Origin of the sequence: Thalassotalea marina (assembly GCF_014656435.1) — a bacterium.
GTDB classification, from domain to species: domain Bacteria; phylum Pseudomonadota; class Gammaproteobacteria; order Enterobacterales; family Alteromonadaceae; genus Thalassotalea_C; species Thalassotalea_C marina.
On the sequence record NZ_BNCK01000009.1, the window covers coordinates 115,344 to 173,014 of the forward strand.

The following is a 57,671-nucleotide window of genomic DNA, read 5'->3' on the forward strand; positions in this document are numbered from 1 at the left end:
GCCTTCATCCCTGTACCGTTTCAAATGGTTTTAGCAGCGGGCGTAGCAATTATAGTACATTCAAATCTCCCTCTCTCCATTGCCCTTGTTTGGATCACAAACCCACTGACCATGCCGGCAATATTTTATTTTTGTTATATCGTGGGAACTTGGATATTAGGTGTGCAGGAGAAAAAATTTGCTTTTGAAGCCAGTTGGGAATGGGTGGTGAATAGCCTCTCCACTATTGGTCCTGCGTTTTTGGTCGGCTGTGGGGTATTGGCAGTTACGTTTTCTATTATTGGTTATTTTGGTATTCACTGGTTGTGGCGCTATTCTGTCGGCAAAGAATGGAAAAAACGCAGTAACCGATAAATTAGCGGCTATTTTCAAATATAAAAAGGCTGACATTAATTAATGTCAGCCTTTTTATTTTGTAATGGTGAAGATAAACCTATTGTTTTCTTGCCACTAAATGTACTGTGCTTGTGGCTCTTTCTAAAAATCCACCTTCGCAATAACCTAAATAAAATAACCACAAACGTTTAAACTGTTCGTCGTAGCCAAGCTCTGTTAGTTCTGGCCAAGATTTATTAAAGGCATCGCGCCAATCCGCCAATGTTTTAGCATAATGCAAACCAATGTCGTGAAGCTCTTCCACCACTAACGAGGTGTGCTCCTTGATATGTTTTGAAAGCTCAAATACTGAAGGTAAAAAGCCACCGGGAAAAATATAACGCTGGATAAAGTCCACGTTATTTTTGTAATACTCAAAACGTTGATCTGCGATGGTGATAGATTGGATCAGTAATTTTCCGCCCTCTTTTAATCGACTATGGCATTGTTTGAAGAAGCTTGGCAGGTATTCATAGCCCACCGCTTCGATCATTTCGATAGAGACTACTTTATCGTATTGCCCCTGAAGCTCACGATAATCTTTTTTAAGCAGTGTTACTTGCTGCTCTAAGCCAAGTTCTTTAACGCGTTGTTCAGCATATTGAAACTGGGCATCTGAAATCGTTGTGGTAGTGACATGACAGCCATAATTTTTTGCCATATGGATCGCTAAACCGCCCCAACCAGTACCAATTTCTAAGACGGTATCTCCTGGTTGTAGTTCAAGTCGTTGACAAATGGTATCAAGCTTATGAATTTGCGCTTGAGCTAAGCTCGCTTGCTCGTTTGGATAAATGGCTGCCGAATACATCATTTCAGGATCTAGAAAACGGGTGTACAACTCATTTCCTAAATCGTAATGGGCTAATATATTGCGCTTAGAGCCTTGTTGACTGTTTCTATTTTGCCAATGGATCAATTTGTTTTTTAGCGCTGCAAACCAAGACTTTTTACTTTCTAATCTGTCAGTTTGCTGTTGGGCTTTGGCAAATATTCTTATGACAGCAGTTAGATCTGGAGATGACCACTTGCCATCAATAAACGCCTCTGCCGCTCCGATACTGCCGCCTTTAACAAAATCTCGATACAAACTTTGGTCATGAACAACAATTTTGCCTTGAACTGGAGTACTGTTATCAATCGCCTTTGGAAAGTAGTGATGTTTGCCACCTTCTACTATTTCCAATTGGCCGTAGGTTAACTTTTCAAAAACCGAAAAAACGATATCTCGACAGCGTCTATCAAACCAGTTATTAGCTTGTTTTGTATTTATGTTGGCCACTTGTTCCACAACTTGCTCCTAAATTTCATTTTTTGGCTGCTGATAGCTGACAAAAGGTATTCGTTTAATAAATAGCTTTAATGCTTGCCAGTATATTGCCGATACAATTTTTAATGTCATCACTGGCAAAGAAAACACCACGTTATTCATTTCTTTAGCAGTGAAATCACGTTTTTCCATATTCATGGAAGCGTCAAAAAGCTTTTGGTTTGTTTCGTCAATTGCTCGATTTTCGATATGAACAAACAACTTCTTTTTGTCTACACTAGGTGCTTTCACCACCCAGTGATACGCCATATTCAAGTCCATGAATGGTGAGACATGAAAACACTTTTCAGTTGCTTGAAGTGACAACATATCAACTAAATAATAATGTCTTTGATTCCAAGGAGTATTGCTAACTTCAACCAACATTTGCTGACATTGCCCATGTGTGTCATAGCAAAAATAAAAATTAGCAGGGCTAAAATACAAACCAAAACACCTTGCTTGAACCAACATGGTAATGCGCCCTATTTCGGGATCACCACCAAGCGCTTGCAACTTATTGACAATACGTTGGCGCAAACTCCCTGGTTCACCTTTAATGTAATCTTGTTCAACAAATCTAACAGGTCGCCACCAGTTGCGGCCAAACACGCCACATGACTTATGGGTTTGGCTTATTTCATCAACATCAAGTGCTAACATGTATAGCTGATAAACAAAAGCATGCTTTTTAGGAGAAAAGCGCCGATGTGACACTTGCCCAACATAAATGGCACTTAAAGCTGATGTGCTTGTCATATCTCACCTAATTTACAATCAAAACGGCTTGCAACATCAACAGCACTGCGTACACCATCTTCATGAAAACCGTTGTACCAATATGCGCCTGCAAAATGTGTTCTGTTTTGGCCACAAATGGTATTGCGCTGCTGTTGAGCGGCAAGCGATTCCACTGAAAAAATCGGGTGGGTATAGGTAAATTCTCGCAATATTTTGCTAGGTTCAATCGCTTCTTTTTGGTTAAGCGTGACACAAAATGTTGGCTTGCAGTTTAGCCCCTGCAAAATATTCATATTGTAAGTTACGCTAGCAGGCTTACTTCGATTAGCACTTAACTGATAATTCCAACTTGCCCAGGCTTTTTCACGTTTAGGCAATAACTGTGTGTCTGTGTGCAATACCACAGAGTTTTCGCTGTACGGCATAGCGGATAAAATGCGAGTTTCGTCAGCGCTAGCATCAGTGAGTAAAGATAACGCTTGATCAGAGTGACATGCTAACACCACATCGTCAAAAGTCTTAACTTCTGCATTGCCAAAGGTTAACGACACACTGTCTTGGTCTCGAGTAATCGAGCGAATATCACTATTGACATGAATGTTGTCAGCAAAACGTTTAGTTAGTGGCGTTAAATAGTTTCTTGAACCACCAGGAATAACATACCACTGAGGTCGGTCTGCAATATTTAGTAATCCATGGTTAAAGAAAAACTGCACAAAGAACTTAAATTGAAATCCTTCCATTTGTTCAAGTGAACTCGACCAAATCGCAGCGCCCATCGGTAATATATAATGTTCGGCAAAAAAGCGACTAAATGCCTGCTCATATAAAAATTGCCCTAACGTATATTCCACCTCGTATGTGGCGTTTTCATAGGCATGTTTACACAACTTATTAAAACGCAGTATTTCTTTGATCAAGCCCCAAAAACGTGGGCGAAAAAGGTTACGTCGCTGAGCAAACAAAGTATCTAAATTATGACCATTGTACTCTAGCCCTGTTTGGCTATTGTGCACTGAAAAACTCATCTCTGTTTCTTGCTTGCCAACGCCAATTTCATCGAGCAAGGTGAGAAACTTAGGATAGGTTTTATCATTAAAAACGATAAAACCGGTATCAATAGCATAATGTTCGCCATCAACTTCCACATCAACGGTTGCTGTATGACCACCAATTTTTTCCGCTTTTTCAAATACAGTAACGTTATGTTTTTGAGACAACAAATAAGCCGCTGTTAAACCTGAAATGCCTGAACCGATAACGGCAATATTTCTCATTATTGCATGCTCCTTAAAGCAATAGAGCGCCATATAAAATTAGGTAAAATGGCGAAGGTTTTGAGTAGCATAGTCAGTCGCTTAGGAAAATGAATGTAGTCCTTTTCTGCTGCTATACCTTTATAAATACGTTTAGCTGCCTCTTCAGCTGATAATAAAAATGGCATATCAAAATCATTTTTATCGGTCAGTGGCGTTTTGATAAATCCGGGATGAATAAGTGAAACGTTGATTTGTTGTTTTACTAAATCTAAACGTAAGCTATTTGCTAAATAATCAACACCCGCTTTTGATGCGCCATAAGCTTCTGAACGAGTAAAAGGTAAGATAGACGCTGACGAGCTAACAAAAGCAATTCGCCCTCCTTTAGGGATTTTTGATAGAAAATGCTCAAGCATTATTCCCATTGATATTAAGTTGGTGTTGATGACTTGTGCAAAACGGTCACTATCAAACTTCATTACATCATCAATGTACTGACAGTCTCCCGCATTGAGAATAAGTAAGTCAATTTTGCTGATTTGTGCAGCAGCTTGTTTAACTTGTTCACCTTTCGTGATATCAAAGGCTAAGCAGCGAGCATTTTTTTTAAATGACGCAAGTTTGTCGAGCTTTTCTCGATTTCTGCCACACGCGATAACCTGATAACCTAAGCCAGCATAATGGTAGAAAAGCGCTTCACCTATGCCTGAAGTCGCTCCAGTAATTAGCACCGTTTTATCTTTCATTAGTTAGCCGCTCTTTGTTTTATCCAGTGAATAAAGCGACCAAGAACTGGTACATGTTCATACAACATAGCACCAAGATCAATGTAGTCTCGGTGATAAGAAACTTTGTCATCGCTACCTTTAATATGAGAATGACCTTCAACAATAACTGGCTTACCACCATTTAATTTAGGGTGTTGATAAGTCATTTGCCAATAAATAGCGGCTTGCTCACCTTGTAATAAAACATTGGTGATGTTGAAGCAACAGGATTCAAGGTTGGTATAAAGCTGCTGGAAATACTGATGTAGCTGGGTTAGCCCGTTAATACAATGCATAGGGTCTTCAAAGTGTATGTCTTGGTGATAAATGTCATCAAGTAAATGTAAATTGTCAGTAGACAACAGATGATAGTTATTGATAAAAGCTTTGAGCCATAGCGGTTCATTACCCTTATTAACTGCTAATTCTGCTGTAATTTTTTGACCAACACTGTTCATTACTTTTCCTAAACAAACACTTTAATACAATAGGTTGACGCTATATTTCGCAGTGCAAACCTTTGTCCATTACACTTTGTAAAAGGCTAATGCATTTTCTCGTGCAGCCTTATGGTCTACTAATGCTGGCCAGTACACGCTACTGTTAATTTCCTTTAAATACTTATGTGGAAAATGTATGTGTTTATCAGGCACATTAGCCAACTCTGGTAAATATTTACGAATGAAATCCCCTGATGGATCAAAACGTTCACTTTGTCTTATCGGGTTAAACACACGAAAATAGGGTTGAGCATCACAACCAGTACTTGCTGCCCATTGCCAACCGCCATTGTTAGCCGCTAAGTCGCCATCAATCAGTTGCTTCATAAAATACTGCTCGCCCCAGCGCCAATCGATTAGCAGGTGCTTTGTTAAAAAGCTAGCAACCACCATTCGCAAACGGTTATGCATCCACCCCGTTTGATTTAACTGGCGCATGGCCGCATCGACAAATGGATAGCCAGTTTTCCCCTGACACCAAGCATCAAACCACACCTGCTTGTTTGGCCAATCCATTTGCTGGTATTTGTCGTTGTAACTCTTATGCGTGCAAAGATCTTGTCTGAAATGCATTAAGTGGCGATAAAAGTCACGCCATATCAGCTCATTCAACCAAGAAAACTCAGCACTATCAGTTGCAGTCAGTAAATCAGGACAACGCTGTAACAGTTGTCTCAAAACATACCGTGAGCTAAGTGCGCCAATGGCTAAATAAGGCGATAAACCCGAAGTACCTTTGATCGCTGGGAAGTCTCGTTGTTCATGATAATCTTCAAGCTTGTCACGTAAAAATGTTGGAATAACCGATTGTTCAACATCTGTGACCAGTGGCCATTTGACAGAACTTTCATCGCCTGTCAACAAAGCAATATCATTTACCTTTGTTTGTTCAACTTGATTAAAAGCATTGTCTGCTAGCGTCAGGCCATGCATTCGCATGTAGCTTAACCACGCCTTTTTAAACGCGGTGAACACTTTATACATGTCGCCAGACTGCGTTAATACTGCACCTTTAGGTACTATCACGTCAGACTCAAATAAATGGAGTTTAATGCCGGCGTCCATGATTTTTTGATCACGTTGACGCTCGTTAATCTCAAGCTCACTACTAGCAACTACTTCATGGCCCTGCTGCTGGCAGCGCTTTATCAAATAACTTGTTTGTTCTTTAATATCAGCAACTTCTACTACTTCTAAATTAATGCCTAAAGTCGTTAACTGTGATTTAAGTAGGCGAATATGCCGTTTGATAAAGTCTATTTTTATTGCTGACCAATGATAATTTTTCCATTGCTCAGGCATAAGAAACACAATGGCTTTGTCGTCGGCGTGTTTATGTTGGATAAAATAAGAAAGTGCGGGATTATCACGAACTCGTAAATCCCCTCTAAACCATAATAACAATGTGATTCCTTATATCTTGCGATATTTTGTTTAGCCCACCCAAAGCGTGGGCTTAGCAATTCCTGTTAATGAAGTGTAGTAGCGCTAAGTTAATAACCATAGCGCAATCTTAACTCATCTGGATAGGGATTAAGATAAAACTGTTCTGCTAGATACTCTTTGGGATGAACCATTAAATAATGTCTGATCAGTGTCAAAGGTACCATTAATGGCACTAGACCTTTTCGATATGATTCAATTTGCTCACATAGCTCAGATCTTTCCAGCTTAGAAAGGTGTTTAGAAAAGTAACCTTGAATATGTGACAGTGTATTTGCGTGTTTTTTGCGAGTTGCTTTAATGGTTAACGCTGACATTAATCCCGAAATATACTGCTCAGCCATATCATTCAAAGTTAGATCGGCTCTGGCTAATAATCTTCCCAGATCTTTATAGGCGATCAAGTCATGACTCATCACAGTATATTTGTAACGACTGTGAAAGGTCATCAGTTTATGTTTGGTCAAACCACTGTCCACCAAGGCTTGCCACTGACGATACGCATAAACTCGTGCGACAAAATTTTCTCGAATAATAGGGTCGTTTAACCGGCCATTTTCTTCACATGGAAGTAAAGGATTTGCTTTCATGATTTCTTTGGCAAAAGCGCCAACACCATCAGACTTTAAACTGTTACCTTCTTCAGAATACACTTTAACGCGTTCCATGCCACAACTAGGGCTTTTAGCACAAAAAATGTAACCACTAAATGACTGAGCCACCTTGGCCACTTTTTTACCATATTCAGCTAGTGCGTCAGTCACGTCACCTGAGCCATCAGGGCGAGCTACACGTATGACGTCTTCCTTTTTAATTAAACGAATAGTTGGCCTTGGAATAGGTAAACCGATAGCAACTTCAGGGCAAAATGCTTTAAAAGTAACATGTTGCCCTAACTCATTCATACAAAAGTTAGACGGTTTATTACTGGCGTCAAATCTTACTTTTTCACCAACTAAACAGGCACTTATGCCAATGACTACATCTGATTTGTCGAACTGCTGCATTATCGACTCCTAATAAATTAACGAACCAAACGGATTTAATAACTTATTGAAACCTTTCGTAAAGTGTAGTGCATCATTAGCGACAGTAAAGCATAAACAACCGTTTTCTGACACTGGTGAATGGTCATGGTTTTGGTCAAGCAAAATGAAGTCACCTACATGATATTCGCCCATGTCATCACTGAAACTACCTTCTAATAGCAAGGTGAGTTCGTACCCATGATGTGTATGTTGAGGTACAGACCCCCCCGGATCAATATGCAATAAACTTGAGTGAATTTCACCTTCACCTAAATTGATACGTGAGCGAGCTAATTTACCCAAATTCATAGGGCTTGCAAACTCCATATGTTGCAATTGCTTAGGCAATTTATATTCTTTGCCCTTTAAGGTAACAAACTTAGCCTGGCTTGGTGTAACACTAGCAAGGTCATCGGTCTGAGTGATTTCTTCAAACATGCGATCGAAGTCGATATCACTGATATCGTCACTTTCATCTACAACAAATTGATGCAGAAACGCTTGCTCAAAACTGTTTTCCGCTGCTTGCTCTGTTAAATTAGCAATGTTTGCCTGACACGCTGGGCACATATCGGCATGAATCGCGACACCAGCCGACAACGACGCAGGAAGTTCGCCATTGACGAATGCTTGTAAAAGTTCTTGTGAAGGATGATGTTTAATCATGTTTGCCTCCTAACTGCGCTCTTAGTTTTGCTAAGGCTAGGCGTAATCTAGATTTTATGGTGCCTAAGGGTAGGTTTAAATGCTTCGCCAATTGTTCTTGCGACATTTCCATAAAATAAAACCCTTTCACCACTTGCTGTTGGTTTTCCGGTAATTCGTCAATGCAAGATAAAATCTTGTCCTTTTCTAAGTGATCAGAAAAGGTATCTTCTTCTGCAACAACACTTTCAGCTATTGGCCAAAAATCGTCACTTAACGTATCTTCTCTGTTAGATTGCACTTTACGTAACATATCAAAGGTTACGTTTCTCATTACCGTGTAAACCCAAGTTGTAGCTGCACCTTTGGCGTTATCAAACAAATGCGCTTTTCGCCAAACATTCGACATGGTTTCTTGAACCACTTCACTTGCCTGTGCTTCTTGATTAAATTTGCTTTGCGCAATCCGCAAAATTTTGGGTGCAAAAAACTTGAACAAACAAGCAAATGCTTGTCTATCTCTCTGTTCAGCTACTGCAATTAACCATTGACTTAGCTGGCGATGATCTACTTGCTCCTTCATACCCTTAGATGTTACACCAGAGGGTTTGGTTGGCAAGTTCATTTGCGCTTGTACCATTTACGTCTTCCATACCGGGTCTATGTAGATTTTTACGTATCAATAAATAGTCTGGATCAATCTTTAATAAAAAATTTTAGCTTTTAACTTTTAATTGCTCATTTAATACAATCGATTCGACAAATTGTTTAGCCTGCTCATAGCTTTTGGCATCGGCAAATACTGACTTGGCAGCTAACTTAACTGGCAATAATTCAAGCCAACGGGATACTACCCAATTTGCTTTATCTTCAAACTTAGCTTGATACATTGCATTTAAAGGCTCGTTCTGTTCAAACACTTCAAGCAAAGAAGATGCTAGCTTTTCTGTAGTATCATCATGTTCATTTATCGGCCAATGGTTAATTGTGCTCACGTCGGCGTGACGCAGCTTGTCTTCATCTACCGTGATATTTGCAAGTTTTACAAGTGCCTTACACTTTACATCAATCAGCAATAAGCCGTCTTGGTCTTGATCAAAGTTGATAATTTCAACCCAACTTGCCCAGTTTTTTTCAAATAACTTATTTTTTTGATCATTAAGTAACACCACAAAACCTTGATTTTGGGTGGCCATACGCACCATTTTTAAGTACCTAGGCTCGAAAATTCTCAACCGAGTAACACCGTCAGGCAGTAAAAATATTGGCAATGGAAATACGGGTAAATTCATAAAAACTCATCGTAACTAACTTACCACTAGATACGATACGTTAAGAAAAATTGATCACAAAAAAAGGCTCCTTTTTAGGGGAGCCCAAAGTGAGTTTAGTTGATACTAAATTCGTTAGTTTTCTTCGTTTGCCTTATTTGAATAGTTTGACTAGTTCGCTGATGTCGTAACAACAGTATCAATCACATGAATTACGCCGTTCGTTGTGTGGATATCAGTAGAGGTAACGTTGGCTCCCTGAATCTGTAGGCTAACTTGTGGTAATTTTACTTTCCACCACATGTCGTTAAAGCCATCTCCTTTCATTTCGCCAGCGGCATTATCATTGATATAGAAATACAGAGGTCGTCCGTTATAGGCAGCTTGCATGGAATTATCGTCTCTGGTGATTAGGCTTAGTCCAGGTATATTTTCCACTGCATTGTCAGTCACTAATACAGGTGGCCAGTTAGTTGTACAAGCATCATTACAAGTACTGCCCTCTGCGCCCAAATCACCGTCATACACATACAAGGTATAGCCAGCATTAGCACTATTCATGCCGCCAACTAACATACCATTTTGTGAATCATAGGCCACTTCGTCGTCTGCGCTGTTAGTGGTTTGACTAAAGTTAATCAAATTTACATTAAGCTTATCACCTCCGACAGTATCAACCATCTTACCATTTGCTGCATATGCACCAACAGAGTTAACTTGAACAGACAACACATGTTTCAGAAGTACGCTGGTCAGCGCTTCGTTGTCAGCCAATAAGGCGTTTAAGGTATCCGTTGGAATTTTATTAAAGGCAGCATTGGTTGGAGCAAAAACGGTAAAATTAGCATTTTCATCTGACAAAGTATCAACTAAATCGGCTGCTTCTAATGCGCTAACTAACGTTGAAAACTCGGGTAAGGATGAAGCGAGCTCAGCAATATTCATCGTTGCACCTGTATTAACGGCAGGAGGTAAAATCACCTGATCTACCACATGGATAACTCCATTGTCTGCCATCACATCAGTAGCGGAAATTACAGACGCATTTGCGTATAAAGTCCCGCTGGTGACTGAAAGTGCTAGCTCAGAACCATTTGCCGTAGTCACCGTATTTTGTTCAGAATTAGCCACTGCAATTGCAGCATCTGACAACACTTTAGCGTCAGCAATAACATGATAGCTGAGCACACTGGCTAGTTGCTCTGGGTTTGCCAGTAAACCAGAAAGTAAATCTGCGTCTAATTGGGCAAAAGCCGCATCGGTAGGTGCAAATACCGTAAATGATTTAGAAGTATCGGCAAGTAAGGAATCTAATCCCGCCACCTGAAGTGCACTAACCAAGGTATTGAAGCTGCCATTGTTAGACGCGACATCAACAATCGAATTTGCAGGCGTTGGTATCTCGACATCGCCAATAATCACCGCATCAATTACATGAATAATACCATTGGTGGTGTATATGTCTTTAATGATGATGTTAGCACCACCAAACATTAACATGTCTGTTTCACTGTTAATTGCAACAGCAAGTTTTGCATCCGACAAGGTCGTTGCTTCAGCTCCGTTTAATGTATACGCAGTCACTGAATTCACTTCACCAGCGACAACATGCTGCAATAATATTTGCGTTAAAATGTTTGGGTTTTCTATAAGTAGATTTAATGTTGCTTCATCGATAAGTGAAAAGGCGTCGTCAGTTGGTGCAAAAACAGTGAAGGTCTCAGCTTCATTGGCTAATGCAGCATCTAGACCGGTTGCTGTTAGTGCTGAAACTAAGGTAGTAAAACGACCATCTTCAATTGCAGTTTCTACAATATTTTTTGTTGCTTGCCCTTTATCTGCAGGAGGCATTAACACCGCATCAATTACATGAATAATGCCATTATCTGTTTTAATGTCAGTTGCTGTCACTGTAACTGTATTGACCAATAATTTATCACCATCTAATGATAAACCCACAAGATCACCATTGACCATTTCAACCGTCTGGCCAGCAGATGCAACAGCGGCACTAGCGTTTATTTCCGCGCCTATGACATGGTAAGTTAAAATATCACTTAAGGTGTCTGTATCTTGTAAAAGAGCATCTATTGTCGACTGGCCAAGTAGCGCAAAAGCGTCATCTGTTGGCGCAAAAACGGTAAATTTAGTACTGGTATCGGACAAGGTTTGATCCAACCCCGTTGCTTCAAGCGCAGCAACTAGCGTAGTGAAATTACCGTTTGCTACGGCAACATCAACAATCGTTGTTGGCTGTTCCATAGGCATTTCATGAGACTTTTTGTTGTCGTCATCGTCACACGCTTGCAGTAAAAACAAGCTAGCTACCGTTATTAAAAGTGTTTTAAACGTCTTCACTGTTTTTCCCTCTAGATTGGTTGACTTTTGTTCATACAGCACCGCCATGAGAATGGATCATGTTTTTTGACATTTATTTAATTTATTTTTCAGGGGTGATCTACACTTAAAATTGAGACGTAGAAATATGGTTGTTCTTAAAAAATAAGGAATTTTTATGCAGATACTTATCACAGGAGCTACAGGACTGATTGGTAAAGCATTAGTTCATTTATTATTAACAGATCAAAATGTTGAGATAACAGTTTTAACACGCTCCCCTGAAAAAGCAGTAAGAGTTCTTGGCCCCAACGTTACGCTTGTTACTCGCTTGCACCAGCAGTTAATTGATCAACAACATGTCGTGATAAATTTGGCCGGCGAGCCAATAGCTGATAAACGCTGGACCGACGGACAAAAAGAAAAAATATGCCAAAGTCGCTGGCATTTGACCGAAAAACTCGTGGAGTTAATCAATGAAAGTCCAACCCCGCCACAAACATTTATATCTGGCAGTGCAATTGGTATCTACGGCAGGCAACAACAATTAAATATCGATGAAGGATTCACAGCATTTCATCAAGAGTTTTCTCATCATGTTTGTCAACGATGGGAGAAAATAGCACTAGGCGCAAAATCCAATGCCACGCGAGTCGTTTTACTTAGAACGGGTATCGTGTTGTCAAAAGACGGCGGCGCTTTGGCAAAAATGATGTTGCCTTTTAAACTCGGCCTTGGCGGAAAAATAGCATCTGGCTATCAATACATGAGTTGGATACACATCGACGACATGATTAACGCGATAAATTTCCTAATACAGGATGACACCATTGAAGGCCCAGTCAATATGACAGCGCCCTCACCTGTGACTAACAAGTTTTTCAGTGAAACTTTTGCCGCTGTGTTATCTCGCCCATGTTTATTTACCACACCTGCATTTGTACTCAAAATAGCACTTGGCGAGCTATCAGAACTGCTCCTTTATGGTCAACATGTCATGCCTAAAGTCTTGCAGTCAAATGGTTATACTTTTAAATATCCAGATCTGAAGTTAGCCTTAATTAACTTGCTACACGATTAGAACATTGCTTAACATTTTTATCAAAAAACAGGGTGATATCAGCCACGGTAATACCCAACTTTTGCATTTGTGTTTTGTTTAACACTCGGTCTTGGTCAAGTTGGTACATCCAATCATCCAGCCATAAATGATAAGTTTCACCATCAACAGGCACCTTCAATTGGTAACGCCAATAAAACGCAAACCCCACTTCTCTGCCTTGTGCCATTCCTATCACGTCTCCGGCAGTTCCTTGATATCTGCCATCGGTTAATTTTTCAAGTTGCCAAACTCGAGTTGTGATTTCGCCATCATCAAAATAAAACACTTCATCGAGTACGCCCTTATTGTCATCCCAAGTACCTTCAATTTCTACGCAAAACCGACGGGTTATTTGCCCTTGGTAATCTTGCACAACACCCCATGCCGTTAGCTGATCAGAGAAATACTGCTTAATATCAAACTTGGGATTAGTGCCTTGGTAATCATTAATATCTGTACTGCAACTAGACAACATGAGTACGAGACATACGATATAAATAATGCGCATTAACTTGCTTCTCCTATCAGCTGTTTTCTAAGTTTAGGCTGGCTGGTTTTACTCGACAGCCAAATATCAAGAAACATTGGACCAAAGTTTTCGTCATTGATCTGTCCAATCGGTTTTTCATTGCAGTAGAAATAACTAACACCGTCTTTGACATATAAACTTAATGAATCACCTTGATTGATGTTTGGCCAAATCGCTTTAAGCTGCGGGATAAATGGCGAAAATTTATTTTCTAAAACGCCTATGTGACGCCATTGCTCTGCAGTTTTTTCGATAAGATCATCTGCTTTAATATCTCTTAAGTATTTGATATTAAATAGTATTGGCTGATTGATAATGCCTTGTTCATAACGACCTGTTGCGGTGTACAAGGTGCTTTGATATATATCCCAAAAAAGCATTGAAAACTTGGCACTGCCAACACTTTTCACTTGTGAAATGATCTCGTTATATTGGTAATGCAATGACTTACTGTGTGCAGGTGTTACGCTTATTACACAGATCAAAACCAAGTGTTTAATAAACTGTAACATTAGCGTTATCCCCCGAACTTATTTTGGCATTAAGATTAAAAAACAGCACCATTAATAGTGCCCAAATTGCAGATAACAAAACAAAGGTTGTGATATAGGGTAAAGAAAAAGCCACCGCGCCAAGGCGCTCTCCAGCAAAGTAGCTTAAAGGAGCAAAACAAGCACCAACCATGGCTTGCCAATACCAAGAAACACTAGCTAGAAAGGATAAACTGTGTCTTATTGTCGCAGCAAAACAAAGCCATAAAGCAACCAACCAAAGAGGTATTAAAGCGTGAGGAAAAATGAAAACATTAAAATAGGTTAAAAGACTATCAACCGTACATCCAATAACGGCGACTGCCAGAATGACTTTTGCTTCGTCTTGGCGATTTTGACAAAAATTAAAGTGTGCAATTAACGCTAAAACCGCGACAACGATAAAGACGTCGCCCAGAAGAACTAACCCTGCCCACAGTAAATTAAACCCGATCAGATTAACCCACATAACCTTTAACACGTACTCTGTTGTATCAACAATAAATAATAGTACGTATTACCGAGTTGTTTGGATTTCAAGACAATGAAATTAAGCCCATCTGTGATTGTTAGCCAATGCTAAAGAGGCATTGCTTTTTAAGAGCCAGCCTTCGCTTGTTAAATGTTTTACATCTGGCCAAGAACGTGTGCAGGATCGATTTTAGTGGCCTTCCATGCTGGGTATAAAGTGGCAATAACCGACAATAACAAAGCGATACATGCTGTGGCAGCAATATCGGAAACGGCTACATTGGTGGGAATAAAATCAACAAAGTAAATATCACCCGACAAAAATTTACGCCCCAATAAAACTTCAATGAATTCGAATATTTCTGTGAGGTTAATCGCGATAACCGACCCAAGAAGTGTGCCCCAAACAGTGCCAATGACACCGTTCCTAAAACCTTGCAACATAAACACACCCATAATAGTCGCATCTTTAGCGCCCATGGTTTTTAAAATAGCAATGTCGCCTTGTTTTTCTCTAACCGCCATAATCAAGGTAGAAACAATATTAAAACTTGCTACTGCAATCACCAGCACCAACACGATAAACATCACCATACGGACTAATTGGATATCTTTGTATAGATGACCCTGAGTGATAGTCCAATGGTAAATATACACATAGTTTCTAAGAGAATAAGCAGCTTCTTTGGCCACTTCAGGTGCCGCAAATACATCGCTAACGGCTAAACGTAAACCATGTGTTTTGTTACTTTGATAATCCAACGCTTGTTGGGCACTTTCAAGTGAGATAAACGCTTGTTGATTATCAATTTCGCCTCCAAACTTAAAAGTACCAGCCACGACAAAATTTCGTTTCCCCATGGCATTAAACCGGCTGTGAACCTGATTATTTTGTTTCATTGGCGGCATTAATAATTGCACTTTATCACCAATACTGACGCCAATTTTATCGGCAATACCTTGCCCTAAAATAATACTATTAGGCTCTGTTAACGCTTGCCATGAACCAGTTTTTATATGCAGTGGAATTGCAGAAACATTAGATTCTAAATTGACGTCGACACCTCTAATTTCAACACCTTTTAATTTGTCTTTATGCTGCATCATGCCCTGCATTTTAATAACAGGAGCGGCTGCAATAACTTGAGGGTGACGCATAACACGCTGACTTTCTTGTTGCCAGTCTTCAAACGGTTGGTTTAAGGCAATAAGCTCACTGTGTGGAACAACAGATAATAAGTGCTGTGACAACGCACGTTCAAAGCCGTTCATTGCACTCAAGACCACAATAAGGACCATTACACCAATAGCTATGCCGATGGTCGAAGAAGCAGAAATAAACGAAGTAAACCCTTTAAGCTGCTTTTGACTTATGTAGCGACGAGCAATAAAAAGACTGAGTGATTTAACCATGTGTTACATCCGTCAATGGCTTTAACACCCCATGATCTAATTTCACTTGGCGGTGCATTTTGTTGGCAAGCGCTAGATCGTGAGTCACAATAATAAAACTGGTTTTAAGCGATTGATTTAACGACTGAATTAACTGGTAAATTTGTTCACCTGTATCAAAATCAAGATTACCCGTTGGCTCATCCGCTAACACCAACGAAGGCTCGGTGACTAGTGCTCTGGCAATCGCCACACGTTGCCTTTCACCGCCGGAAAGCTCCGCTGGTCTGTGTTCTTTGCGATGAGACAAGCCCACTTTTTCAAGAAGTTCAGTTGCTGCTTGTGTCGCTTTTTTAGGAGAGTCACCTCTAATTAATAGTGGCATTGCAACATTTTCTAATGCTGTAAACTCCATCATCAAATGGTGAAATTGATAAATAAAGCCAATATGTTGATTGCGAAACTTAGCCTTTTCTTTTGCTGACAATTGATGAATATTCGTGCCATTGATAATAACTTCGCCAGTACTCGGCGAATCAAGCCCACCAGCAATATGTAAAAATGTACTTTTACCACTGCCAGAGCTGCCAACAACGGCAAGTAATTCACCAGCAGGCACCATAAGGTTTAAGCCATTCAATACCGGCGTTTCAATTGCGCCCTGGCGATATGCTTTAGAAATATTATTGCACTCAATGGCATTACTCATGACTTAAAACCTCGGCTGGTTGAGTAAGAGACGCGCGATACGCAGGATACAAAGTGGCTAAAAAACTCATCAGTAATGCTGAACCACTAACAGTCAATACATCAAGCCATTGCAAATCAACTGGCAAACTTTGTGTGGCGTAACCACCACCCAATAAATTAACTCCCAAAACCGACATAATATCGTTAAGGTTTAGTGCTAACAAAACACCAAAAAAACTGCCCAACGCAACGCCCCAAAAACCATTGATGACACCTTGTGCAATAAATATTTTCACTATGCCAGCACGGTCCATTCCGCAGGTTTGCAAAATAGCGATTTCGCCTTGTTTATCAATGACCACCATCACTAAAGCAGACACAATATTAAATGCCGCGACGGCAACAATCAGACTGAGCATTAGCCATATCATATTTTTTTCCATCTTAACGGCAGAAAACAACGTCCCTTGGCTAGTTTGCCAAGAACGCGCAGTTAACGATGGAAATTGTTGATGAATTTTTTCAACAACTTGTTCAGCTAAAAAGGCATCTTGCAAATACAGGCGCAAATGGCTTACTTCGTCATCTTTAACCCTAAGTAGTTTATTGGCATCATTTTTATGCATATAAATAACACTGTCATCTACTTGCGATCCCATGTTAAAGATACCTGCAATGGTAAAAATACGCTGCACGGGAATTCTTCCCATTGGAGTGAAAATGGTTTTTGCCGGTACCACCACTCTAATTTTATCCCCTTGAGAAACATCTAGTTTACGCGCTAGGCTCTGCCCAATAATAACTTGATAAGCTGTTGTACTAAGAGAGTTTAATTGCCCGTTCAGCATATGTTGAAAGACTAAATTATGCTGTTCTTGCTCAGGTTCAATACCTTGAATCAATACACCTTGTAATGCGTTATTGGATAAAACAAGTGATTCAGCCTCAACGATAGGGCTAATATTTTGGACAAATTCGAGTTGTGATAAATCTTTTTTAGTCTGTTGCCAATTGGATGTGTCATCCTTCGGAACTTCAACCAACACATGCGGCACTATGGCTAAAATACGTTTTTTTAGCTCACCTTCAAAGCCATTCATTACCGATACCACCGCGATCAACGCAGTAACACCAAGCAAAATACCTGATATGGAAAAAAATGTAATGAAAGAAACAAAACCGGTTCTTTGCCTACTGCGGCTATATCGCAGGCCGATAAAAAAGCTAACTGGGTGAAACATTAAATAGGAAATGTAATGATTTTTATAAAGCCAAGCATAACACAGGCTTATAAATGAATATAAGCCCCATGGAAATTTTTGTTACAAAGCTTAAAGTGTGCGATTAAACAGTTCTACAGCCATACCATAAACACGCAGCGCTAGTGCAGGATCGTATCTATCGCCTTCATCTCTCATAAAAGCATGCTGAGCATTAAATTCGTGCCAAGTAAATATGTTACCGGAGTTAATTAAATTAAGGTGAATGTTCATCCGGCCTTCATCTGGCACGTGAGGATCTTGCTTACCCCAGATCATCATGAGTTCGCCGTGAATATCCTTTGTTCGAGAAAATGAATCATTGCCTGGCTGACACGGCAGCGTATTTGAATGGATATCTGTGGCATATAAACAGCACATGGACAATACATTTGGGTTTAAACCAGCACGATACGCTAAATGACCACCAATACACACTCCCATAGCCCCTACTTTGCCAGTGCAATAGCTTTGATTTTTAGCGAATTCAACTAAGGCTTGGGTATCGCTGTCATGATGTTCAAGCGGCTTAGCCCACTTATCATTATTGCCTTTATCTTTACCTGCATCATCGTAGCCTAACACAGTACCAATTGGGTTTAACTCGTGAAATACTTCTGGTACTAACACCACAAAGCCATGACCCGCCAATATAGCGGCCGTTCTGGCAATTGGTGCTGTTTGCTGAAAAATTTCAGAATAAAAAATAATACAGGGGTATTGGCCTTGCGCTTGTGGTCGGTAAATATAGGTACGCATAGTACCTGTTGCGGTATTAAGATCGACAAGTTCTGATTGAATGATCAAGATACGATTCCTGTGTATCATCAAATGGTTGAGCAATATATTATTAAGCCTTTGCACTGGAGCAAAATAACAAATTGAAATAACGCTATTACCTTCTGGGGATGTTACGTTTGGCTGCGCCAATAGCTTAAACGTAAATGACCTAACACGTTTTATTTATGCCTAACTTTACCTCCAATTATCTTAAGTGCAGGCACTCCCCTGATAATGGTTGCTCGAGCAAACTCTTGCTGGCACCCCGGACACACTCCTTGTTGTTCAGTGTGATCCTTGACGATTCGCTCAATAAAACATTTTACCAGTGCACCTTTTCCACCTTTACGGTATTTAAAAAGTTTTGTCCGGCAATTAGCACAATAAATATCAACGGTTTTTGATGGCCCTTTGGCATTGGGTTTTGCCACACGCTTTTATCTCTTTTCAATAAAACATATTAATTATAAGGGTTTAAATAAATATTAAAACTCACTAGACAAACTACGAATAAATTAGTAGGTTAATAAAAAAGCAATTAAGTAATGGAAATAAAAATAAAATGGAAAGAGTATTACTGCTGCCGCTTTTGCTAATGATCAATACCCTGTTAAGTTTTGCCAGCGCCCAAGAGCCCGTTAAAAAAGCACCAGAGAAAGAAGAAAACCCCTATATTCAAAAGTTTGGATTTAAACAGTTTAACTTTAATTTTGAGCAGCTTGATAGCAAAAACAATTTAGAATATTGGCTTTTAAAAGGCGATCATAACAAGCCAATTACCGATGAAAAAAATAAACGAGGTGGCGAAAGATCTTTATTTTTGTCTACGCTAAATTCAGAGAATGACCAACCATCGAGTTTTATTTACCAAAGTATGGATGTTGGCTTTCCAGTAAATAAAATTAACCTCAATGGTTTTATCAAATTTTCACCCGCCACACCGCAAAGTCAATTTACATTAATCTTAACCGTTTATGACAAAGCATCTACAGAATCTCAGCTGAAATATGTGAGCTACCAAGTTGACAATACGTTAGATTGGGAAGAAATAGAACTCTCGTTACCTATAGTAGATGAAGCACAATTTATCAGTATCACCGGCTATTTACAGGGCAAAGGTGAACTGTGGTTAGATGAGTTATTTTTCAAATTTGATTCCAGCGTTAATTAGGCTGTGTTGAATTTTCGCTGTTAAAATTCAGTTCAAAAGTTCAACACATCCTAACCACACCTAATGCGAAGCTGAGGTTACTTACATCACTTGCACTATCGGTTTTCTAAATGGTCAGCTCTTCATCGGAATTAGTGACTGGAGATTGACTGACCAACTTTTGGTACCAGAAAGACGCCAATAAAATAAAGACACCTATTCCCATAAACAACATCACTTTTTGCCATAAAAGCGCATTAGCTGCATCAATAAATGCCAGCTTTAATACCCCTAAACCAATCAACGCAAAGCTGTATTTCACTGTTATTAAACGTTTGTCTTTTAAAAATAAAATAACAGCACCGTGCACAGCAAGTGCAGGTGCGATCAGCAGATCGAGATGCATCGTTGTCATGTTAGCTAATGTTAAGACATAGGTGATCGCGAACACAGAATGAAAGAACAAATCAATATTTTCCTTCATCACTCGGCCAAGTATTGAAGTCATGATGCCTTGATCTTTTTGATAAAGTGCAACAAGGATAAAAATGATAGCTATCACTGTGTATTCACCACCAAAAAGAATCAGTATCCAAGAGCTCACCACTAGCAAGAGGTTAAACGCTACAATTGTTGTTTGATTTCTTTTAAGCAGACTTGATAATCGACAAAAATATAAGGCTCCAGCCCAATAAATAATTGCTGTTAACATGCCAATAAATAACTTATTAGTTAACATTGCGGTAAAAACTGGTACCGCTATACCTAGAGTAATTAAACCGCTAGTACAAATAAATTTACTCAACGATGACGAATATTTTTGATCTAGTTTTAACGCTAAGAAGAAGTAACCAACAAATCCTGCAATTGAAATCAAACCGACGATTACTGATAGATCTGCAATAAACAGCACTAATGTGATACTCGCCATAACCGTTAAAACTTTACATTCCAACTCAAGTAATTGATGCGTAATTTTTTTAGCCAGTAACAATGCCAGTAGCGGTGATAGCCAAAGTACAGTTAACACATCAAACGACAAATGCCTCACCGCAGAGCCGAGCCAACAAACAGGTACTAGTAAATAGAAGCCAATTCTTGCTGCTTCTGCTATTCGGCTTAATTGGCTATGCGGTTGATAACGTCTGTAAAACTCTGACCACAGCCACAACTGGGCAAATGCTGACAATAACGATAATTTTGCATACATTGGCAAGTCGGTAAAATGGTAACTACCGACGAGCTGTGCCCCTTCAATCAAATAATAAATAGGCACGGTTATCAGCAAGGCTGCAAATATCTCAATCGAGGTTTGTTTACAGTATTTAGCTCGACACAACAAAGCAAGTTGGCCTAAAACAATAATTGCCCCAGTCCACTGAGCAAGCCAAATATCTAATGTGGCAATAGCCAGCACAGTTAACCAAACCACTTCAACAAGTTGCAAAGCAGGTTTAACTTTAAACTTAGTGAAATCATTAAATGCTGGAGACTCATGTATGGCACGCTGCCAAAGTGCCAATGCTGCGACAATAAATAAAGAAAGTAACCAACCATCAAATGAAACTAGTGCTGGCAGAGGGAAATAAGCGCCTAGTCCTACCAGCGAAAATAAAATTGCGCCACCGGCTAAAAGTTGTCCTTGATTGGCTACTGCCGATAATAAAAACTTTCTACCAATATAAATAAGGAGCAATCCTTCTGCCGCCCAAGCCATTCCCCAATAAGCATTTGACACTAAACTGATGATGGCTAATACACCCCAAATAGCAGCAACAAGTGCAAATAACACCGTAACCTGGCGATTAAAACGATAAAGTGCTACCGCGGTTACAACGGCAACAGCTGTGTTTAAGACAAAATTAAAGCTCATTTGAATGGATTGTAATTCAACGGCTTGGTAGAACATCAAAATGCTTGCGCCAATTGTGGTGGCGAGGAAAATTAATACCTGATTTGTAGGTTTATTATTGCGGTACAAAACAGCAACTATGTAGGCATAAAACAGCAGGTAAAATACTTCTAATATCCATGCCGAAACCGCAACAGTTTCAGCTGACAATACCCACTCGATGGACACCAAACTAAAGGCTAATGCGAGGTTAGCCAACCATTGCCCTACTCGTTTCAAGGCTAAAACCAAACTACTTGCCGTAATTAAAGCAAGAGACAATAAATAATAGGTCGGCTCAACTTGTATTGTATTAGAAAGAATCGGCATAGTAGCAATACCAATAATACCGAGCGCAGCCACTATTTTTGTATCTAACAGTAATGCCAAGCCATGACACATCAATGCAACTGCTAAATAACATAACAGCACCGCTTGCAACGGAATAAGTTGATAAACACTGCCAGAAAAGTACACCGTGTTATAACTGAGTAGGATCCCGAGCGAAACAATAGCCGTCGCGAATTCGCCATAGCGGGTCTTTACTTTCAACCCGATACCCAAAGCAATCACCAATAGAGCTGCAAAGCACATTAACATTGCTTTTGCCCCTGTCCCTAACTGATCTATTAACAACTGCATTAAATAACCGAAACCCGCTAAGGTCAGCCCAATGCCAGCTATCGTTAAAAACAAAGTACCGAGCATGTTACGCTCTTTGTATGATTGGTAGATTTTCACTACAGGTGAAAACCAATCAAAAATATTGGCAAGCAATGAAACAAAGAAAACAGCGATTAATGAAGGTTTGACATTTTCAGAAGTTTTGTTGGTCTTTGGTGAATAGGTGACTTTTATAGCGGAGTCACTAACTTTAGTTTGAGCAGCAAAAGAAGCATCGCTTTGCTTATTTTCCTTGCTCAAGGTTGTGGAAACAATTGCATTTTCTTGAGCGGTCAGCGCATTTAATTTAGACTCAATTTCGCCCACTTTTTCTCTAAAGTGCAACTTCATAAGAGCCAGCTCTGATCTAAGCGCTTTTATCTCTTCTTCCATGTTATCATCCTTGCCGTTGATTACCGCTGCTCTATCGTTTTAGTAAATTTAAACTTTATCTTACCAATGACAGTGGTCTGACCAGAAAACAAAAATAGCACAAGAATTGTTAAGATCCTAGTAGCTAGTACGAAAAGCCAGCTATTAAACCATAAAAGTAATCAAAATCAATAAATTAGTTTGGTATGCAAGAGTACCATATGCTTAACGCAAAGCGTCGAACCATCAGTGACAAATATTTAGAAACATTTAGACAAGACTAGAAACAGACCACTGAGTCGGTTAGAATCCATACAATGCTGTTTGTTAGGTATAATTATGAGAGACGCTGAAGCTACTCGCAGAAAAATATTAGAAGTTGCCGCCGATGAGATCCACCAACATGGGTTTCAAGCAACTAGTTTGTCTATTATTTTAAAGCGTTGTGAAATATCAAAAGGCGCTCTGTACCATCACTTCGATAATAAACTAGAACTTGGTTATGCAGTATTTGAAGAAATTTACACGCCGATGTTTATTGCAACTTGGCAACCCGCAGTAGAAGTTGACGATCCTATTATGGGCTTAATTAAATTTTTTAAAGACATTTGCCAAGAAATGACGTGTGACGATATTGTTTGTGGTTGTCCTATTAACAATTTATGTCAAGAAATGTCAGGTGTTGATGAAGGATTTAGGTTGCGAATTTTAAATATGCAACAGCAGCTTAACCACTTAATTGCCTTTAACTTACAACGAATTGCCTCCCAACTGCGCAACGATCTTGATTTTAACCAAATCGCCTATTTTATTGTTTCCAGTTTTCACGGTGCTTACAGCTTAAGTAAGAGTGCTAAAAACAAAGAACTGTTTGATAAAGTTATCGCAGAGCTTTGTATCTACATTACCAACCTGAAAAAGTAATTTTTAATAACAAAACGATATATTAAAGTTACGATATTTTTTATCCACACCATTTACAAACCGAGCGGTCGGTATGTAAAATACACACCATAACATCTTGTCACCTTTCAGGACATCAAATGAAAACTTTAGCACTAGTATTCGCTGCATTAATCAGTTTTTCAGCATTAGCGAATCAAGCACCTTCGCTACCTGATCAAGTTATTCAACAAACTGGCGAACGTTTATTTTCAAGAATTGCCGCTAGTCAGCAGGAACTGACCAAGTTTCCTGAATTGATGCGAGAGATAGTCGAGCAAGAGCTAATGCCAGCAATCGACTACCAATATGCGTCTTATAAAATATTAGGTAAACATTTACGCAAGATAAGCCAAGAGCAAAGAACTAAATTTGTTGATTCAATGCGACATTATTTGATTCGAACTTATGCAACCGCTTTGCAGCAATATAAAAACCAACAAGTTTCTTATGGCAAGGTCAATGTCGCACCAACCGATAAAATGGTCTCGGTTGATGCACTAATCACTGAAAGTGGCAAACCAGACATCCATTTAACGTTTCAAATGCGAAAAAATAAAAAAACAGGTGAATGGAAAGCGTATGATTTAATTGTAGAAGGCATTTCATTACTAAGTAGCAAACAAGCTGAATTTAATAGTCGTATCAACAAGCTCGGCATTGACCAAGTAACACTAGAGCTTACCGCTTTAACTCGCTAATTTTCTTCTCTAAGCATAACTCTTCCTGTTTCAGGAATGAGCAGCCAACCAACTCCCATTGGTTGGCTTTTTTTTATGCGTAGAGTTTATCAATCGAAATTGACACTGCAACCACTGCCATTTTGATAAATACGTTGTGTTTCACCAGATAATTCAAGCTCTATCAAGGCAAGATTAATATCGTTTAGTATCTCGCCCCACTGCTCAAAAGATGTTGATACAGCGAAATAAAAATGGTTGTATTTTAGCGCGGGAGCAACTTCACTTATACCATCAAGCATGGCTATGCGGTTGCGAACATCGAGATCTGAATAATGTATTGTATGATTAAATACAGCGGGATCGCCTACGATTAAGTCAACACGTTTAGCCATCAATAACTTGAGTAATTGCAGATCATCAATCGCTTCAACCACAGAAATAAGTCCCGCGTCCATCATGGCATCAAATTCGGGGGTATTTTGATAACCTCGAACCACACCAATAGCTTTACCTTTTATAGCGGCTAAATTACCAGTAAATTCAAACGGATCGCCTTTTCGCTTCATAAAAGCAATGTTTCCGCCAATCAGTTGATTTGATTGCGCCAGCAATTCTCGTCGTTTTTTGTTTGGAAAAATATCAGAAGGTGCGGAGTCCTCAATAAAATATTCAGGGTATAACACTTCAAAATTACCTGACTCCACCATTTTTACCGCTCTAACCCAAGGGTAAAAATGCACATTAACTTGGTAGCCTTTTGAGGTTAGCACTGCGACACCTAGCTGCAATACCCACCCTAAATTACAGAGGCTGCGATCTATATATGGTGGCCAATCTAAGGTCGCGACATTAATTGATTTACTTGCGCCCTCGTTAAAAATAAATTGATTCCCTTGTTGTCGGCTTAAATAGGAAACTTGTTTACCTTGCCACATGTACTCTACCACTATATCTGTAGTCTGCTCACTCGCTGCAACAGAATTACAGTTGAGCAATAAAAATAACATATAGATAGAGAAGTGAATAATTGGCTTCATTGTCAGTTAGGTGTTTTAAGTGATGTTTAAAGTATAGGTGATTTGTTTATTAGATTCTAAATAGCAGCATGGTGATACTGTTGCTTATTTTTCCTACTGTAAGTATTTATCAATTTAATCGTTGTTATTTTTATGTATATTCAATAAATTAACGTCGAAGTTGCCCCAGCCAATAGATAGTTTGAATTAAAAAATGAGTAAAAATAGGCACTATTACATAAACTGGAAAACAGGCGAATTAACATTTGATGGGCAATCAAAACTACTAGAGCCTAAATTAATTGCTGTTTTGAAGTTGTTAAATGAAGCGCAGGGTGAACTAGTAACTTATGATGAAATCCACCAATCCGTCTGGCCAAACATTATTGTTGCCCCAAATGCCTTACAGCGGATAATTGCCGAACTTAGACGACACTTTGACGACTCGGCTAAATCACAATCCGTAATAAAAACTCATCCCAAACGAGGATATAGTTTACAAGTTAAGCTTGAAACTTTCGTTGCTAACGTTTCACGAAAAAAACAGCTTACTGTTCGAACCGTGCGCCAAAAATACTTTATGTCTATTTTGGTGTGCATTTTACTTTGTGCCTCTGCATTTTGGTTCAAACAACATACCAATCCACCAATAATTGAACAGCTAAAAGCTCTCGATACACAATCAAAGCAGTTTTCAAACGTTGTCGCGATTTCTCAAGATGAATTTGTTTTTTATGACAAACAAGATAACGCGCCAAGCATTGTAATGCATAACAGTACCAATAACATACGCCACACGTTACTGGAAAATATTACTCTATATGGGCGCATTCATTACCACGCTAGCGACAATAGCTTGAGGTTTGGTGAGGTGGTTTTCCAAGAGCAAATAAAATGTGCGCAGATTGTTAAGTTTTCCCTGGTAACTCGTCAGAAAAGTATATTAATCCCCTGTAATAACAAATTTAATCACTCGCCATTTTTGCTTGAAAAAAACAACCTATTGTTTACCCAAACAGATAAGAATAGTCAGTCACATCTCATGTTGTTTGATGTAAACACACGGCAGCAAACTCAAATAGAATTAGCTAATGACTTTCAAGTAATTCCATATCATCAAAGCAATCAATTTGCTGTTGAAGTAGACCAGAAACTTTATTTCGCTGAATTAGTCGACAACAACCTTGAATTTTCACCTGCAGTATATAATTTCAAATCGACCTCTAAACATCCGATGATTTGGCTAGACAATAACACCTTGCTTGTCGCTGACGGAAAGTTAGTTATTTGGTTAAATAACCAAGGGGTAATACATCAACAAACTCTACAAACCACCATGGATATTGGTGAGTTAGCTCAGTTTAATGATGCGGTGTTTGCAAACATAAGCCGAAAAAACTGGCAACCACGAATACTAGATAAATCAGATACTAATTCAACTTACGATATTGCCCCGTCAATGTTTGCTGATAGTTCAGCTCAATTTAGACCAGAGTCTCAAGAAATATCTCTGCTAAGCAATCGCTCAGGTATTTCACAAATATGGTTATGGCATGATAAAGAGTTACAACAACTTACCTTTGGCGATAAAGACATCTCTTCCTACTTGTGGCAAAGCCCTAACAACTTAGTTTTTAACCGTAATGGACGATTGTTCACTTTAACTTTAACAACCAATAAATCGGTTGAAGAGATACCACTGGCAGAATCAGTTGTTGTCGTCAACATTATGCAATCTGTTAACAACAATCTATTGCTAAGCATTAAAAATAAAGAAAAAGATCAATTGGTTTGGCTAAACCAAACTACAGGCTCTATCAACAAAATATACGAAGGAGAGTTAAGCTGGGCGCAACAAGCATCAAAAGACAAAATGTTAATCAATACAAATGGACAACTACAGTACTTAGTATCAAACCAACTAGTACCGTTAAGCACTTTCAAAGATATTACCTTACAATGGCGCTATTATGCCCGAGACGGGTTTGTCTATTTACAAGATAAACAAAAAAACATTTGGCGCTACAATCCAAATAGCGATAGCAAATCCATTGTTGGGCAATATAGCAGTGACATACTTTTTATGACCGATTATGCTGACAAGCGTAGCCAAATGCTCAGTGATAACTTGATCGCTGAGCACAATGAATTGGTCGAGTTGTTAATGTCAAAACCTTAGAGTTTTGCCAGTTCACCATTGATAAAGCTTAACGCATCTTGATCTTGGTTTTTGAAAGCGACAATTTTTGCCTGTTCAAATGCATCTTTACTTTGGACAATTTGACCCAGCGTTTTTAAAATCAGGGCTTTACGAGTAAGGTAAAATACACTATTCGGTTGACCTTTTATCACGACATCGATTACGTCAAGTGCCTGCTGAGCCTGCCCATGCTGAGCATAATAAAAGCTCAAGTCAATTAAACTTGTGGATGCATCAATAGGCTTTTTATATTTAAGCTCTAGCTCTTGATAATACGCTTTAACACTTGGCAACCCTTGCGCAGTAAACAATGCCAGATCAGGTGAAAGGTCAGCAAAAAACCATTCTATACTGGCATTCAAACTAACAGTCGCTACAGACAAAAAGTTATGCTGGCTTAAATCTTCAAATCTTGCCGATTTTACTTTCGATAAATTTGCTTGGATTGTTTGAAACAACGCTCTGTTATTTACAAATGGCCCCAGTGATAAATACATTGGCTTGGCGTTTTTAGTAAGCAAATGGCTATTGTTTGACTGAGTTATTAAACCTGATTGATCTAATTCGAGTGCAGGTGAATGAACGAAATAGCCATCAAATAAGGTGTTTCTAGTTAAATAAGTGTAAAAAACAAAATTACCGTTACTCGAATACCCCTCTAATAGTCTGAAATCTTCAGTTTTAAAGTGAGCCTCTATAAAGGGTAGAATTTCATGTTCTAACACAGCCAACTGTAAGGTATTAGCGATACCTGATGCAGCCATATATTTAGGATGCATATCAGATTCAACCGTTACTTGCGGTACATTTACAATTATAAATTGTGGCAAAGGCCCCATTGTAACGTGACTTAGCCAATTGACCTGGTGCACAAATGAATCAAAGCGACTCCCCCCCGCTGTGGTGTATAACACAGGATATGCTTTTTTATTGTTGAAGCCACTTGGCAGTGCCACTTTAAAATTTAGCGTACTAGATGCCTTTTGAGAGAGCAAACTGTGGGTTTGTATTTCAATGGCACTAACTCTAGCCTGCAAAGCAAGAGCCATTAACAGCAAAATTAAAATTTCGATTAATTTAAGTTTCATCATTTACCTTCATCAATATTTAAATCGATAAAAGCATGACAAACCATAACGCTAAACAATTGATTTTAGATTGATAAAAAACTGATATTTACCTGATGACACTCAAATAAAAGCGATTTAGTTAAAGATATAGGGAGATGGAATCTCCCTATTAATTGAATTAAAAATTATTTAGATGATCTAGGTGATTCATCACTATGGCCATTTTCATATAAACCTATTAGTTTGATTGGTTCATTACTTTCGTCAAATACCACAGTTAACCTGAACCCCTCAAAATTGCCTACTTTGAAAGTATTATGGTAAAGCGGCGTTAATACAGCTGCTTCCCCTCTCCCTCGACGATATTTGAGCTTACCTTGCTCAACAAATAACTCTCTATCACCATAAAATCCAGCAAGTTTTTCTTTCGGAAAGTTGGCTATTTGAGGAGTTTCAATAGCAGGTGCCACTAACGGCTTTAACCAATTGATTTTTTTAATCACCCTTTGGTTTTCTGGAAATTCACTAAGGACTTTTTCAAAATTAGCAATAGACTTGATATATTCACCTTTTCCAGCTTGTTCATACGCCAAACGTTCTGTTTGCCATATAGCAGAATCTGATTGGCCATAACCTAACCATTTTGCGATAGCCTGACTTTTAGCAAAGTATCTTAGGGTCATTTGTTTACTTATTGCTAAACCGTTTTCGCTATTTGCAAAATATACAAATGCTCGACCTGTTTTAGCATCTATTGCAGTAAATGCTCGCGATACACCATTATCGCCCCAATGCCAAACAAGATGTTGCCCTTCTGCTTTGTAAATCCCCCACCCTAGGCCCCAAGCCATTGTAACGTGAGAGGTTTCGTCATAACTGGTAATTTGTTTTGAGAAGGCCTCATTTTTCATGACCTCACTTAACTGTGACGGTTGAAACCAAGCAGCAATAAATTTTAAGTAATCTTCTGCCGTAGTATGCAAACTTGCCGCCGCATTCGACATGCCAGTTTCTCTTTCAACTTGAAAGCCAGATCGAGTATGCCCTAAAGCAATATTCGATGGTTTATTTTGAGGCCATGCAAAATAGGAATGCTTCATGTTAAGCGGCTTAAACACTTCTTTATCCGCTATTTGCTGGTAACTCAAGCCAGTCATTTTTTCTAATACACGTTGTAAATAAACATACCCCTCACCCGAGTAGCCAAATTGGCTTGCTGGTTTGAACTTAAACTCTAACTGCTCACCTCCCCAATTCGGTAATCCCGATTGATGAGATAAAATCAGCCGTGGCGTTAAAAGTTCGGCCCAAGCTTTATTAACCAATCGTTTGTAAGGCAATATTTGGTGAAGTGGTTGATCTAGAGATAATTCGCCGCGCTGCGCCATTTTTAGCACAATAAAAGCAAGCACAGGTTTACTCAGTGAAGCCGCTTGAAAAATCGTGTCATTAGAAACGGGAAGTTCAGACTTGCTGTTTGCCTGCCCAAAAGTTGCTAACTGAACGTGTTGTTTACCATCAATGTAACCGGCGCTCACACCAGGAATAGAAGCAGAGTTTGCAAGTCGCTCAACAACGCTCTCAAGCGACTCTTGCGCATGGCATGCAACCCCCCACGCAGAGATAATAGTAAAACAAACGATAGTGTTAACTTTATTGATAAGTGTCATCTTTTCTTCAGCTAGTTTTTTTATTTACACAGTAGATAAGATAGCAACTTATCAATAAAGGTTTAAACCAATAAGCTAATTAGCGACACATGATTCTGGTTTTTCAAAGTTTTGCAACGCTAATGACTGTTCCAGTAATTCGAGATCCGCACATGAAATACCATCATTTCCAAATAACGACAATCCTGTGATTTTTTCTAAAGCAAATATTGGATCAACATCAATTATTTGATTGTGAGATAAATGGAGTAACTCAAGATTGATTAGTCCATTAATTGGCGTTAAATCTTCAACCTCACCGTCTAAAACTAGAGATGTAAGCTTGGCTTTGTTCGATAGAGCTGAGATATCTTGAAAGGTATTTATTTCTAATAAACCATCTTGGATAAACAATAACTCTAGATTATTTAAGTTAGCCAATGCAGTAAGATCGGAAATTCCATTTTCACTTGGCCATAACTTCAGCGTTCGTAACTGAGTTAAACCAGCTAACGGAGTTAAATCAAGCCCTTTGTTCCGATCATAATTAAATGACTCCAATAGGTTTAGTTGAGCTATTGAATCAACATTACTCACTTGAGATAAACCAATAGATAACTCTTTTAGTAAAACTAAGTGCTCTAGAAAACTCACGTTCTCTAACTTTGCGTCATACCAACCATTAGAGGTTGTATAACCACCAACATGCAGTTTTTCTAATTGTGTTAACTGCATTAACGGCGATGTATCAACAAGATTTGTAGTAAATAAATGCAAATTAGTCAGTTGTTTGAGTTGTGCCAAAGGGGTTATATCAGTTGCCTTACTACTATATATGGTTAACTTGTTTAAACTGTTGAGCTGAGCCAATGGCATTAAATCAGTAGCGTTATGATTTGCCATAAGTAATTCATTCAGGTTTGTTAGTTGCGCTAACGGTGATATATCGTCAGTATCTGAACTAGGGTCAAGTTGCCCAAATGTTAGGCTGTTTAAATTTGTCATATTTCTAATGGGCTCAAGACTTTGCAAACTATTGCCTACCAGCCACAAGAGTTTAAGGTTAGTCGCTGCCGATAAAGGACTAATATCTCGAATATCATTATTATTTTGACCTTGGCTGTCATTAAATGCAGAAAACTGTTCTAGCTTGGTTAACGCAGATAATGGTGTTAAATCATTAACCTTGTTATTCGCAATATTTAGGCCTGTTAAATTGGATAAGCCAGATAAAGGTGACAAATCTGCCACATTATTTTGAGGTAACCACACACTTTGCAACGCAACATGTTCAGCAAGGGGGCTAAGATCTGCAATACTATTATTTGTGAAATCTACTTGTATAAGGTGTTCAAACTTTTCCAAGTCATCAATTGATTGTATGCCATAACCATGGCAACTAACTTCAACAATACCAAGGTCTTTCTCAGCATAATGGCTGGAATGAAGACATTGATTTAAACCATTATCATCGAAGTTAATTTCAGTTAAATTGGTAAAAGCCTTGATGGTTACATCGACATTTTTACTTGCCGTTGCATTATCATCGTCGGTTACCGTTAACTTAAAAGTCAGCACTTCATCCTTGAGTACTTCTGGCGCTATAAATTCTAGTGAAGACAGTGAATGGACAAAACCATTGGTTACAGCACTACCACTGATTTGCTCCCATTTATATTCATTTACAGTACCATCACTATCAGACACAGTAGGAGTAAAAGAAAAGGCCGCCCTTTCATTTATAGATTGTGTTGGCATATCGTTAATATTGGGGGCAACATTAGTTGTTGCGCCAGGGGTAGCGGGTTTAGAGCCACTACTCGCACTTCCTCCGCCCCCTCCTCCACATGCACTAAGAATGATTGAAATTGAAGAAATGATAAGTGTTGTTTTTATTAGCCTTGTTGAAATCATAGAAATATCCACTTTCAGTGTTGAGATTTTTATCTTTAAAAGAAAATTTCTTCTTATTAAAACATCAAGATAAAAATCAAACCTTCCTTGGATCGAACATAAAAATAAAAATTATTTTTGGAAAAATAGCGCTAAATTTCTGGCTAGCTAGTTAACTGAATATCTAAATAATCATTTGCACCGTTTTAAATTTAAGGTGCAAGATATGGCTAGGGTTAAAAGATTTACCAATGCCGATAACTTTTTAGATGAACTCACTTGTATTATTGACAACCTTATCGCTCAAAGTAATCAGTTACCTGATATAGAAAAAAATGACCTTAAGATAATCGATATTGCTTTAGAGTTTGGCGTAACACCTAACACACTGAGACGTTGGTGTCATGAATATACCAAACTCTCTGCTAAACAGTTTTTATCACTGTATCGAATTGAAAAAGCTAAAATTCTGCTAAAAAATGGACTTAAACCTTCAGTTGTTGCACAACAACTGGCTTTTACTCAGCACAAAGTATTTTCCACAGTATTTAAGCAAGTAACTAATAAAACGCCAAAGACATATCAATATTACAGTAACAAAGCTAAAGGATAGTGTTAATTATCGACACCAAATTAAAAGCCAGATTGTATTTGCAGGTTTTTATCTGAGTTTATAACCACTTGATACTCTTTAATTATATTTTGAGTTAATTTGCGCTTTGCGTATTTACCCATAGATAAAGCATGTACATCAGCAAGCAAGTTTTTATTTATTACACCTAGGTGCTCTTTTTGAAAATTATAGAACCTATATTGTGCAACTAAATGCTTGTAACTGTCTTTGCCAAACTGCTGTTGTGCAATGTTAATAGCACGGCTAAAGATTTGTTTAGATAAAGCAACCTGTTTCGTACATGCTTCAATTTTTGCTTGTTCCATCAAGGCTAAAATGCCATCAGTTTTATCGTTTTGTTCCAAAAGCACGTTAGTTGCTGAAGCTACAATTGTCGCAGCCTTACTACAATTTCCCTGTAGTCGATAAACTCTCGCCAAACTTACCCAAGATTCATTCTCTATTGGTGAATTTACACCATACTCAACTTTTATATCTTGTATCAGAGTGTCTAGGCCTGTTTCTGCTCTCTTGTACTCTTTGGCCAATATATAAGTTTCGATTAAATTTAATCTTTTTTGTAAAACCGATGCGTGTCGATTTGAGCCATATTTTTCAGCTAATAAGGCAATTGACTTCTCAAGGTGAATTAGTGCATTAGCAAAATCGTTTTCACGAGCAAAAACAACACCTAGCGTATTGTGCATCGAGCTTTTCTTGGTTAACGAAATGACATGCTGGTATTGATTTAACGCTTGCAGAATAGTTAGCTTAACAAGGTCATGTTTGCCCTGCTTATATAAGAAGTACGACTTCGAGACTGCCGCCGCGGCTAACGCTCGTTGCTCGGGCTCTGAGGGGTAATTCCCAAGTTTTAGTGCAAGTTCATCAACACGCTCATAAGCTAACTGCGCTTGCTGCGGCTCCCCAAGCTTATCTGCAACATAAGCCTTAGTAACGTAAAAATTTATGCCTAAATCTATATTCCCTTGATCAAAATCGTAGATCGATTCAATATCATCCAAGATAACTTTAGACCTTTGAAAATTCTTTCCCGCTTGATAACTCTTCGCCATTTCATATAACACGGCAAGTCTTGCTTCTGGATACTGCTCCAACTCAGTTTTAGCTCTGTGAGATATGTCAGTTAGCATTTCTTCTACGGTATATTTACCAATTTTACTTTTCCTCGTTACATTAGCGTATTGAAATATGCTAATCATAAACTCTGCAACAGCCTTTTGTTTTGCTAAAGACGTTTCAAGCTTTTGGCTTTTAAAATAAACATTAGTACTAAATGCTGCTACCACCCCAATAAACAAAACAGCAATACCAACAAATACGACATTTCGCTGCAGACTTTTTTTCACTTTTATCCAAGTAGAGTTGCTGTCTTCCTGTAGGGGATAATTCGCTTGGTGGTTTTGTATGTCTAGCATCAAGAGTTCAACTGAATCGTATCGCTCTTCTATATTTTGTCGGCAACACCTGTTTGATATTCTTGTAACCTCTTCGTTATTGATACCTAGCCTCTTCAATAACATTCCGAGTGAAAATATATCACTGGCCGTTGTTAACTTCTTACCCTCAATTTGTTCTGGGCTTGCAAATTCTCGACTAGCCGCAACAATATTGCCTTTTGCCAAATTACTATTATTTTCTTCAATACATTGAGACTCGTGAAATGAATTAGCAATGCCAAAGTCCATCAACTTTGGTTCTTGGTGTTGATCAACCAAAATATTTGAAGGCTTTATGTCTGCGTGAATCACCATATTTTTATGTGCAAACTGCACCGCTCGACAAACCTTAAGAAACAACGTTAGTCGTGTTTTTGCATCAAGCTTTTCAGTGATGCAGTATTGATCAATAGCAACACCATCAACATATTCCATCACCATGTACTGCAACTCTTGCTCAAGAGCTCCCAGCGTATAAAGCCTTGCAATATATACATGCTCAAGATTGGCTAAATACTGCGCTTCGCTTTGTAAAAAGTTTTTTCCCGCAAGCAGCGATATGGAAGGGTAAACAAACTTAATGGCAACCTTTTGCTCAAGCTGGCCATCATTACGTTCACCCAAATAAACTGCGCCCATGCCACCCTGGCCAAGCTTTTTTACCAATTTGTACACACCAACTTGTTGGCCAACTAACTCATGGATGAAACTATCTTCAACTAGCTGATCTGCTTGTTTACCAATTAACACTTTAAACTTTGTTTGCTTCATATTTTCATGATGAGCACAAATAAGGGCTATAACGTCATGATAAAAATCATGATTTTCATCTATAAATGTTGATAGATTTTCCAGCATATGCTGTTCATCAACCTCAAGCAGATGTTGGAAAAGCGCAAGTGAAGTATCAAAATTCATGGTTGTCCTTATTGTTTTTATTATACTTTCAACGTTAGCATTGGGTGCGCAGATACGCTTTTGCAACAGAAAGCTCATTGTAGACTGTTGATTTTTTTATGGTGAGTTCCGCACTAATGTTGTCAATGTCATAACCAAGAAAGTAATGAAGCAATGCCACCTGATATGATCTCGGGGCAATATTTGCTAACTTTGACAGCGCGTTGTCGAAGTTAATGTAGGGTTCTAGCTCGTCAGGTAAAGAGATAAAATCGATCAAGCTTTCGCTATTAGCCGTTCTTTTTTTTGCACTTTTTGCTTTCAAATCATCTAATAAAACCCATCGGACAAAAGATGCTAATGACGTAAAAAATTGCTCGCGATTATCAAAAATTTCTTTGGGCGGAGAAAGTTGAACAAGTACTTCATGTAAAAGCGAGGTGGTATTTGGCAGCTGCTCTAACAAGGTATTAGATGAGCTTTTGTTAGTAATTTGTTTTTTTACAATTCCCTTTAAATGGTAATAAATAATGCTTCTTAATTGATTTGCACTATTTAAATCATTTTGAACAACCCAGCAATTTAAAATTTGAGTAAAATTTGCCGGTGCACCACTTTTTAACGAATGACAGCTATATTCCATTACTATTTATGTATCAATAAATTAAGAACGTACAAAAGATACGCTAACATAATTGTTTGCCAGATTACATAATTGAGTTAGTTGATGCAAAAAGTCAGCAAATATTAAAAAAATAACAAAACTTATGTAGCCATTATCATTACAAATAAAAAAGGTAATAACATTGCTGCTATTACCCTTTTAAAATCTACTTAACTCAAATTCAATTAGTGATTTTCAGACACCATATTTACGGTATATTTTGGAATTTCTACCACTAGGTCTTCATCAGCAACGATAGCCTGACAGCCTAAGCGAGATTCAGGCTCTAAGCCCCACGCTTTGTCTAACATGTCGTCTTCTAATTCGTCACTTTCTTCCAGCGAATCAAAACCTTCACGAATGATCACATGACACGTTGTACAAGCACATACCTTTTCACACGCATGTTCAATACCGATGTCGTTTTTAAGTGCAACATCTAGCACACTTTCACCAGCTTCGGCTTCTAACACCGCGCCATCAGGACATAATTCTTCATGAGGTAACACTATGATTTTTGGCATAATAATCTCTAAACTCAATTAAATGTCATCGACAGTATGACCTGCCAACGCTTTGTTAATAGATGCATCCATTCGACGCTCGGCAAATGTTGCTGTTGCATGGTTCACTTGCTCAATCGCCGCTTCAATTGCGTCGGCATCATTGCCTTGGCTGGTTGACGCTAAATTTGCTAATTTAGCCTCAATGTCTGCTACTTCTTGTGTATTTAATAAATGGCTGTCTGCTGCTAACGCCGATTGCACTGACTCTATAACACGCGCTGCTTCAACTTGTTGCTCTTTCACCATACGCGCTTGCATATCTTCTTTAGCATTAGCAACAGACGCTTTGAGCATATCAGCTATTTCATTTTCCGCTAAACCAAAAGAAGGTTTGACTTCAATACTGGCTTCAACACCTGTTGATTTTTCCATGGCAGTGACGGCCAACAAGCCATCGGCATCCACTTTGAAAGTTACACGAATATGCGCCGCACCTGCAGCCATAGGAGGAATACCATGTAGCTCAAAACGTGCTAACGAGCGACAATCATCCACAAGTTCACGTTCACCTTGTAATACGTGAATCGCCATCGCCGTTTGACCATCTTTAAAAGTGGTAAATTCTTGCGCCTTGGCGACAGGAATTGTGGTGTTGCGAGTGATCACCTTTTCAACCAATCCACCCATGGTTTCAAGGCCTAATGAAAGAGGAATCACGTCAAGCAATAACATGTCACTGTCAGGTTTATTACCCGCTAAAATATCGGCTTGAATCGCTGCGCCAATTGCCACTACTTTATCAGGGTCAATAGACGTTAATGGCTGACGTTTAAAGAAGCTTTGCGCTTCTTCTCGCACTAAAGGTACACGAGTAGAGCCACCTACCATCACCACTTCAATCACTTCTTCTGCCGTTACTTCAGCATCTTTTAATGCTCTACGACAAGCGCGCATTGTTTTAGTGACTAATGGTTTAATCAAGGCTTCAAATGTCGTTTTATCGATTGACGATTGCCACGTTTCACCGTTAGCTAATGCCAAGTTAATTTCAGCGCTGTCTGCACTTGATAATGCTTCTTTAACTTCAGTTGCCTGCATTAATAATTGTCGTTCCATTGAGCTAGACAATGGACGCTGTAAGCCAGCCTCTGCAACAATGTGTTCAACTAGTGCTAAATCGAAATCATCACCGCCAAGGGCTGAATCACCACCAGTGGCCAGTACTTCGAATACGCCTTTATTTAAACGCAAAATAGAAATATCAAAGGTACCACCGCCTAAATCATAAACTGCGATAACGCCTTCTTGGCCACTATCTAGGCCGTAAGCTACTGCAGCAGCTGTAGGCTCATTTAACAAACGCAGCACTTTTAAACCAGCAAGTTTAGCCGCATCTTTGGTACTTTGACGTTGTGCGTCATCAAAATAAGCTGGCACAGTAATTACAGCACCAGTTAGCTCGCCACCTAATGCTTGTTCGGCTCTTTGTCCTAAAGTCTTTAATATCTCAGCTGACACTTGCACTGGGTTAATATCACCATGGCGTGTGGTGATACTTGGGTGATTTTCATCACCACAAAACTGATAAGGAAGTGACGGATATTTTGCTTGAATATCTGTAAGAGAGCGACCAATTAATCTTTTCGCTGAGACTATGGTATTTTCAGGATCTGAAACCGCTAATGCTTTTGCCGTGTCACCCACTAAGGTTTGGCCGTCTTGATAACTAACAATTGACGGTAAAATATCTTTGCCTTGTTCATTGGCAAGAGTTTCAGCCAGCCCGCTTTTTACGGTTGCAACTAACGAATTGGTGGTGCCCAAGTCGATACCTACCGCTAAGCGATGTTCATGAGGTACGGTACTTTGTCCAGGTTCTGCAATTTGTAATAACGCCATGTGGGGCTCTTTTTTGTTGATTGTTAAAGCGCTGCGCGCTTAGTCATCGAGGAGTTGATCTTCAAGGCGATCTAACTCAACTTGTAATTTTTGATAAAACTTAAGCTTTCTAAGTAATTCAGTCGCTTGTTGATTTGACTCAACAGAGTTTTCATTGATCGCAGCTTGCATCGTGTTAAACAGCTGCTGAAACTCTGTGTCTAGAACTTGATTCGCTTCAAATAGTGCAGTATCGACGTCGTCGGCAAATTTCACATCAGCTAACATTTCGCGTAATTCCATTTGACGCATAAGAAAGGCATTATCACTGAACGATGCTTGTTCGTTTGGCATATCAACACCACGAATTTCTAACATGTATTGAGCACGTTTAAGGGGATTCTTCAGTGTTTGATAGGCATCGTTGACGAGTGTTGATTTTTTTGCAGCTAGCAGTTGTTCCTGACTGCTAGCATGGGCAAACTTATCTGGATGTACACTTTTTTGAATTGATTGATATCTTTGTGTTAACGCGTTTAGATCAATAATAAATGTTTGCTCTAAACCAAAAATTTCAAAATAATTCACAATTGGCCACTAAGTTTATAAAGTTGGGAAGTAAGGTATTATACGTTGAAGCTCTCGCCACAACCACACTCACCTTTTGCGTTTGGATTGGTAAACTTAAACCCTTCGTTTAAGCCTTCTTTGACAAAATCAAGCTCAATTCCTTCAAGATAAACTAAGCTTTTTCCATCGATGATGATATTCACATCATCGATTTCAAACATTTCGTCGTCTTCGTTAAGCTCGTCAACGAATTCAAGCACATAAGCCAAACCTGAACATCCAGTGGTTTTTACACCCAGACGAAGACCTAGGCCTTTACCACGGTTGGTGATAAAAGTTCGAACTCTTTCTGCCGCCGCTGGCGTCATAGTAACACTCATGACTTTGACCTATTCTCCGCGCTTTGAACGATAATCTTCAATGGCTGCTTTGATTGCATCTTCTGCAAGAATTGAGCAGTGAATTTTTACAGGTGGTAACGCTAACTCTTCAGCGATATCAGTATTTTTGATACCCGCTGCTTCATCAATGCTCTTACCTTTAACCCACTCAGTAACTAGTGAGCTAGACGCAATTGCTGAACCACAACCGTAAGTTTTGAATTTTGCATCTTCAATAATACCTTCTTCGGTAATTTTAAGTTGCAGTTTCATCACGTCACCACACGCTGGAGCACCTACCATACCCGTTGCCACTTGTGGGTCGTTTTTGTCTAATGAACCAACGTTACGTGGGTTCTCATAATGATCGATTACTTTTTCACTGTAAGCCATAATATTCTCTCCCGGCAGCACCTGCCCTTAGTGTGCTACCCATTCAACTGAATCTAAATCTACGCCGTCTTTAAACATTTCCCACAACGGAGACATTTCGCGTAAATGCTCAATTGCTTTTTTGATGATACCAATAGCGTAATCAACTTCTTCTTCGGTAGTAAAACGGCCAAAGCTAAAGCGAATTGAACTGTGTGCCATTTCATCATTTAAGCCTAGGGCTCTTAATACATACGACGGTTCTAAGCTTGCAGATGTACATGCAGAGCCACTTGATACCGCTAAATCTTTAAGTGACATGATTAACGACTCACCTTCAACGAAGTTAAAACTTACGTTTAGGTTACCTGGGTAACGTTTATCAAAATCACCATTGACAAATACTTGCTCTAAATCTTTAACACCAGCCCATAAACGGTCACGCATTGCGGTAACGTGGGCTAAATCTTGTGCCATTTCTTCTTTCGCGATACGACATGCTTCACCAAAACCAACGATTTGATGAGTTGGTAACGTACCACTGCGCATACCACGCTCATGACCGCCACCGTGCATTTGCGCTTCTAAGCGCATACGTGGCTTACGACGAACGTATAGTGCTCCAATACCTTTTGGACCGTACATTTTGTGTGCAGAAATTGACAATAAATCCACTTTTAAGTTTTGTAAGTCAATTTCAATTTTACCGGTACTTTGTGCAGCATCTACGTGGAAAGCAATTTTTCTTGCGCGACACATCTCACCAATTTCAGCGATATCTTGAATAACACCAATTTCATTGTTCACGTGCATGATGCTCACAACTACTGTGTCGTCACGCATTGCAGCTTCAAGTTTGGTTAAATCAATTAAACCATTGGCTTCAGGATCTAAGTAGGTAACTTCAAAACCTTGACGCTCTAACTCACGACAAGTATCTAAAACAGCTTTATGCTCTGTTTTACAGGTAATGATATGTTTACCTTTTTTGCTGTAAAAGTTAGCAGCACCTTTAATTGCTAGGTTGTTTGATTCAGTAGCGCCAGAAGTGAACACGATCTCACGCGGATCTGCGTTGATAAGTTCAGCGATTTGATTACGAGCAATGTCTACCGCTTCTTCAGCCTGCCAACCGAATTTGTGAGAACGAGACGCAGGGTTACCATATAACCCATCGGTAGTAAGATATTGCATCATTTTTTCTGCAACACGCTTGTCTGCAGGCGTGGTGGCGGAATAATCAAAATAAATAGGAAGCTTCATTGGCTAACTGTCTCCAACTTACGTACTGCGCTAACAGTTTTGCATTATATTTGTGGTTGCAATTAAGGTTTCATGTGAATGCTTCGCGCCCTCTTTGCGTTGCATTGTATCTTGTCGCTTTGAAACCATTCTGACGTTTCTTTGTTCAACCAGTTCAGACAAAGAAATGCCTTGTAAAAATTCTTCGATTCTGCTGCTTAAATCAGCCCAGAGGGAATGGGTAAGACATTGGTCTCCCGATTGGCAATCGCCTTTACCGCCACATTTAGTTGCATTGATGCTTTCATCAACTGCACTGATCACATCAGCGACAAAGATTTGTGCAGAACATTTACCTAAGCGGTAACCACCGCCAGGGCCGCGTATACTGCTGACCAGACCGTGTTTGCGTAATCGAGAGAAGAGTTGCTCTAAGTAAGATAATGAAATACCTTGTCGCTCTGATATATCAGCAAGCGACACAGGGCCATCGGCTGCATGTATAGCAACGTCTAGCATAGCTGTGACGGCATAACGCCCTTTCGATGTTAGTTTCATTGTCTACCCCAGTAAAATCGACGCGCAATTTTACATAACCCTACAAAATAGTCAAATAAATACTTGAGTATTATAGTCGGGTATTTTACCTCACATAAAATAGAAATCAACGAATACTTGAGTAAATTACTCAAGTATTCAATATTGCTTCTATCTAATATATAAATGATTGAACTAAACAAGGCGTTTTAGCTGAAATTGTCGCCAAATTTTAAACAAAACAGGTAATACAATCAAAGCTAATACTAATGCACTTGCCATTCCACCAACCATAGGTGCAGCAATACGGCTCATCATTTCACTGCCGGTACCTGAACCATACATGATAGGCAATAAACCAATAACAATTGTCGCCACCGTCATAAACACCGGACGAATTCGCATCGCTGCACCGGCGATAATTGCTTGATCAAGTAACTTTGATGTCTCTGTTGTCGATAACTTATCTTCTTTTTCAGCAAAATATTCTTGATAAGCTTGGTTGAGATAAACCAACATGATCACGCCTATTTCAACCGCAACCCCGGCTAACGCGATAAAGCCAACACCTGAAGCAACGGAAAAAGCAAAACCTTCTTGGTACATCAACCAAATACCACCAATCATCGCTAATGGCAAAGTGACCAAAATAATCAACACTTCAGCAAAACTCTTAAAACTCAAATAGAGTAATAAAATAATGACCGCTAAAGTGACAGGTAACACTAATGTGAGTTTTTCTTTTGCTCTTTCCATGTATTCATACTGGCCAGCAAACGATAATGAATACCCCGCAGGCAGTATAATGTTTTGTTCAACTTTTTCTTTAGCCGTGCTTACATAATGGCCTAAGTCAACATTAGCAATATCAATAAACACCCAACCATTGATGCGGGCATTTTCACTCTTAATCATCGGAGCGCCACCAACAACGTTAATGTTGGCAACATCAGATAGCAAAATATTGTTGCCTTTACTTGTCACTACAGGAAGCTGTGCAAGTACTTCTGGCGAACTACGTAAGTGCTGAGGATAACGCAAGTTAATAGGATAACGCTCCTCCCCTTCGATTGATTCAGCAATATTGGCGCCACCAACCGCTAGCGCAATTACTCGCTGAATTTCCGCAATAGAAACTTGGTAAGTCGCTGCCTTGGTACGATCAATATCTATCGTTATGTATCGGCCACCCTGTGTACGCTCTGCGTAAACTGATGTGGTGCCATCAACTTGCATTAAAACACGTTCTAGATCCTTGCCGATACGCTCAATTCCCGCTAAATCAGGCCCCGCAATTTTAATCCCAACCGGCGTTTTAATGCCAGTTGCTAACATGTCTATACGGGTTTTAATTGGCATGACAAAGGCATTGCTAACTCCGGGTAAAGTAACGAGTTTACTTAACTCACTCTTCAGTTTTTCTGTCGTCATTCCTGCGCGCCATTGTGATTTAGGCTTGAGCTGAATAAAGGTTTCAATCATGGTTAAAGGCGCGGGATCTGTCGCCGTTTGGGCGCGACCTACTTTGCCAAATACATGTTCAACTTCTGGTACTGAGGCGATTAGTTTGTCGGTTTGTTGCAAGAGCTCTCGCGCTTTACCAATAGAAATAGCAGGATACGTAGTAGGCATGTACATGAGGTCACCTTCATCTAATGTCGGCATAAATTCCTGACCGATTTTCCCAATCGGTAAAAACCCTATGTAACCAATAACTAATGCCATTAACAGAGTAACTTTAGGAAAACGTAACACCAACCTTAGTACCGGCTTGTAGCAAGCAATTAAAAAGCGCGTTATCGGGTTTTGTTGCTCGTTTCTAATTTTACCTTTTACAAAATAGCCCATTAACACTGGCGTTAAGGTAATTGCCAAACCAGCAGCTGCCGCCATTGCGTATGTTTTAGTAAAGGCAAGTGGTGCAAACATGCGCCCTTCTTGAGCCTCCAAAATAAAGATAGGTAAAAAGCTCACGGTAATAATTAACAAACTAAAAAATAGTGCTGGCCCTACCTCACTGGCCGCTTGCGCGACGACTTGCCAGCGGTTTTCTTTAGTAATCTGCTGTTTTTCCATATGTTTATGAAGGTTTTCAACCATCACAATTGCGCCGTCAGTCATCGCACCAATGGCAATCGCAATCCCACCAAGTGACATAATGTTAGCGTTAATACCTTGCATATACATGATGACATAGGCCGCCAAAATACCAACAGGTAAGCTCACTACAGCAACAAATGATGAGCGTACATGGAACAAAAACACTAAGCAGATAAGAGCGACCACAACTAACTCTTCAACAAGTTTTTGCCAAAGGTTGTCTATTGCTCGCTCAATAAGGCCAGAGCGGTCATATACCGTGACAATTTCAACACCTTCAGGTAGTGACTGTTTTAGACTCTCAAGCTTAGCTTTGACCCCTTGAATAGTTTGCATGGCATTTTCGCCATAACGCATGACGATAACACCACCAACCGTTTCACCTTGGCCATCAAGCTCTGCAATACCTCGTCGCATTTCAGGACCTAACGACACTCTAGCAACGTCGTTAAGTAAGATAGGTTGACCACTGGCAGTAGAAGCTACTAGCACTTGCTTTAAATCTTCGAGGGAATCGATATAGCCGGTAACCCTAACCATATATTCTGCTTCGGCTAGCTCTACCACTGAAGCGCCTACTTCTTGATTTGAAGACTTTATCGCTTGCTCGACTTGAGATAAAGCTATGTTGTAGGCGCGAAGACGATTGGGTAATACTTCAACTTGATACTGCTTTACCATACCACCAACGGTTGCCACCTCTGACACACCAGCAACGGTTTGTAGTTCGTTTTTTAAAAACCAATTCTGAATTGACGTCAGATCAGCTAAGTCATGTTGACCACTTTTATCTCGCAACGCGTATAAATAAACCCAGCCAACACCTGTTGCATCAGGGCCTAACTCTGACTTTGCTCCTGCAGGTAACTTACTACTGACTTGCGATAAATACTCAAGTACACGTGATCGCGCCCAGTACAAATCGGTCTTATCGTCAAAAATTACGTAAACGTACGAGTCACCAAAAAATGAAAAACCTCGAACAGTTTTTGCCCCCGGCACAGACAACATGGCAGTTGTTATCGGATAAGTCACCTGATCTTGTACTACCTGTGGTGCTTGACCAGGAAAACTGGTTTTTACTATCACTTGTACATCAGACAAATCAGGGATTGCATCTACTGGTGTATTTTTTACAGTATACAAACCTACTGCACACAAAATTGCGGTAAGTATTAATACCAGCGCCCGGTTAACAATAGACCAGCGTATAATTTTCTCAATCATCTCACTTACTCCTAATGGTGCATGTGCTGCTGATTTGCTGCTTGCTCAAAAGCAACAACAACAAACTCACCATCATGTATTTCGAAAGTGAAAGTAAACGCTTGGCCTATTTCGGGTATTTGATTTCGGATATTTTCATGGATCAAAAAGTCCATGGTAGCGGCTTCTCGTTGCCACTTTTCAATTGGACCTCGGCTAATATTGGCAATGCCTGTGTCCACGTCATATTGATTAATTACGCCTGTCACCGTTGCACTGCTTGGTTTCGCATCTGCCATTTCATGATTATCCATAATATGAATATTTGAAATAACATAGTCGCCACTGGCTTGTTTGGTTATTTCCAGATGCAACGAAGTGCCAGCGTTTAACAGTGAAATATCTAAATCATCAACAACATTAAAGTCCATGACCATTTCCGGCCAATCCCATTCTTCAATAGGGTCATGTCGAGCATTAACAACACGTGTTTTATGATCTACGGCTTTAATCGTTGCCGCAACCCACACACTTTCAGCCTGACTCTGTAATTTGCTGTATCGTAAAAAATCTGAGGTTTTGCTCGATTCTGAATCAAGCAAAAATTGACCAGTAACAACAACACTGTCTTGCTGATCTAATCCATTACGTATTTCAACATAGTTGCTATCGCTAATGCCTAAATCAACATTTACCGATTTAAATTCTCCGTTACCTAACGCAACAACAACACGATTGCTATCTGCCAGTCTGATCACAGCTGATAATGGTACAGTGATGTCAGCATTAACCGCCTGTTTGACTATTTTTGCATTGGCAAACATATTTGCTTTTAGCTTTCGCTCAGTATTATCGAGGCGCACGCGAGCAATTAATGCTCTACTTTTGCTGTCTGCCGACGGGTAAATATAGTCAATAACACCATGAAATTTCTCGTTGGCAATATAATCAAAATTAAATTGCACTTCACTACCAATTGCCACTCCATCAGCCTGTTGTGGTAATATCTCCAATTCCAACCAAACCTTTGATAAATCAGCGATAGAAAAGAGGGTTTTTCCCAATTCAACAAAGTAACCTTCGCGAATATTAAGGTTTTCAACCACACCACTTTGAGGTGATGAAAAAGCTATGGTTTGTTTTACTTGTCGAGTTCTTCGAATATCAGCAATGCTGGTTTCAGGTACATTAAATGCCCGTAATTTTCGCTCAGATGCTTTAATTAAGGCACTATCATTTCCCTGTAAAGATAATAAATATTCCTCTTGAATATTCACTAGCTCAGGCGAATACAACTCGTATAACACTTGACCTTTTTGAACACGATCGCCTTTCGCTTTGATATAGAGCCTTTCAACCCACCCCGCAATACGAGGGTGAACATGGACGACGTCATCATCGCTGTATTTTAGTGTTCCTATGACGTCTATTGTCGGTGAAATGGTTCGTTTTTCCACCGGCGCAGTCTTAACAGCAATATTATTGCTAACAGTTGAAGAAATGGTAACAACACCAACATCTTTGTCTTGCTCAGACTCTTGATAAACAGGTATTAAATCCATGCCCATGGGAGACTTTCCTGGTTTATCTCGACGATAATTGGGATCCATCGGTGCCACCCAATATAACGGCTCGTCAGACTTTGTTGGTATCTCTGATTGATTTGAGAAGGCGGATAATTTTGCCCCCCAAAAATAAAAACTCGCCACGCCAATCACTATGCCTGCACATAAAGCTGACATGATACTTAAACGTGTGTTAAATGGCTTTGCTTCTGATGCCATTGTATTCCCCTAAAAACTTGTACTAATCATTCGCCAACTTAGGTTGGCACTAAAATTAAGACGGACTGATCCCGTGATTAGCTGTTAATAGGTGGTTTAAATAAAAAAGACAGGTATTCTTGAGGCGCATCAACTAATTCGGATGCAACAAGAGGGTTGATAAAAAGAGAAGAAAAACCTAACTGGCTCTCAATTGCACCAGCGTAATGAACATGACACCCCGAAATATCGCACTGGCATTCATCTTGACAGCAATCCATTTGATGGGACATTTCGTGATTCATGGTGTGATTGCCAACAGTATGAGACTCTGTTGATTGGCTAATTTGCATCATGTGCATTGAATGAGCTGACTGTCCAACGTTCTCTAATGTGTTGACATGAGCAGTGTTAACGATTTTATGCGCACAGCTAACTTCTCCAGCTTGAACAAGTGCGTTCATCTGAAGCATTAGCAGTATAATGAGCGTAAAAACTGAAGTTTTCATTAAATCTCTAACAATAGCCTAAATCAATCGTTAACGGGTGACATGCTAATGCCATCACCCGTTAAAATCAAATCTCTGGATCAAAAGATTCGATTTTTTCTTTTCGTCTTGCCGCAGCGGCTTGTTCATCTTCGACAAACTCACCAACACGAAGTTCCGGTAATGCATCTTGGCAAACCTCACCGCCAAGGCGATTCACTTCCTTACACAGTGTTGCTACTTTATCATCCATTAAATGAACGTGATCTAACAACCGACCTATCGCTTTTGCGACTGGATCTGGGTTATCTGGCGAGACAGCATACGATTCAAAGCCAAATTTTTCGGCCGCTTTTTCACGTAAACCATTATCTTCATGACGATTAGGATTAACAATTTTTCCGGGAATACCAACAGCGGTCATGTTATCAGGTACGTCTTTCACGACCACCGAGTTAGACCCAACTTTACCGTTGTTACCAATACGAATTGGCCCTAACACTTGTGCACCAGCACCTATAACAACATTGTTACCTAACGTTGGATGACGCTTACCTTCTTTCCAGCTAGTACCACCTAATGTCACGCCATGATACAAGGTAACGTCATCGCCAATCTCAGCAGTTTCACCTATAACTACCCCCATGCCGTGGTCGATAAAAAAGCGACGACCTAATTTGGCACCTGGATGAATTTCAACGCCAGTAAGCCACCTTGAAAAGGTGGAAAGTAATCTAGCCAACAGCTTCCAGTTACTACACCAAAGTTTATGGCTAACACGGTGTATCCAAATGGCATGCATGCCTGGATAGTTAGTCAAAACTTCAAAACTATTTCTCGCAGCTGGATCTCGATCAAAGACACTTTTGATATCTTCTTTGATTCGGCTAAACATACTTTTTCCTTAGGTTAATTGTCTGCTTTTTTGGCAGGCTTTTCGATCGACGAGAGAATGCCCCGCCACATTTTTACTTCTTTAGTATCAGGTCGTGCACGATTAATAAAACGGCGCAACTTAGTCATCACTAAACCTGGGTGACTAGGCACGATAAAACCAGTTGCTTTTAACGCTTGTTCAAAATGCTCAAACATACGTTCAGTTTCTTCTACGACCGGATATTCTTCATCTTCATTCGTATTACTATACGGTTTTTGTTCATTAGCCAAATGGGCCATGCGCACTTCATAACTTAACGTTTGCACCGCCATCGCCAGATTCAGTGAACTATATTCTGGGTTTGCTGGTATTTGCACGTGAAAATGACATAGTTGCAGCTCTTCATTGGTTAAGCCACTGCTCTCTCGGCCAAACACTAAAGCCACAGGAAAATTAACTGATTCTTCAATCATCTTCACACCACATTCGCGTGGGTCTAACATAGGCCAAGGTAGTGTTCTAGAACGCGCGCTAGTACCAACCACTAAACCACAATCACTAACCGCTTCTTCCATGGTTTTCACCACTTTAGCGTTGGCTAATACATCAGTAGCCCCTGCTGCTAATGCTTGTGCTTGCCCATTTGGCATTTCTATAGGGTCCACTAAATATAATTCTGTTAAACCCATAGTTTTCATTGCTCTTGCCGCAGAGCCAATGTTTCGACAATCAGACGTATTTACTAATACGATACGAACATTTTCTAACATGTATAGAATCTCTCAATCGATAGCCTTAATTAACGGTATTCAATCCGTTCATTTTATTAACTATCTAGATGGCTAAAAATTGCGGCAAGTTTAGCATAAAACGATAACTCTGTATGGGAAAAACTTCACTCGATTTTTACCTGATTTCTAGAGCTTATACTTCTGATTTAGTGCGAATATTTCTAAAACTGTTTTTTTCTTAAACAGCAACAGCTTACATTCACAAGATAAAAACATTCGCCAAGGCCGAGTTTATTTGCTAGAATGCGCGCCCTAAATTATTCGCCCTACGTGGTTTGAGTAATAACGTTCTTTTACAAAGCTGTTTAACTATTAAGGTATTGATATGCATCCAATGCTAAATATCGCCGTGCGTGCTGCACGTAGCGCAGGAAATATTATTGTTCGTTCATTCGAGCAAGTAGACAAAGTTGAAGTTGAATCAAAAGGCTCTAATGACTTTGTTACTAATGTTGATAAATTAGCAGAACAAGCCATTGTTGACGCAATTCAGAAAGCTTACCCAACTCATTCTATTATTGGTGAAGAGTTTGGTGTTGTACAAGGCTCTGACGACGATTACCAATGGATTATCGATCCACTTGATGGCACAACAAACTTTGTAAAAGGCATTCCTCATTTTGCCGTTTCTATTGCATTAAAAGTAAAAGGTAAACTAGACCAAGCGGTCGTGTTTGATCCTATTCGTGGTGAACTTTTCACTGCTAGCCGTGGTAAAGGCGCTCAGCTAAATGGCTTCAGAATTCGTGTTAAACAAAATAAAGAATTAACTGGCGCAGTATTAGCGACAGGTTTCCCGTTCAAACAAAAACACCATATGGCTTCATACATGAATATGTTCCAAGCTTTATTCATGAAAACAGCAGACATGCGTCGCGCTGGTTCAGCAGCACTTGATTTAGCGTATGTTGCTGCAGGTCGTGTTGATGGATTTTTCGAACTGGGCTTGAAACCTTGGGACACGGCTGCCGGTGAACTACTTGTTATTGAAGCGGGTGGATTAGTGACTGACTTTGTTGGTGGCCATAACCATACTAAATCAGGCAACATTGTTGCTAGTAGCCCACGCGTTTTAAAAGAAATGTTAAAAGACATGCGCCCACACTTAGGTGATGCACTGTCTAAATAACCGCAGGTTATTTAATGTTTGTTAGGGAGTGCTGTTATCAAGTGCTCCCTTTTTCTTGAGTTGTTCAAACCTAATCTTCTACTTCTAAACCTCAGTTCGCTAACAAGTTCTCAAAAACGAAGTCATCATTGTTTCCAAATCATTTAATAAACACGCTATCAAATTCATTTTTGTTATATTAAAACTTGTTTTTATAACGTGATTTAATTTAATGATGCACTTACAATAGCGTTAAGAGCACCTATTTATAAATGACATGACATCAAAGAATTCTCACAATAAAAATGATTTTTTAGTCGGCGAGGTTGCGCTAGTTGGTGCTGGCCCTGGCGACCCTGAATTACTAACGGTAAGAGCATTTAACATCATTAAACAGGCACAAGTTGCTGTTTATGACAGATTGGTAAGCCAAGAAGTCATGGCGCTATTACCCGATGATTGTGAATTAATTTACGTTGGTAAAAAACAAGCAAAACACCATTTACCACAAGAACAAATCAATGACCTATTGGTTGAGTTAGCTAGACAAAATAAAAAAGTTGTTCGACTAAAAGGCGGCGACCCGTTTGTTTTTGGTCGCGGTGGAGAAGAAGCACAGCACTGTTTGTTAAATGGTATCGCATGTCATATCGTACCTGGCTTAACTGCTGCATCTGCTTGCACCAGCTATGTTGGTATTCCTCTAACCCATCGTCAAGTGGCACAAAGTTGTACATTTGTTACTGGTCATGTGAAAGATTGTGGGCAACTCGATTTACCTTGGCATGCCTTAAGTGATAAAAAACAAACGGTGGTGTTTTATATGGGCGTAAAAAGTTTGCCTATCATCACTGAACAATTGATTGCTGCTGGCCGAGAAACCGATACACCAGCGGCATTAATTTATAAAGGCACAACTCCTGAACAACAAGTTTTCAGGGGCAATTTATCTTCATTAGAATCAATCGTGGCAGAGCATAACATTAAGCCACCCACATTGATTGTTATTGGTGATGTCGTCGATACCTTTGATCAAGCACATTTAACCAATTTGGGTTATTTATCACCATTAAGTTAACCAGAGCAATTTACTAGTAGAGAAAACTTTTAAACATCTGTTATGCTTGCCTAAAATTAAAATAATAGGTAAGCATAATGGAAAGCTTTAGCAATAACTCTCTATCTGCCTCTCAATACCCAAGCATTTCAGACATCAATTTTCTTTCAGTTGAAAACAGCTATATAAAAGCCAATCTGCTTATTTCGATAATAGCCACCATAGTGCTAACTATAATAGCCTTAATAGTGCAGCACTTTACAACGGGAAAAGTCAGCACTATTGGGTTTCACGCTTCTTACTTAATTGCCACAATAGGTGTAATTGCCACAATTTGGGGCTATTTAGGCGATAAAAGAAAAGCTTACGCCTTGCGTGAGTTAGATATTAGCTATCGAAATGGTGTTATTTTTCGAAAAACTATTACCCAACCGATTTTACGCATTCAGCATGTTGAAATTACTCGCGGGCCAATTGAACGAAAGTTAGAGCTGGCAACCTTATTACTTTTTAGTGCCGGTGGTTCATTACATACCTTTGCTATTCCAGGATTACCTGACGAGCGCGCCGAGCAATTACGCCAGTATATTTTGGATCACAAAGATACCACCAGCGCGGAGTAAACAATGCAACAAGAAACGACGCCTGAACAATCAGAACTGGATACCACTTCAACATGGCAGCGTATATCACCTTACGCTATGTTGTACTTTTTAATGAGTTTTTTAAAACACCTACTCGGTAACATAGTTTATATCGCCCCTGGTATTGTTATTGGTTATAAATCGTTAATTGACCGCCCTCAAATTTGGCTACCCGTTGCCGTTTTAGTGGTCATCGCATTAATAGTTGGCGCAGTGCTAAGCTTTTACTTTTTTACCTATCGATTATCAGAGAACAAAATTGAAATAAAATCTGGCGTGTTTAAAAAAGCACATATTGATTTACCCTTTGCCAGGATTCAAAACGTCAAGCAAGAACATCCTTGGTATTTCAGGCCTTTTGGCTATGTTTGTTTATCATTTGATACCGCTGGTAGCGCTCAACAAGAAGCTAAGTTAGTGGCCATAGAACATACACTCGCCGATAAAATTAAGCAGAAAATTTTAATACAGCACAAAGAAGTGGAGCCTGTTGCAGATGAAAATTTGGCGACTGAGGCAAGTGAAACGAAACAAAACGCTGCTAATGAGCAGATTTTAAATACTCGTTCGGTAAAAGACTTAGTCTTGCACGGGATCACTAACAACCGAGTTTGGATTATATTAGCGGGTCTTTCACCTTTTATTGACGATCTATTTGAAAAAGCCGACAGCTATTTAACCTCTATTGATATCAATGTAGATCAACTGTTTTCTTTTACTGACTTGGCAGTATGGCAAATTGCTGGCTACGTTATCTTGCTATTTTTCGCCTTGATGATCCCCATCGCGTTATTGTCCATTGCTGGGGCTATCATATCTTATTATGGCTTTACCTTATCTAAAAGTGATGACAAATATATAAGGCGCAGTGGGCTTTTTACCAAACATGAAGTCACCATGCGACTGCCTCGTTTGCAGGTGTTGATCCTAAAACAAGATTGGTTAGATCTATTAATCAAACGAACCAACCTTGTATTTGCCCAAATTAGTAGCCGTGGCGGGGAATTTGCCGCTGAAAAAGACAAAATCATGGTGCCATCAGTCACGCTTAAAGAAAGTGCAGAGCTGATCGCCGATGCAATGCCAAACAGCCAAGTACAATCAATCGCTTATACTGGCATCAGCCCATGGTTTTTAGTGAGAAACTTTTTATTGTCAGCGGTTTTTATTTTACCTTTTGCTGTCATTATTATCGCTAAAGATACTATCGAGTTGCTTTGGCCACTAGCGGGTGTTTTTATCATTTTGCTAAGTCTGATTTATTGCCGTTGGCGCCGTTGGGGCATTGCAATTGATGATCAGTTTGTTTACCTAAGAAAAGGTGTCTTGGGTGTCGATTATCACTGTTTTGAGCGTTTTAAGGTACAACAGATCCAGTACCGCCAAAGTTGGTTCTTAAAACGTCGTCATTTGGGTGGCTTTAAGTGTATTTTGGCCTCTGGCGCTTTGGGCATTTCCTTTTTAAAGGAAGAACATGCGAAAGAAATTGTTGATCAGTTGCTGTACAGCGCAGAATCAAGCAAACGTTCTTGGATGTAGCTTATCTACAGTTTTTTAATCGTTGAAATTGAGCAGAGCTTATTGATTAAGCCCTGCTCAATAATTTCAAACTAGGTTTAGGCGAGCCATAGAGCGCACAAAGTCCACAACGCACCCGCAAGTATCGCGGCAAAACTAGCAGGAAAAATTTGCGACTTCACATGGTCCATCAAATCACAACCTGTGGTCATAGAGCTTAATATTGTGGTATCAGAAATAGGTGAACATTGATCGCCATACACACTGCCATTAAGCACCGTAGCAAAACAAATCATCATAAATACTTCAGGATTTGTTACCCCTTGCGACTGAGCTATCGCCCAAGCTAGCGGCATAGCAAGCGGAAAGGCAATCGCATAGGTTCCCCAACTCGTGCCGGTTGAAAAAGCAATGGCCATGGTAAGCAATTGTAAAGTCGCCGGTAACAACCAATAAGGTAAGCTTTCACCTAGTAGTGATATCAAATACAAACCACCGCCAACTTGTTGACTCAGTCCACCAATAACAACCGCTAAAATTAAAATAACCGAGGCGATAATCATCCCCTTTAAACCTGCGCCAATACCTTGGAAAACTTCGACAAACGACATGCCTTTACTTAGCGCAATGACCACAGAAACGAGTAAGGCCGCAGAAAAAGCCCAAGTCACTTCTGGCGTTCCTATCAAAACAAAAGTTGCTACAGCGGTTAAAACCAACGCAATAAGTGGCAAAACAAACTCCAAGTGATGTGCCTTATAATGCGCTGGAATTTCAACAGTTTGTAACGACTTTGTACTCAGTGGCTTGGCACCAGGTGCGTCTAACTCTCCCGTTGTAAGTGCACGTTGTTGCGCCATTCGTATACGTTTACCTGCAAACATTGTCACGTTTAAACTTAACAATAAGGTACCAACAACGGCCAAAATGGCGTAAAAACTAAAGGGAATTGAAGAAAAAAAGAAGCTTATACGATCAGCTTCTGTCGCCAAAAAAGTAACACCGGGAATAAAAATTAGCGCCTGAATATAAGCAGGCCATGCATTAAAAGCGATTAACGCTGCAATAGGTGAAGCGGTTGAGTCCACTATATAGCTCATTTCTTCATGGCTCACTTTTGCCTTATCGGCTAGCGGCCTTACGGTTGTTCCAACTAATACCGTGCTCATTGAACCACCTTGAAAAAATATGATACCAAGTGTCCATGCCACTAACTTGGCACTGCGTGGCCCCTTAACAAAGGTCTTTGTCATATAATCGGCAAACGCTTTAGCAGCCCCTGTTTTCGACCACATGCCTAGCAGCCCGCCAAGCAACCATAAATAAAGTATCAGCAAAAATACTGCGCCCTCCTGAGCTAATGCTGGGATCAGCACACCACCAGTTAAGCCATTTTGACTTAACATCACTGTGCCCACAGCTATTCCAGCCAATAGAGCAGGCAAAGGTGAGCGGGTGATTAAACATATCGCAATGGTTGCGATGGCTGGTAATAAAGACCAAATTCCAAAATGATAAGAAGCAGTTACGTATGCAATTTTCTCATCAGGCATTTTCACCCACTGTGGTGTGAAATAAGCAAAATCTTTTGGTGAACTTTCTGATAATTGGGACTGAGCAAAAGGAACTAACGGCTCAACAAGTGTTTGTTGACCGTTTATTGTCGCTATTAGCTCATCTTGCTCTTGAGCAATAGGATAAAAATGAGTCTGCACTTGCCAATGTTTAAATTGCTCATCTTGCACATAGACAGCTAAAACAAGGGTACAAATAAAAAAACCTACAGCAAGCTTGGAGATGTTTTTCAGCATTTAACTTGGTTGATAACTTAAAAAGCGCTATAAGGTAACAGGGTATGCATCACAGTCCAAGATAAAGTCAAAATTTCCACTTGACCTGTGAGTCGCTCACAACTTTATAGTATGATGAATCAACCGAGTTGGAGGCATTATGCAAGTTAAGCAATTGGCGACTCGACACAATATCAATATTGACACCGTGCGCCATTACACCCGAATTGGCTTGTTAACACCAAGCAAAAACGCCAGCAATGGCTATAAAGAATATTCAAAGGCTGATGAACAACGCTTGCAATTTATTATTCAAGCAAAGTCGTTAGGTTTTTCATTACAAGATATTGAAACCATTGTGAAAGAATCACAACAAGGCCACTCCCCTTGCCCTATCGTACGTGAACTGATGCACAAGCGTTTAGCAGAAATTGAGCAAAAAATTGCAGCAATGCAGGCCACATATCAAAAAATGAAACATTCGTTAAAACATTGGCAAGACTTACCAAATTGTGTGCCCACCGGTAACCATGTATGCCATTTAATTGAAAATTTTAGTTGTGAGGAATGCTCTGATGTCTAATTGTTGTGGCAGCGAAAAGCAACATTCACACCCGCCAGCTGATACTCATCAACACGAAGAAACCACAGCCCTTACGAGTTGTTGTCCGTCGGAGAGTAAAGAGCAGTTTGACTGGCTACTATGGGGCTCAACTGCTTTAGTCTTTATCGCATTTGTCGGTTTTTGGTTTCAAACCCCATCATCAGATTGGACTTATATCATGAGTCAAACCACCGTTGAGATGCTCAGCGCCATGTGGATCGGTATGGCACTAGGCGTTATAGCCGTTGGCTGGCTCAACCGCGTACCTAGAGATGTTGTTATTGGTACTATTGGTCAAGGCCACACGACAAAAGGCTTATTCAGAGCTACTTTCGCGGGGTTATTTTTAGACTTATGTAACCACGGTATTTTGATGGTTGGCATGAAACTGTATGAGCGTGGAGCCAGTTTAGGACAAGTCATGGCATTTATTATTGCCAGTCCCTGGAACTCCTTCACCCTCACCTTAATTTTGATTGGCTTGGTTGGCTGGCAATGGACCTTAGCATTTATCTTATTATCGTTAGTGATCGCCTGGATCAGTGGTTATATTTTTGATCAGTTAGAAATAAAAGGTGTTTTACCTGCAAACCCAAATCAACATACGTTAAGTGATGATTTTAAATTAAAACCTGCGTTAAAGGCGCTAGCTAAAGACGCTGACTACTCACCAAAAGCTACTTTAAATATGTTAGTTGATGGCTTTAAAGGATCACGTATGGTGTTTCGCTGGGTCATGGTCGGCATCGTATTAGTTGCCTTAGTTCGCGCATTTGTACCAGCAGAAAGCTTCAACATTTGGTTTGGCGCAACAACTGCAGGGCTATTTTTAACGCTGATTGCCGCAACCATAATTGAAGTATGCTCTGAAGGCTCAACGCCAATTGCAGCAGATCTTATTACCCGAGCCAATGCACCAGGCAATGCTTTTACTTTCCTAATGGCAGGCGCCTCAACCGACTATACTGAGGTTATGGTCATTAAAGACACCATGAAAAGCTGGAAAATAGCGCTTTATTTGCCACTTATCACAGTACCCCAAGTATTAGTAATTGGCTGGCTCATTAACCAAAGTGTATAACAGCAAAGAGGCCAAGTTGGCCTCTTTTTGTTTTGCAACTTTATATAATGTTACCGTTACCTTTACTTCGATCATTTCATGACTTAATTCGTTACACATTCTGTAAAAGATTTATTAACATTGAACTGTATATAAGTTGATTTTCAAACTTAAAACGTTACATTATCACACTGACAATTTAAGTTGCTCATTTGAGTTAAATCCAATGCTGGACAACTTAAAAATAATAACGACATAAATGGACACCCTATGAAAAAGATCATTCCGTTAATGCTGGCCGCAACCGCCAGTAGCGCAGCAATGGCAGATGAAGGTATGTGGCAACCACATCAATTACCTAGCATTGCCAAACAACTAACCAAAGCAGGTTTAAAGTTAAACCCTAATGATTTAACCGACTTAACTGGTTTTCCAATGGGCGCGATAGTAAGCCTTGGTGGATGTACTGCTTCATTTGTTTCTGACAAAGGTTTAGTAGCAAGTAACCATCACTGTGTGTACGGTTCAATTCAATACAATTCAACTGAAGAAAATAACCTACTCGAAAATGGCTTTTTGGCAAAAACCTTTGACCAAGAATTACCCGCGACTCCGGGCAGCAGAATTTACGTAACGGAAGAAATTAACGAGGTTACTAAATTAATCACCGCTGGTGTTAGTGACAATATGGCTGGCCAAGAGCGCTACAATACCATAGATAAAAACTCTAAAGCCCTAGTCGCTGAATGTGAAACCAACAAAGATTATCGCTGTAGCGTGGTAAATTTTCACGGTGGATTAGAGTATTACCTTTTTAAACAACTGATGATCCGCGACGTTCGTTTGGTTCACGCGCCTGCCAATAGCATTGGTAAGTACGGCGGTGATATCGATAACTGGATGTGGCCACGCCATACTGGTGATTACGGTTTTTATCGCGCGTATGTTGGTAAAGATGGTAAACCTGCAGATTACAGTAAAGACAATGTACCTTACGAACCAAAACACCACTTAAAAGTAAATAAATCGAGTGTTGATGATGGCGATTACATCATGGTGTTGGGTTACCCTGGCAGAACAAATCGTTACCGTACAGCGTTTGAAGTTGAAAACCAGTTTACTTGGGTTTATCCGCACTCAAAAGCTTATCGTGAAGAGCTTATTGACCTAATTCACAATGCATCTGCACCTGGCAGCGATGCTCGCATTAAATATGAAAGTACACTTGCTGGCCTTGCTAACTACGCCAAAAACTATGGCAGCATGATCAAGAGCTATAACAAAGGTACAACATTAGAGCGCAAACAAAAGCTTGAACAAGACTTAACTGCTTGGATAAATGCCGATGCTAAGCGTAAAGCAAAGTATGGTGATGCGTTATCAGGTTTAAATAAACTCATTGCACAAGATAACAGCACGCAAGCTCGCGACATGATTCTTGGTTACATGGGTTATAACAAAATGATTGGCACAGCCTATCGTTTACATCGTTTAGCCATTGAAAAACAAAAGCCAAATGTTGAGCGCGAAAGAGGCTATCAAGAGCGCGACATGGCAAGGTTTGAACAAGGCTTAAAAGCGTTCGACCG

Annotated in this window: 53 protein-coding genes (2 of these 53 cut by a window edge); 14 read left to right on the top strand and 39 right to left on the bottom strand. The window is 39.6% G+C overall.

Annotation, left to right across the window (positions count from 1 at the left end; all coding sequences use genetic code 11):
* Positions 1-354, top strand: the 3' portion of a protein-coding gene (locus IE199_RS17855) for a DUF2062 domain-containing protein (RefSeq protein ID WP_189773367.1). The gene continues 156 nt to the left of window position 1, outside the view; the window shows 354 of its 510 coding nt (coding positions 157-510); its start codon lies beyond the left edge, outside the window; its stop codon occupies positions 352-354.
* A 79-nt stretch (positions 355-433) separates the two neighbouring features.
* Here IE199_RS17855 and IE199_RS17860 read toward each other — a convergent pair whose 3' ends face one another.
* The 11 genes from IE199_RS17860 to IE199_RS17910 form a co-directional block, all read right to left on the bottom strand.
* On the bottom strand, positions 434-1,666 hold the full coding sequence (locus IE199_RS17860; protein WP_189773369.1) for an SAM-dependent methyltransferase: 1,233 nt from the start codon (positions 1,664-1,666) through the stop codon (positions 434-436).
* Positions 1,667-1,675: 9 nt separating this feature from the next.
* Positions 1,676-2,443, bottom strand: coding sequence for a DUF1365 domain-containing protein (locus tag IE199_RS17865; protein ID WP_189773371.1), 768 nt, complete (start codon positions 2,441-2,443; stop codon positions 1,676-1,678).
* The gene (locus tag IE199_RS17870; RefSeq protein WP_189773374.1) at positions 2,440-3,702 is read right to left on the bottom strand and encodes an NAD(P)/FAD-dependent oxidoreductase; all 1,263 of its coding nucleotides are present in this window, start codon (positions 3,700-3,702) and stop codon (positions 2,440-2,442) included. Before IE199_RS17870 ends, IE199_RS17865 begins: the two co-directional genes overlap by 4 nt.
* Positions 3,702-4,430 carry an SDR family NAD(P)-dependent oxidoreductase gene (locus tag IE199_RS17875; protein WP_189773376.1) on the bottom strand — a complete coding sequence of 243 codons (729 nt, stop codon included), beginning with the start codon at positions 4,428-4,430 and terminating at the stop codon, positions 3,702-3,704. The genes IE199_RS17870 and IE199_RS17875 overlap by 1 nt, the downstream gene beginning before the upstream one ends.
* A complete protein-coding gene (locus IE199_RS17880) occupies positions 4,430-4,909 on the bottom strand; it encodes a nuclear transport factor 2 family protein (RefSeq protein ID WP_189773378.1) in 480 nt (159 codons plus the stop codon). Before IE199_RS17880 ends, IE199_RS17875 begins: the two co-directional genes overlap by 1 nt.
* A 69-nt stretch (positions 4,910-4,978) precedes the next feature.
* A complete protein-coding gene (phrB, locus tag IE199_RS17885) occupies positions 4,979-6,361 on the bottom strand; it encodes a deoxyribodipyrimidine photo-lyase (RefSeq protein ID WP_189773592.1) in 1,383 nt (460 codons plus the stop codon).
* Between the two features lie 83 nt (positions 6,362-6,444).
* The gene (locus IE199_RS17890; RefSeq protein ID WP_189773380.1) at positions 6,445-7,401 is read right to left on the bottom strand and encodes a YbgA family protein; all 957 of its coding nucleotides are present in this window, start codon (positions 7,399-7,401) and stop codon (positions 6,445-6,447) included.
* Between the two features lie 9 nt (positions 7,402-7,410).
* On the bottom strand, positions 7,411-8,088 hold the full coding sequence (locus IE199_RS17895) for a ChrR family anti-sigma-E factor (RefSeq protein WP_189773382.1): 678 nt from the start codon (positions 8,086-8,088) through the stop codon (positions 7,411-7,413).
* On the bottom strand, positions 8,081-8,707 hold the full coding sequence (locus tag IE199_RS17900; RefSeq protein WP_189773384.1) for a sigma-70 family RNA polymerase sigma factor: 627 nt from the start codon (positions 8,705-8,707) through the stop codon (positions 8,081-8,083). Before IE199_RS17900 ends, IE199_RS17895 begins: the two co-directional genes overlap by 8 nt.
* A 76-nt stretch (positions 8,708-8,783) precedes the next feature.
* Positions 8,784-9,359, bottom strand: a complete 576-nt coding sequence (locus IE199_RS17905) for an LON peptidase substrate-binding domain-containing protein (RefSeq protein WP_189773391.1) — start codon at positions 9,357-9,359, stop codon at positions 8,784-8,786.
* Between the two features lie 150 nt (positions 9,360-9,509).
* On the bottom strand, positions 9,510-11,744 hold the full coding sequence (locus IE199_RS17910) for a fasciclin domain-containing protein (RefSeq protein ID WP_189773393.1): 2,235 nt from the start codon (positions 11,742-11,744) through the stop codon (positions 9,510-9,512).
* A 109-nt stretch (positions 11,745-11,853) separates the two neighbouring features.
* Here IE199_RS17910 and IE199_RS17915 point away from each other — a divergent pair, with 109 nt between their 5' ends.
* Positions 11,854-12,756: a TIGR01777 family oxidoreductase gene (locus tag IE199_RS17915; RefSeq protein ID WP_189773395.1), complete on the top strand. Its 903-nt coding sequence runs from the start codon at positions 11,854-11,856 to the stop codon at positions 12,754-12,756.
* Here the strand turns inward: IE199_RS17915 and IE199_RS17920 are convergent.
* The 8 genes from IE199_RS17920 to IE199_RS17955 form a co-directional block, all read right to left on the bottom strand.
* Positions 12,737-13,285 (bottom strand): DUF3833 domain-containing protein, encoded by a 549-nt coding sequence (locus IE199_RS17920; RefSeq protein WP_189773397.1) that lies wholly within the window; start codon positions 13,283-13,285, stop codon positions 12,737-12,739. The genes IE199_RS17915 and IE199_RS17920 overlap by 20 nt on opposite strands.
* Positions 13,285-13,818 carry a chalcone isomerase family protein gene (locus tag IE199_RS17925; RefSeq protein WP_189773399.1) on the bottom strand — a complete coding sequence of 178 codons (534 nt, stop codon included), beginning with the start codon at positions 13,816-13,818 and terminating at the stop codon, positions 13,285-13,287. Before IE199_RS17925 ends, IE199_RS17920 begins: the two co-directional genes overlap by 1 nt.
* Positions 13,802-14,305 carry a DUF2878 domain-containing protein gene (locus IE199_RS17930; RefSeq protein WP_189773401.1) on the bottom strand — a complete coding sequence of 168 codons (504 nt, stop codon included), beginning with the start codon at positions 14,303-14,305 and terminating at the stop codon, positions 13,802-13,804. Before IE199_RS17930 ends, IE199_RS17925 begins: the two co-directional genes overlap by 17 nt.
* 158 nt (positions 14,306-14,463) lie before the next feature.
* Positions 14,464-15,720, bottom strand: a complete 1,257-nt coding sequence (gene lolE / locus IE199_RS17935) for a lipoprotein-releasing ABC transporter permease subunit LolE (RefSeq protein ID WP_189773404.1) — start codon at positions 15,718-15,720, stop codon at positions 14,464-14,466.
* Positions 15,713-16,408 carry a lipoprotein-releasing ABC transporter ATP-binding protein LolD gene (gene lolD / locus IE199_RS17940; RefSeq protein ID WP_189773406.1) on the bottom strand — a complete coding sequence of 232 codons (696 nt, stop codon included), beginning with the start codon at positions 16,406-16,408 and terminating at the stop codon, positions 15,713-15,715. Before lolD ends, lolE begins: the two co-directional genes overlap by 8 nt.
* Positions 16,401-17,630 carry a lipoprotein-releasing ABC transporter permease subunit gene (locus IE199_RS17945; protein ID WP_189773408.1) on the bottom strand — a complete coding sequence of 410 codons (1,230 nt, stop codon included), beginning with the start codon at positions 17,628-17,630 and terminating at the stop codon, positions 16,401-16,403. The genes lolD and IE199_RS17945 overlap by 8 nt, the downstream gene beginning before the upstream one ends.
* Positions 17,631-17,720: 90 nt before the next feature.
* Complete coding sequence (locus IE199_RS17950; RefSeq protein ID WP_189773409.1) at positions 17,721-18,455, bottom strand: dienelactone hydrolase family protein; 735 nt, start codon at positions 18,453-18,455, stop codon at positions 17,721-17,723.
* Positions 18,456-18,607: 152 nt separating this feature from the next.
* Positions 18,608-18,859 (bottom strand): hypothetical protein, encoded by a 252-nt coding sequence (locus IE199_RS17955; RefSeq protein WP_189773411.1) that lies wholly within the window; start codon positions 18,857-18,859, stop codon positions 18,608-18,610.
* A 131-nt stretch (positions 18,860-18,990) separates the two neighbouring features.
* On the opposite strand from IE199_RS17955, the gene IE199_RS17960 reads away from it, so the two are divergent.
* Complete coding sequence (locus IE199_RS17960; RefSeq protein WP_189773413.1) at positions 18,991-19,599, top strand: hypothetical protein; 609 nt, start codon at positions 18,991-18,993, stop codon at positions 19,597-19,599.
* A gap of 106 nt (positions 19,600-19,705) precedes the next feature.
* Here IE199_RS17960 and IE199_RS17965 read toward each other — a convergent pair whose 3' ends face one another.
* Positions 19,706-22,525 (bottom strand): DUF2339 domain-containing protein, encoded by a 2,820-nt coding sequence (locus IE199_RS17965; protein WP_189773415.1) that lies wholly within the window; start codon positions 22,523-22,525, stop codon positions 19,706-19,708.
* A 318-nt stretch (positions 22,526-22,843) separates the two neighbouring features.
* Between IE199_RS17965 and IE199_RS17970 the strand changes: the two genes are divergently transcribed.
* A complete protein-coding gene (locus IE199_RS17970) occupies positions 22,844-23,428 on the top strand; it encodes a TetR/AcrR family transcriptional regulator (RefSeq protein WP_189773417.1) in 585 nt (194 codons plus the stop codon).
* A 119-nt stretch (positions 23,429-23,547) separates the two neighbouring features.
* The gene (locus IE199_RS17975) at positions 23,548-24,147 is read left to right on the top strand and encodes an MlaC/ttg2D family ABC transporter substrate-binding protein (protein ID WP_189773419.1); all 600 of its coding nucleotides are present in this window, start codon (positions 23,548-23,550) and stop codon (positions 24,145-24,147) included.
* Positions 24,148-24,236: 89 nt separating this feature from the next.
* On the opposite strand, the gene IE199_RS17980 is transcribed toward IE199_RS17975, so the two are convergent.
* Complete coding sequence (locus IE199_RS17980) at positions 24,237-25,166, bottom strand: substrate-binding periplasmic protein (protein ID WP_229854819.1); 930 nt, start codon at positions 25,164-25,166, stop codon at positions 24,237-24,239.
* Between the two features lie 193 nt (positions 25,167-25,359).
* On the opposite strand from IE199_RS17980, the gene IE199_RS17985 reads away from it, so the two are divergent.
* Positions 25,360-27,324 carry a winged helix-turn-helix domain-containing protein gene (locus tag IE199_RS17985; RefSeq protein WP_189773421.1) on the top strand — a complete coding sequence of 655 codons (1,965 nt, stop codon included), beginning with the start codon at positions 25,360-25,362 and terminating at the stop codon, positions 27,322-27,324.
* Here the strand turns inward: IE199_RS17985 and IE199_RS17990 are convergent.
* The 3 genes from IE199_RS17990 to IE199_RS18000 all read right to left on the bottom strand — a co-directional run bounded on the left by IE199_RS17990 (position 27,321) and on the right by IE199_RS18000 (position 31,978).
* Complete coding sequence (locus tag IE199_RS17990) at positions 27,321-28,436, bottom strand: alpha/beta hydrolase-fold protein (protein WP_189773423.1); 1,116 nt, start codon at positions 28,434-28,436, stop codon at positions 27,321-27,323. The two genes, IE199_RS17985 and IE199_RS17990, sit on opposite strands and share 4 nt — an antisense overlap.
* Positions 28,437-28,600: 164 nt before the next feature.
* Positions 28,601-30,085, bottom strand: a complete 1,485-nt coding sequence (locus tag IE199_RS17995; protein ID WP_189773425.1) for a serine hydrolase domain-containing protein — start codon at positions 30,083-30,085, stop codon at positions 28,601-28,603.
* Between the two features lie 75 nt (positions 30,086-30,160).
* Positions 30,161-31,978 carry a leucine-rich repeat domain-containing protein gene (locus IE199_RS18000; protein ID WP_189773427.1) on the bottom strand — a complete coding sequence of 606 codons (1,818 nt, stop codon included), beginning with the start codon at positions 31,976-31,978 and terminating at the stop codon, positions 30,161-30,163.
* A 205-nt stretch (positions 31,979-32,183) separates the two neighbouring features.
* On the opposite strand from IE199_RS18000, the gene IE199_RS18005 reads away from it, so the two are divergent.
* Positions 32,184-32,570, top strand: a complete 387-nt coding sequence (locus IE199_RS18005) for a helix-turn-helix domain-containing protein (protein WP_189773429.1) — start codon at positions 32,184-32,186, stop codon at positions 32,568-32,570.
* A 20-nt stretch (positions 32,571-32,590) separates the two neighbouring features.
* On the opposite strand, the gene IE199_RS18010 is transcribed toward IE199_RS18005, so the two are convergent.
* From IE199_RS18010 to trmJ, 14 genes are all read right to left on the bottom strand, one after another.
* On the bottom strand, positions 32,591-34,948 hold the full coding sequence (locus IE199_RS18010) for a protein kinase domain-containing protein (RefSeq protein ID WP_189773431.1): 2,358 nt from the start codon (positions 34,946-34,948) through the stop codon (positions 32,591-32,593).
* 34 nt (positions 34,949-34,982) lie between these two features.
* Positions 34,983-35,570 carry an ECF-type sigma factor gene (locus IE199_RS18015; RefSeq protein ID WP_189773433.1) on the bottom strand — a complete coding sequence of 196 codons (588 nt, stop codon included), beginning with the start codon at positions 35,568-35,570 and terminating at the stop codon, positions 34,983-34,985.
* Positions 35,571-35,776: 206 nt separating this feature from the next.
* Complete coding sequence (fdx, locus tag IE199_RS18020; RefSeq protein ID WP_189773434.1) at positions 35,777-36,115, bottom strand: ISC system 2Fe-2S type ferredoxin; 339 nt, start codon at positions 36,113-36,115, stop codon at positions 35,777-35,779.
* 18 nt (positions 36,116-36,133) lie between these two features.
* Positions 36,134-37,996, bottom strand: a complete 1,863-nt coding sequence (gene hscA, locus IE199_RS18025) for a Fe-S protein assembly chaperone HscA (RefSeq protein ID WP_189773436.1) — start codon at positions 37,994-37,996, stop codon at positions 36,134-36,136.
* 39 nt (positions 37,997-38,035) lie between these two features.
* Positions 38,036-38,563: a co-chaperone HscB gene (hscB, locus tag IE199_RS18030; protein ID WP_189773439.1), complete on the bottom strand. Its 528-nt coding sequence runs from the start codon at positions 38,561-38,563 to the stop codon at positions 38,036-38,038.
* Between the two features lie 38 nt (positions 38,564-38,601).
* Positions 38,602-38,925 (bottom strand): iron-sulfur cluster assembly protein IscA, encoded by a 324-nt coding sequence (iscA, locus tag IE199_RS18035; RefSeq protein ID WP_189773441.1) that lies wholly within the window; start codon positions 38,923-38,925, stop codon positions 38,602-38,604.
* 9 nt (positions 38,926-38,934) lie between these two features.
* Positions 38,935-39,318: a Fe-S cluster assembly scaffold IscU gene (gene iscU / locus IE199_RS18040; RefSeq protein ID WP_189773443.1), complete on the bottom strand. Its 384-nt coding sequence runs from the start codon at positions 39,316-39,318 to the stop codon at positions 38,935-38,937.
* Between the two features lie 27 nt (positions 39,319-39,345).
* On the bottom strand, positions 39,346-40,560 hold the full coding sequence (locus IE199_RS18045; RefSeq protein WP_189773445.1) for an IscS subfamily cysteine desulfurase: 1,215 nt from the start codon (positions 40,558-40,560) through the stop codon (positions 39,346-39,348).
* Positions 40,561-40,590: 30 nt separating this feature from the next.
* On the bottom strand, positions 40,591-41,097 hold the full coding sequence (gene iscR / locus IE199_RS18050) for a Fe-S cluster assembly transcriptional regulator IscR (RefSeq protein WP_189773453.1): 507 nt from the start codon (positions 41,095-41,097) through the stop codon (positions 40,591-40,593).
* Between the two features lie 174 nt (positions 41,098-41,271).
* The gene (locus tag IE199_RS18055; RefSeq protein ID WP_189773455.1) at positions 41,272-44,403 is read right to left on the bottom strand and encodes an efflux RND transporter permease subunit; all 3,132 of its coding nucleotides are present in this window, start codon (positions 44,401-44,403) and stop codon (positions 41,272-41,274) included.
* 11 nt (positions 44,404-44,414) lie between these two features.
* Positions 44,415-46,166, bottom strand: a complete 1,752-nt coding sequence (locus IE199_RS18060) for a copper-binding protein (RefSeq protein WP_189773457.1) — start codon at positions 46,164-46,166, stop codon at positions 44,415-44,417.
* 77 nt (positions 46,167-46,243) lie between these two features.
* Positions 46,244-46,654, bottom strand: coding sequence for a hypothetical protein (locus IE199_RS18065; protein ID WP_189773459.1), 411 nt, complete (start codon positions 46,652-46,654; stop codon positions 46,244-46,246).
* A gap of 67 nt (positions 46,655-46,721) precedes the next feature.
* Positions 46,722-47,528: a serine O-acetyltransferase gene (gene cysE, locus IE199_RS18070; RefSeq protein ID WP_189773461.1), complete on the bottom strand. Its 807-nt coding sequence runs from the start codon at positions 47,526-47,528 to the stop codon at positions 46,722-46,724.
* 14 nt (positions 47,529-47,542) lie between these two features.
* Positions 47,543-48,280: a tRNA (cytosine(32)/uridine(32)-2'-O)-methyltransferase TrmJ gene (trmJ, locus tag IE199_RS18075; RefSeq protein ID WP_189773463.1), complete on the bottom strand. Its 738-nt coding sequence runs from the start codon at positions 48,278-48,280 to the stop codon at positions 47,543-47,545.
* A gap of 346 nt (positions 48,281-48,626) precedes the next feature.
* Between trmJ and suhB the strand changes: the two genes are divergently transcribed.
* From suhB to IE199_RS18095, 4 genes are all read left to right on the top strand, one after another.
* A complete protein-coding gene (suhB, locus tag IE199_RS18080) occupies positions 48,627-49,430 on the top strand; it encodes an inositol-1-monophosphatase (RefSeq protein ID WP_189773466.1) in 804 nt (267 codons plus the stop codon).
* 256 nt (positions 49,431-49,686) lie between these two features.
* Positions 49,687-50,487: a uroporphyrinogen-III C-methyltransferase gene (gene cobA, locus IE199_RS18085; RefSeq protein ID WP_189773468.1), complete on the top strand. Its 801-nt coding sequence runs from the start codon at positions 49,687-49,689 to the stop codon at positions 50,485-50,487.
* A 77-nt stretch (positions 50,488-50,564) separates the two neighbouring features.
* Positions 50,565-51,089, top strand: a complete 525-nt coding sequence (locus IE199_RS18090) for a PH domain-containing protein (RefSeq protein ID WP_189773477.1) — start codon at positions 50,565-50,567, stop codon at positions 51,087-51,089.
* A 3-nt stretch (positions 51,090-51,092) separates the two neighbouring features.
* On the top strand, positions 51,093-52,649 hold the full coding sequence (locus IE199_RS18095; protein WP_189773485.1) for a PH domain-containing protein: 1,557 nt from the start codon (positions 51,093-51,095) through the stop codon (positions 52,647-52,649).
* Positions 52,650-52,726: 77 nt separating this feature from the next.
* Here the strand turns inward: IE199_RS18095 and IE199_RS18100 are convergent, their stop codons facing one another.
* Positions 52,727-54,373 (bottom strand): Na+/H+ antiporter NhaC family protein, encoded by a 1,647-nt coding sequence (locus IE199_RS18100; RefSeq protein ID WP_229854820.1) that lies wholly within the window; start codon positions 54,371-54,373, stop codon positions 52,727-52,729.
* A gap of 205 nt (positions 54,374-54,578) precedes the next feature.
* Between IE199_RS18100 and IE199_RS18105 the strand changes: the two genes are divergently transcribed.
* From IE199_RS18105 to IE199_RS18115, 3 genes are all read left to right on the top strand, one after another.
* Positions 54,579-55,001 carry a MerR family transcriptional regulator gene (locus tag IE199_RS18105; protein ID WP_189773490.1) on the top strand — a complete coding sequence of 141 codons (423 nt, stop codon included), beginning with the start codon at positions 54,579-54,581 and terminating at the stop codon, positions 54,999-55,001.
* Positions 54,994-56,103 carry a permease gene (locus IE199_RS18110; RefSeq protein WP_189773492.1) on the top strand — a complete coding sequence of 370 codons (1,110 nt, stop codon included), beginning with the start codon at positions 54,994-54,996 and terminating at the stop codon, positions 56,101-56,103. The genes IE199_RS18105 and IE199_RS18110 overlap by 8 nt, the downstream gene beginning before the upstream one ends.
* A 249-nt stretch (positions 56,104-56,352) precedes the next feature.
* Positions 56,353-57,671: the 5' portion of a S46 family peptidase gene (locus IE199_RS18115; RefSeq protein WP_189773494.1), read on the top strand. The gene runs 844 nt beyond the window's last position; 1,319 of the gene's 2,163 nt are visible here — the first part of the coding sequence; it begins with the start codon at positions 56,353-56,355; the stop codon falls past the right edge of the window.

Coding starts and splice junctions, on each gene's coding strand:
- IE199_RS17865 (WP_189773371.1), bottom strand. CDS start 2,443: ATGACAAGCACATCAGCTTTAAGTGCCATTTATGTTGGGCAAGTGTCA.
- IE199_RS17870 (WP_189773374.1), bottom strand. CDS start 3,702: ATGAGAAATATTGCCGTTATCGGTTCAGGCATTTCAGGTTTAACAGCG.
- IE199_RS17875 (WP_189773376.1), bottom strand. CDS start 4,430: ATGAAAGATAAAACGGTGCTAATTACTGGAGCGACTTCAGGCATAGGT.
- IE199_RS17880 (WP_189773378.1), bottom strand. CDS start 4,909: ATGAACAGTGTTGGTCAAAAAATTACAGCAGAATTAGCAGTTAATAAG.
- IE199_RS17890 (WP_189773380.1), bottom strand. CDS start 7,401: ATGCAGCAGTTCGACAAATCAGATGTAGTCATTGGCATAAGTGCCTGT.
- IE199_RS17895 (WP_189773382.1), bottom strand. CDS start 8,088: ATGATTAAACATCATCCTTCACAAGAACTTTTACAAGCATTCGTCAAT.
- IE199_RS17900 (WP_189773384.1), bottom strand. CDS start 8,707: ATGGTACAAGCGCAAATGAACTTGCCAACCAAACCCTCTGGTGTAACA.
- IE199_RS17905 (WP_189773391.1), bottom strand. CDS start 9,359: ATGAATTTACCCGTATTTCCATTGCCAATATTTTTACTGCCTGACGGT.
- IE199_RS17910 (WP_189773393.1), bottom strand. CDS start 11,744: ATGGCGGTGCTGTATGAACAAAAGTCAACCAATCTAGAGGGAAAAACA.
- IE199_RS17915 (WP_189773395.1), top strand. CDS start 11,854: ATGCAGATACTTATCACAGGAGCTACAGGACTGATTGGTAAAGCATTA.
- IE199_RS17920 (WP_189773397.1), bottom strand. CDS start 13,285: ATGCGCATTATTTATATCGTATGTCTCGTACTCATGTTGTCTAGTTGC.
- IE199_RS17925 (WP_189773399.1), bottom strand. CDS start 13,818: ATGTTACAGTTTATTAAACACTTGGTTTTGATCTGTGTAATAAGCGTA.
- IE199_RS17930 (WP_189773401.1), bottom strand. CDS start 14,305: ATGTGGGTTAATCTGATCGGGTTTAATTTACTGTGGGCAGGGTTAGTT.
- lolE (WP_189773404.1), bottom strand. CDS start 15,720: ATGGTTAAATCACTCAGTCTTTTTATTGCTCGTCGCTACATAAGTCAA.
- lolD (WP_189773406.1), bottom strand. CDS start 16,408: ATGAGTAATGCCATTGAGTGCAATAATATTTCTAAAGCATATCGCCAG.
- IE199_RS17945 (WP_189773408.1), bottom strand. CDS start 17,630: ATGTTTCACCCAGTTAGCTTTTTTATCGGCCTGCGATATAGCCGCAGT.
- IE199_RS17960 (WP_189773413.1), top strand. CDS start 18,991: ATGGAAAGAGTATTACTGCTGCCGCTTTTGCTAATGATCAATACCCTG.
- IE199_RS17965 (WP_189773415.1), bottom strand. CDS start 22,525: ATGGAAGAAGAGATAAAAGCGCTTAGATCAGAGCTGGCTCTTATGAAG.
- IE199_RS17970 (WP_189773417.1), top strand. CDS start 22,844: ATGAGAGACGCTGAAGCTACTCGCAGAAAAATATTAGAAGTTGCCGCC.
- IE199_RS17975 (WP_189773419.1), top strand. CDS start 23,548: ATGAAAACTTTAGCACTAGTATTCGCTGCATTAATCAGTTTTTCAGCA.
- IE199_RS17980 (WP_229854819.1), bottom strand. CDS start 25,166: ATGAAGCCAATTATTCACTTCTCTATCTATATGTTATTTTTATTGCTC.
- IE199_RS17985 (WP_189773421.1), top strand. CDS start 25,360: ATGAGTAAAAATAGGCACTATTACATAAACTGGAAAACAGGCGAATTA.
- IE199_RS17990 (WP_189773423.1), bottom strand. CDS start 28,436: ATGATGAAACTTAAATTAATCGAAATTTTAATTTTGCTGTTAATGGCT.
- IE199_RS17995 (WP_189773425.1), bottom strand. CDS start 30,085: ATGACACTTATCAATAAAGTTAACACTATCGTTTGTTTTACTATTATC.
- IE199_RS18000 (WP_189773427.1), bottom strand. CDS start 31,978: ATGATTTCAACAAGGCTAATAAAAACAACACTTATCATTTCTTCAATT.
- IE199_RS18005 (WP_189773429.1), top strand. CDS start 32,184: ATGGCTAGGGTTAAAAGATTTACCAATGCCGATAACTTTTTAGATGAA.
- IE199_RS18010 (WP_189773431.1), bottom strand. CDS start 34,948: ATGAATTTTGATACTTCACTTGCGCTTTTCCAACATCTGCTTGAGGTT.
- IE199_RS18015 (WP_189773433.1), bottom strand. CDS start 35,570: ATGGAATATAGCTGTCATTCGTTAAAAAGTGGTGCACCGGCAAATTTT.
- fdx (WP_189773434.1), bottom strand. CDS start 36,115: ATGCCAAAAATCATAGTGTTACCTCATGAAGAATTATGTCCTGATGGC.
- hscA (WP_189773436.1), bottom strand. CDS start 37,996: ATGGCGTTATTACAAATTGCAGAACCTGGACAAAGTACCGTACCTCAT.
- iscA (WP_189773441.1), bottom strand. CDS start 38,925: ATGAGTGTTACTATGACGCCAGCGGCGGCAGAAAGAGTTCGAACTTTT.
- iscU (WP_189773443.1), bottom strand. CDS start 39,318: ATGGCTTACAGTGAAAAAGTAATCGATCATTATGAGAACCCACGTAAC.
- IE199_RS18045 (WP_189773445.1), bottom strand. CDS start 40,560: ATGAAGCTTCCTATTTATTTTGATTATTCCGCCACCACGCCTGCAGAC.
- iscR (WP_189773453.1), bottom strand. CDS start 41,097: ATGAAACTAACATCGAAAGGGCGTTATGCCGTCACAGCTATGCTAGAC.
- IE199_RS18055 (WP_189773455.1), bottom strand. CDS start 44,403: ATGATTGAGAAAATTATACGCTGGTCTATTGTTAACCGGGCGCTGGTA.
- IE199_RS18060 (WP_189773457.1), bottom strand. CDS start 46,166: ATGGCATCAGAAGCAAAGCCATTTAACACACGTTTAAGTATCATGTCA.
- IE199_RS18065 (WP_189773459.1), bottom strand. CDS start 46,654: ATGAAAACTTCAGTTTTTACGCTCATTATACTGCTAATGCTTCAGATG.
- cysE (WP_189773461.1), bottom strand. CDS start 47,528: ATGTTTAGCCGAATCAAAGAAGATATCAAAAGTGTCTTTGATCGAGAT.
- trmJ (WP_189773463.1), bottom strand. CDS start 48,280: ATGTTAGAAAATGTTCGTATCGTATTAGTAAATACGTCTGATTGTCGA.
- suhB (WP_189773466.1), top strand. CDS start 48,627: ATGCATCCAATGCTAAATATCGCCGTGCGTGCTGCACGTAGCGCAGGA.
- cobA (WP_189773468.1), top strand. CDS start 49,687: ATGACATCAAAGAATTCTCACAATAAAAATGATTTTTTAGTCGGCGAG.
- IE199_RS18090 (WP_189773477.1), top strand. CDS start 50,565: ATGGAAAGCTTTAGCAATAACTCTCTATCTGCCTCTCAATACCCAAGC.
- IE199_RS18095 (WP_189773485.1), top strand. CDS start 51,093: ATGCAACAAGAAACGACGCCTGAACAATCAGAACTGGATACCACTTCA.
- IE199_RS18105 (WP_189773490.1), top strand. CDS start 54,579: ATGCAAGTTAAGCAATTGGCGACTCGACACAATATCAATATTGACACC.
- IE199_RS18110 (WP_189773492.1), top strand. CDS start 54,994: ATGTCTAATTGTTGTGGCAGCGAAAAGCAACATTCACACCCGCCAGCT.